The following is a 54,133-nucleotide window of genomic DNA, read 5'->3' as shown; positions in this document are numbered from 1 at the left end:
CGATCCGGTGGACCCGGAGGTGAGCATCAGTACGGCGAGATCGTCCGGGGCGGGTGCGGGCAGCTGCTCCTGCTCGGCGGAGGCATGGCTCAACTCCTCGACCGTCACGGTCCGCAGGCCGATGTCGGGCAGGTCGCCGAGGGTCTCCTTGGACGCGATCACCAAAGGGCCGCCCAGGAGCGTGCGCAGGTGTTCCAGCTGCGTGCGCCATCGGGTGGGGTCGGCCGGCGGCGCGACCGGGCAGGGCACGACACCGGCCAGGACGCACCCCCAGAAGGCGCGGAAGAAGGTCTCGGGATCGTGAGCGGAAATCAGCACCCGTTCGCCCGGGGACGTGCCGTGGTTGCGCAGCCCTTGGGCAATCCGGCAGGCGCACTCCCGCAACTCGGCGTACGAGAGGAACGGGCCTCCGGTGAAAGTGATGCCGCGGGATGCGTCCCGGGCCGCGTGCTCGAGCAGTTGCGGGAGCGTCGAAGCTTGAGGTTGGTCCGGCATGGGGGTGACGACCTCCGATCAGAGAAAAGCACCACGGCTGAGAATCGGCTCAGGCCGGACGCACATCGGCGCCCAAAGAGATGTGCCGAGCTCGGAATTTCTCGCCGATCCAGAATTGCTCGCAGAATCCGAACCGCAGGTGCGCGGCTTCCGTCAGCCGCCGACCTCGTTGAAGCGCACGATTTCGTCGATCGTCTTCTGCAGCTTCAGTTCATCCGGGTCGGACACGATCGCCTGCCCGAAGCGGCCGTAAGGGCCGATCGGCGCATCGGGCGACGAGGGATATGAGATCTCGTCGAAGGAGAAGTTGCGCTCGAAGTCCTGCTGGGTCAGTGTTCCGTCGCTCGAGCGCCGCAGGAGAAGATATCCGTAGAAGCGCTCGGGTGTGCCGTCGTCCGGAATCCCGGCAGGCTCTTCTCCCAGCGCCAGGCTGATTTCCACGTCGAAGAGGTCGACGCCGAACGTCAATTGATTGACCTGCGGGGACAGCGCCCCGGGGAGGCGGATGGCGCACTCGCCGAACGTCAGTCCGGCTTCCTGCGCGAACGCTTCCATGTGGAATACGCAGTCAGGTGCCTCAAGGCTCTCCAGGACCTGCCCGGCGAGCTCCTCGGCCTGCCGGAACAGCTCCGGGTGCAGCCGCCTGTCCAGGATGTGCGCGGACAGGATGCCACCCTGAACGGCGCTGAGCGGCGAGATGTGGTTGCTGCTCAGGGACGACCACTGCAGACGGCCGTCCCTCCAGATGCCGTCCATGTAGACCTCGGGGGCATCGACGAAGGACTCGGCGACGATCGCGACGTCCGACTCGCCAGGGAACAGCTCCAGTGCTCGCGCATACTCGTGCGACGTACGAACGATGTTCGTGCGCAGCGACCCGGCTCCGGTCGCCGGCTTGACGACGAAGACGTCCCCCAGGTCCCTGGAAAGCTCCAGGAACGAGGTGTCCTTCGATACGTACCGGCAGCGGGCCCGCCTGATGTGTGGCGGCAGCTTTCCCTTCTGGAGATACTTGTCCCGGAAATAGAGCGCGGCCTTTGAATCGGAATTGCCGGGGAGGTCGAGCTGCTGCCTCACATAGGCAGCAGCGAAGACGCCCATTTCATGGACGGTGAGCACTCCTGCCACATCATCGACACGGGCGGCGAGTACGGCTCGCAATACTTCCTGCACGTTCTCCATGTCGGCGACCCGCTTGAAGGTCCGCCCTGCGGGCACACTCGCGGGCGCCTGCACGATATAGCAGGGGTCCAATCCTCGGCGCTTGAGCGCCTGGTCGAGGTCATCCCTGTATCCGATAACAATCATCGTCGGCATGCTTGTCTCCCCGTATTAAAGCTAGCCAACCAACACGTTGCATCGTGTCACACGGGCCACAGGAATGTGCACATGCATAATCATGATCATTTGCTCGGCAAGATGTGATTTAACTCACAAGTAAAGCTTTAGTCGAATGGGCATGGAATGACTCGCATGAATAGCAGGGGCCTGCACACAGGCGATTAATTCAGCCGGTACGGGAAAACAAGGCCCATATGGCACCGCACATACAAGAAGAGACAAGAAGGGCGACGCGGTAGGCCACGTGGAGCGGGCGGCGGTCGCCGCCCGCTCCACGTGGCCGTCAGCTCGGCAAGTGGCTGTCGGCTCAGGTCAAGGGACCCGGGGCCGGGAGCGAGGACGACGCCCGCCGCTCGCCGGGGGTTGCCTCACACGTCACGTCGGCTGCCGGGAGTCTGCCGGTGACCAGATAGGAATCGGCCACGGAGTCGGCGCACGGGTTCGTGCCATAGACACCGTGCCCCTCGCCCTCGTCGACCGTCACCATGCGCGATCCCTTGAGCTGACGGTGCATGACCTGTGCGGCGACCAGGGGGGTCTGCGAGTCCCACTCGTTCTGCACGATCAGCGCGGGGACCTTGTTGTTCACCTCGGTGACAGGCTCAACGGGCCTGTCCCAGAAGGCACAGGGCACGACACCCGATGCGAAGTCCCCGTACAAGGGGTAGCGGTCCGCGTCGCGGACCGAGTCCCTGCGGTACGTCTCGGGGTCGCGCGGCCAGGAGGCGTCACCGCACAACACCGCCATGGCGGCGGAGATGTCGGACTCCGACGGAGGCTCCTCGGCAGGAGCAGGGCCCTTCGCCCGCCCCTCTGCGGCCTCCTTCAGCTTCACGACCCGCTCGGCGGCGGCGCGGACGGTGAAGAACTCCGGTCGTACCAGCTCGCGTACCCCGGCTCCGTCGAGCGGGACCCCGTCGACGACGATCGGTTCGCGGTCGGCCCTGGCGATCACATCCCAGAAGCTCTTGCTCACCGCGGCCGGTGTGTCACCCAGTCCGTACGTCGCGTCGCGCGCGGCGGTCCACTTCGTCCACCGCTGGAACGCCCGCTCGGCCTGCGGCGCCCAGGTCCGGAACATCCCGCGCCACATCTGCTTCGGGTCGACGGCGCTGTCGAGAACGAAACGGTCGGCACGCCGGGGGAACATCTGCGTGTAGACGGCGCCGAGCGCGGTGCCGTACGAGCCTCCGTAGTACGAGATCTTCCGCTCGCCCAGGACTGCCCGCAGGACGTCCATGTCGCGCGCCGTGTTGCGGGTGGTGATGTGCGGGAGGGTGTCCCCCGCCTTCGCACGGCACTTGTCCGCCACCGACTTGGCCCAGGCGACGTTCTTGTCGAACGTCCGCAGCGGACGCAGGAACACGTTCTCATCAGCGCTGAGCCCGCACCGGACGGGTGTGCTGCGGCCGATTCCGCGCGGGTCGAACCCGATGAGGTCGTACCGGTCCTTCACCTTCTGGGGCAGCTGTTCTGCCAAGTAGAGCGGCATGTCGAGGCCGGGGCCGCCAGGGCCGCCAGGATTCGAGAGGAGCACGCCGTGGCGTTCGCCGGGGGCGCTGGTCCTCAGCCGCGATATCGCGATGTCGATCTTCTTGCCGCCGGGGTCGCGGTAGTCCAGCGGAACCTTCAGGGTCGCGCACCGCAAGGCGGCGGGGATGTCGGCTCCGCAGCGCCCCCAGACCGGCTTCTGCTGGGTGTACGGACGCAGGGCGTCGGCGTCGGCTGCGGCTGGGGCCGCCACAGGGGCTGCGGCTAAGTCAGGAGCCGTACGGATCAAGGGAGTTGCGGAGGCCGGAGCGGCTGCGAGGCCGGGGGCCAGAGCCGCCATCACGCTCACCGCGAGCAGCGGGACGAGCTTGCGTCTTTGCATGTGGACGGTCCTTCCGATCGGCATTACTGGACAAGAATGATCATTTCTGGCTCAGCGGCTGTGCGACTCATCCCGTGAGCCGGAGTTTGTCCAACTCACGTGCCATGCCGGACAGTTGCGTGTACTCCGCTGGTAGGAGCCATCGCACGGTGCGGCCCCGACCTGAGTCCTGGCCGCACCCGCACGTCGGTCGGATCCTGCGCACGTCGGCTCAGAACTCGTCGGCTCCGGCGCGCAGTTCGGGCGTCCAGTAGCCGGTCCTCGCGACCGCGTCGTCGACCGCGATGCCGCCGGTGGGTGCGGTGACGGCCTTGGTTCCCTCGGCGGGCCCGTCGGCGGCGAAGAGGTTCACGTTGAACGAGGTGACGGCACGGTTCTTCTCGTCGGCACCACCGTTGTTGATCCGCACGGCCGCATAGGCCGGGGCGCCCGCGTTCAGCACGACGGGAGAGCCCGGCCTGCTCTTGGCGACGGCCGGAACGTCCTTCGCGGTCTGGATGTCGCCGAACGCGATCAGCGGGTGCTGCAGCAGTGTGCAGGCGTGACCCGAGACGTTCGTGGCGGTCAGCGTGATGTGCGTGGTGGGCACGCCGTCCTGCTTGGCCGCGGAGATCTTCACGTCGTCGGCGGCACAGGCCACGGCCTTGACGCCGGGCCTGTTCTTGGCGCCGGTCCGCGCGGCGGAGCCCGAGGCGTCCGAACCGGCGGTGTCCCCGGCCGCGCCGCCCTTCGCGGCCCCGCCGTCGGCCGCCGCGTCCTTCTCGCCGGAGTCGCCGTCCGCTCCGGTTCCGGCGGACGCCGAGGGCGAGGCGGCTCCCTCGTCCTTGACGCCGCCGTCGCCGCCACAGGCGGTGAGCGTCAGGCTGAGCGCGGCGAAGGCGGCCGCGGCGAGTACGGCAGGGCGGCGGATGGAGGTACGCATGTGGGGCTCCCCGTGTGATGCGGTGCTGTGGTCGACGCCATCGGCGGTCAACTGGTCTGCCCACAGCCTCGGTTCCCGCGCCGACGTCCCGCTCACGTCCGGCTGACGCCTCGCTGACGCTCCCCCGCTCAGCGCGCTCGCGGCCCCCGCGTCCACCTGCTCAGGACCCTGCGCGGGCAGTTGATATGCGCCAGATACACGGCCCGGCACTCGGCGATTACCGCGTTCGAGTGTCTTGGCGGACCCGGTGCAACCAGACGGAGGCCCGTCCGCTTCCTGTCCCACACAGGCATCGCCACCCGTCGTGAGGAAGCCGCCATGACTTCACCCGCCACCGTCCTGCCGACCGTCAACACCATCCTGCCGACCGTCAACTGGGACGCGGAGGCCGACTTCCTGCTGCCCCCGCCCGACCCGACGCAGCGTCTGGACATGGCGGCGCCGACCGTTCTGACGCCCCGTGACCGGCACCGCCTGAGCCTGCACGCCACGCTCACCACGGCCGGGATCCCTCCCCACCCCGACGACGCCAAGGCCATCGACGCGCTGAGCACCCTCGATGACACGGTCGCCCTCGCGATCCGCCGGTGGCTCAGCACCCACGCCCATCCCGCGACCCCTCTCACGTGACGCGACGCGCGCACTCACCGAGCGCCCGCCCACCGCGGCAGGCCCGGCCGCTCAGCCTCTGTGGAACAGGTCCTGCGGATCGACGCGCTCCCAGCCCGAGCGCGGGGCGGGCGGGCGCGGCACCTCCCGGTCCTTGGCACGCCATTCGGCCACCAGCGCGTCGTAGATGGGGGATCGCGAAGGAGCTTCCCCACCACCGGCCCTCGTCCCGGCACGGGGCGGCCGCGGCGAAGGAACTCCATTCCCCGCATCGCTCATGCCCGGTCCAACGATCCTTTCCGCTCCGGGCAACGCCGCCCTCGTACCGAACGATTCCGAGAGGCCGTGGGCGCACCGCTCCCGGCTCAGGAACCCACGTACGCCGAGAGGTGCTCGCCGGTGAGCGTGGAGCGGTCGGCGACGAGGTCGGCGGGGGTGCCCTCGAAGACGATCCTGCCGCCGTCGTGTCCCGCGCCGGGGCCGAGGTCGATGATCCAGTCCGCGTGTGCCATGACCGCCTGGTGGTGCTCGATGACGATGACCGACTTGCCGGACTCGACGAGCCGGTCAAGCAGGCCGAGCAGCTGCTCGACGTCGGCGAGGTGCAGGCCGGTGGTCGGCTCGTCGAGGATGTAGACGCCGCCCTTGTCCGCCATGTGCGTGGCCAGCTTGAGCCGCTGCCGTTCGCCGCCGGACAGCGTGGTGAGCGGCTGGCCGAGGCTGATGTAGCCGAGGCCGACGTCGGCGAGCCGGTCGAGGATCTTGTGCGCGGCCGGCGTGTGCGCCTCACCGGAGCCGAAGAACTGCTCGGCCTCGGTCACCGACATCGCGAGCACCTCGCTGATGTCGCGCCCGCCGAAGGTGTACTCCAGGACCGCGGGCTGGAACCGCTGGCCCTCGCAGTCCTCACAGGTCGACTCGACTCCGGCCATCATTCCCAGGTCGGTGTAGATGACGCCTGCGCCGTTGCAGTTGGGGCAGGCACCCTCGGAGTTGGCGCTGAACAGCGCCGGCTTCACGTCGTTGGCCTTGGCGAACGCCTTGCGGATCGGGTCCAGGAGGCCGGTGTACGTCGCCGGGTTGCTGCGCCGCGAACCCTTGATCGGCGCCTGGTCGACCGAGACCACACCCGCGGAGGCGGGGACGGAGCCATGGATCAGTGAGCTCTTGCCGGAGCCCGCGACGCCGGTGACGACACACAGCACGCCCAGCGGCACATCGACGTCGACGCCCTGCAGGTTGTGGCGGGTGGCGCCGCGGATCTCCAGGGTGCCGGTGGCCTCGCGCACCGTCTCCTTGAGCGTGGCCCGGTCGTCGAGGTGACGCCCTGTGACGGTGTCGCTGGCCCGCAGAGCGTCGACGGTGCCCTCGAAACAGACGGAGCCGCCGCCCGTGCCGGCGCCGGGACCGAGGTCGACGACGTGGTCGGCGATCGCGATGGCCTCGGGCTTGTGCTCGACGACAAGGACCGTGTTGCCCTTGTCCCGCAGCCTCAGGAGCAGGTTGTTCATCCGCTCGATGTCGTGGGGGTGCAGGCCGATGGTGGGCTCGTCGAAGACGTACGTGACGTCGGTGAGCGAGGAGCCCAGATGGCGGATCATCTTGACGCGTTGCGCCTCGCCGCCCGACAGCGTGCCCGCGGGACGGTCGAGCGAGAGGTAGCCGAGGCCGATCTCCACGAACGAGTCGAGGGTCTGCTGCAGCGCGGCGAGCAGCGGCGCCACCGACGCGTCCTTGAGTCCGCGCACCCACTCGGCGAGGTCGCGGATCTCCATCGCGCAGGCGTCGGCGATGCTGATCCGCTTGATCTTCGAGGACCGGGCCCCTTCGGTGAGCCGGGTGCCGTCGCAATCGGGACAGGTGGTGAAGGTGACGGCCCGCTCCACGAAGGCGCGGATGTGCGGCTGCATCGCCTCCTTGTCCTTGGAAAGGAACGACTTCTGGATCTTGGGGATCAGGCCTTCGTACGTGAGGTTGACGCCGTTGACCTTGACCTTCATCTGCTCGCCGTAGAGGAAGTCCCGCAGTTCCTTCTTGGTGTACTTGCGGATCGGCTTGTCCGGGTCGACGAGGCCGGACTGGGCGTAGACCTGCACGGTCCACTGGCTGTCCGACTTCCAGCCAGGGATGGTGAAGGCGCCCTCGGAGAGCGACTTGGAGTCGTCGTAGAGCTGGGTGAGATCGATGTCGGAGACCGAGCCACGGCCCTCGCAGCGCGTGCACATGCCGCCGGTGCGGTTGAAGGTCGCCTTCACGGTCTTGGTCTTGTCGGCACCGCGTTCGACGGTGATCCCGCCGCTCGCCCGGACCGATGCGGTGTTGAAGGAGTACGCGCTGGGCGGGCCGATGTGCGGCTTGCCGAGCCGGCTGAAGAGGATGCGCAGCATCGCGTTGGCGTCGGTGGCGGTGCCGACCGTGGAACGGGGGTCGGCGCCCATCCGCTGCTGGTCGACGATGATCGCGGTCGTGAGCCCGTCGAGTACGTCGACTTCGGGGCGCGCCAGCGTCGGCATGAAGCCCTGCAGGAAGGCGCTGTAGGTTTCGTTGATCATCCGCTGCGACTCCGCGGCGATCGTGCTGAAGACGAGCGAGCTCTTGCCCGAGCCGGAGACGCCGGTGAACACCGTCAGGCGGCGCTTGGGGATCTCGATGCTGACGTCCTTGAGATTGTTCACGCGTGCGCCGTGCACCCGGATCAGGTCGTGGCTGTCGGCGGCGTGGAGCGCAGGCGACCGCGTGTTCTTTCTCTTGGCGGGGCTCATGGTCTCTCCATCTGTTCGGGCGAAGCCGCCTGAGCGGTCTCCGCCGGTGTCGCCTGGCTCGATCTGGTCGGTGTCGAGCAGTACGTCAGGTTCTACTTCGTCGGCGTGATGGCGGCAACGCGTTCCTGGATTCGGAGCAGATTGCCCGCGGGATCACGCACGGCGCAGTCGCGCACTCCGTACGGTTGCTCGGTCGGATTCTGGACGATCTCGGCGCCCTCGGCCCGGAGCCGCGCGAAGGTGCCGTCGAGGTCCGCGGTGGCGAGGATGATGCCCGCGTAGGTGCCCTTGGCCATCATCTCGGCGATGGTGCGGCGCTCGGCTTCGGTGATGCCGGGGTCGGTGGCCGGCGGCTGCAGGACGAGGGATGTGCCGGGCTGATCGGCGGGCCCGACGGTGATCCAGCGCATTCCGTCGTGACCGACGTCGTCGCGGACCTCGAAGCCGAGCGTGTCGCGGTAGAAGGCCAGGGAGGCGTCCGGGTCGTCGTGCGGGAGGAAGCTCGCGTGCAGGGTGACGTCCATGGCCATCACGCTAGATCCGGCTCGGGGCCGACGCTTCTCGATTCCTGATCGGTCCCGGCCGGGCGGCCTGCGGCCGGGTCGTCGCCCGGTCGTCCGCTGCTGAACACCGGGAGCAGGCGTCCGCTGCTGAACACCGGGAGCAGGGATGCACCCGGGAACGCCTCGGGGGCGGCACCAGATGGTGCCGCCCCCGATTGCCGCGCCCGCCGTCAGGACTGGGGGCGGCTGCCGTGGTTCGCGCCGTTCTTGCGGCGGGCCTTCTTCTTGCGACGTCGCTTCGAGGACATGGATACCTCCGTGGTTCCGGTGTTGCTTCCCGGGCTCGAGCCCAGGCGATCATGCCGCCCCTACCCAGCCCGACGCCTCGCCATGATGTGGCCTACGTCACCACGGACGCCTCCCGTGGCAGCCGGCGCCCCATGACCGGCCTGACCGGCCGCGACACCAGGTACCGGCTCAGGCCGGGAGCGCGTCGACGGTGGGAACGACGGTGCCGAACAGGTCGGTGATGGTGGTCAGGGCGGCGCTCTGGAGCGCGGCGGCGGACAGGACGGTGCCGTCCGGTGCGGCGAGGGAGCGGGTGGCGGTGGCTTCCGCGATCACGGTGGGGCGGTAGCCGAGGTTGAAGGCGCCCTGGGCGGTGTAGTTGACGCACATGTGCGTCATGAAACCGGCGAGGACCAGGTCCTTGCCGCTGCCCGGGGCGACGCCCAGGTCACTCAGCGTCTTCTCGAGATCGGTGGCGTGGAAGGAGTTGGGGAACTGCTTCACCACGACCGCCTCACCCTCCACCGGAGCGACTTCGTCGCTGATGGCCCCGATGTGGGCGCGGATGTCGTAGGGGGTGTTCTCACCGCCGTCGTTGAGGATGTGGATGACCGGGGTGCCCGCGGCGCGGGCTCGCTCCAGGAGGCGGGCGCCCGCCGCGAGCGCCGTCTCGGCGCCGTCGAGGGCCATGACGCCGGTGCGGTAGGTGTTCTGGAAGTCGATCATGATCAGGGCGGATTCGCTCAGCCGGGGCGGCTGGTTGTCCAGGCCGATCACGTCGCGCAGGGTCGTGGAGGGCTGATGCGTGTGCGTGCTCATGGGGTGCCTTTCGTGTTTCGCGGGCATGACGGGTCGCGGCATGAGGCAGGGCGGAGCCGAAGAGCTCGGGCTCGCCTGCATGCCGACGGGGTGGTGACGGTTGAAGGGGGTGAGGGTGCAGAGAGTGCAGAGGGTCAGGTGGTCTGGACGCGGAAGCGGCGACGGTAGGCGGCCGGAGTGGTGGCGAGCTGCCGGTTGAACGCCCGGTGCAGCGTCTCCACCGAACCGAGCCCGGCCGCTGCCGCAACCTGGTCGAGAGAGCCGTCGGTGGTCTCCAGCAGGCGGCGCGCCACCTCTACGCGGGCGGCTTCGACGTAGTCGGCCGGGCTGGTGCCCGTCTCCTGTTTGAACACCCGGGCGAAGTGCCGCTCGCTCAGGCACATCCGGGCCGCCAGTGCCGCCGCCGACAGGTCCGCGTCCAGGTGCTCGGCGATCCACAACCGCAGTTCGTCGATGTCGCGGCGGGCGGACGCGGGGCGGCTGAGCGGCACGGAGAACTGGCTCTGCCCGCCCTGGCGTTTGAGGTACATCACCAGCTGCCGGGCCACCGACAGGGCCACGTCCTCGCCCTGGTCCTCGGCCACGAGCGCCAGGGCGAGATCCAGGCAGGCACTGATCCCTGCCCCGGTCCACAGCCGGCCCCGGTCGGTGCGTACGAAGATGGGGTCCGGGTCGACCGTGACGGCCGGGTGCTCGGCTGCGAGCTGGGCGGCGGTCGACCAGTGGGTGGTCGCCGTCTTCCCGTCGAGGAGTCCGGCCGCGGCCAGCACGTGCGCACCCACGCACACCGACGCCACTCGGCGGGCGTGCGGGGCGGTGGCCCTCACCCACTCCACGACGTCCGTGTCGATACGGGCGAGGGGACCGTCGTCGGTCATGTCGACCGCGCCGGGCACCAGCAGGGTGTCCACCTGCCCGCGCACCTCGTCGAAACCCAGATCGGCCACCAGCCGCACTCCGGCCGACGTGCGGACCTCACCGGCGACCGGCCCGGCAAGGCGTACCTGATAGCCGGCGCGGCCCGCGGTCTCCCGGTTGGCCAGCGCGAAGACCTCGGCGGGGCCGGTGACGTCGAGGAGGTCGACATCGGGGAAGACCGCGATGACGACACGGTGCGGAGTGGGCATGGACCCATCCTCATCGCCGCCACCGATGGCCGCAATGACGATTCCCTGTCACATCCGGACATGAGCCAGGACGGCTCGGCTGAGGGCGCGGGCGCCGGGGCCGAGCGGCTCCACCGGGGCGGGAACATTCGTCCAAGACATCCGCTGCCGGTGTCGGCACAGTCGAGGGCACGGGCCAGGGCGACACCACTCGCCTCGACCGCGGCCCGGCAAACCGAGGGGAAGCGACGATGACGAACGACGACACCACGACGACGAACGACACCGAGGACGGCCGTGAGCTGGTCGCACGACTGGTGTTCGGAAGCCTGGCCGCGCAGACCGTTCGCGCGGCCGTCCGGCTGAGGGTGATGGAGCTGATCGGCGACAAGGAGCGGTCGGCGGCCGAAGTAGCCGCCGATGCCGGGGCACGTACGCAGCCCATGACCAGGCTGCTGCGCGCCCTGGCGAGCCTGGGCCTGCTGCGCGAACACACCGCGGGTTCCTTCTCGTTGACGCCCGCGGGCGCCGCCCTGGACCCCGGGCGGCCCGGCTCGGTCACCTCACTGGTCCGGATGTTCACCGAGCCGACGATGCTGCGCGCCTGGGAACACCTGGACGACAGCGTGCGCACCGGTGACGTCGCGTTCGACGCGATCTTCGGGAAGGACTTCTTCAGCCACCTCAAGGAATTCCCCGAGCTGTCCGCGGAGTTCAACGCGGCCATGAGCCAGGCGTCCAGGGCGACGGCCGCGGCCTTGCCGCACGCCTTCGACTTCGGCCGCTTCACCACGGTGACCGATGTCGGCGGCGGTGACGGCACCTTGCTGAGCGCCGTGCTGCGCGCACATCCGACCCTGACGGGCGTCGTCTACGACACCGAGGAGGGCCTGGCCCAGGCTCCGACGACGCTGGAGCGGCAGGGGCTCACGGCACGATGCTCCCTGGCGGCCGGGGACTTCTTCCGGTCCGTGCCGGGCGGCGCCGACGTCTACCTGCTCAAGAGCATCGTCCACGACTGGTCGGACGAGCAGGCGGTCACGATCCTGACCCACTGCCGCGCGGTGCTGCCGCCCGCGGGCCGCGTACTGATCGTGGAGCCCGTTCTGCCCGAGGTCGTCGACGCCCAAGCAGCCGGACTCACCTACCTCACCGACCTCAACATGATGGTGAACGTGGGTGGCAGGGAACGGACGCGGACCGACTTCGACGAGGTGTGCCGCAAGGCAGGCCTTTCCCTCACCTCGGTGACCCCGCTCGAACAGGCGGATCCGTTCTGCCTCATCGAGGCGACACCGGCGTGAGGACGAGCACCGTCACGACTTGATCACATCCTGCATGATTCAACCGTATGTGACCTAGCGTGTTCCGCCTGGCTCAACCTTGGGGGGACATATGCGCGTTCGCGCTACCGCGGCTGCCGCCGCCATGCTTCTGGCCGCTCTGACCGCGTGCGGTGGCAGCGATGGCGGCGACAGCGGCAAAGCCGATGCGAAGTCGTCGGACGGTTCGAAGGCCTCGACGGCGAAGAAGGTCGACTGCGCGGACGAGGACATCAGTCAGGCCGACTGGATGGAGCACTGCTCCGACGAAGGTGCCGGCGCCGACGCCGACGGGGACGGAACCGCGGGGAAGGCGACGGGCCTGAAGTTCGGCGAGTCCTACACGTGGCCGGACGGCCTCAAGGTGTCCGTCGCCGACGCGAAGGTGTTCACGGACTACGACGCCGAGCTGATGGAGTCCGCCGAGCCCGGCAACACCGACTTCCGCGTGAGGCTGAAGCTGACGAACTCCGGGAAGTCAGCGGTCGCCCTCGACGACCTGTCCGTCATCGTCGAGGGCGCCACGAAGGGCGGCGAGGCCGCGGCGACCGCGTTCGAGAAGGGGTCCGAGCCACTCGAGGGCCGCCTGGCCCCGGGGGTTTCCGCGACGAAGACCGACGACAGCGCCCTGGAGACGAAGTACGGCAAGAAGGTCGTCGTCACGGTGCAGCGCAACAGCGAGGACTTCGACCTGGACTTCCCGGAGTTCACCGGATCCATCACCGGGTGAGGTGACCTGCGGGTCGAGTGCCGATCTTGACGGCGTAGGTTGACCACATGGTGGAGGGGGCGAAGCCTGCGGTGCGGTCGAGGCCGCAGGAGCAGCGGGAACGGGGACGGGGACGGCATGCCGTCCGGCAGGAGAAGAAGCAGGGCGGTCTTGTCCGTTCGTCGATGCTGATGGCCGTCGGCACGGTGGTGTCGCGTGCGACGGGTCTCATCCGGCAGGTGCTGCAGGCCGCCGCGCTGGGCACGGGCTTGCTGGCCAGCACGTACAACACGGCGAACACGGTGCCGACGAGCCTGTACACGCTGTTGATCGGTGGCGCGCTCAACGCCGTCCTGGTGCCGCAGCTGGTGCGCGCCAGGGCGACACAGCCCGATGGCGGCCGCGCCTACGAACAGCGTCTGGTCACGCTCGTGGTGTGTGTCCTGGGAGTGGGGACGGCGTTGGCGGTCTGGGCGGCTCCGCAGATCGTGGGCCTGTACATGCGCGACACCCCCGAACGTCACGAGGCGTTCGAGCTGACGGTGACGTTCGCCAGGTTCCTGCTTCCGCAGATCTTCTTCTACGGCCTGTTCAGCATCTACGGACAAGTCCTCAACGCCCGCGAGAAGTTCGGCGCGATGATGTGGACACCGGTGCTGAACAACGTCGTGCTGGTCGGCATGTTCGCCGCCTACCTGACGCTGATGACGGTCCCCGACCAGGTCGAGGACATCACCACGGCGCAGGTGCGGTTGCTCGGGCTCGGCACCACGGCGGGCATCGCCGTACAGGCCCTGGCGCTCGTCCCGTTCGCGCGGGCTGCGGGTTTCCGCTTCCGGCCGCGGTTCGACTGGCGCGGCACCGGCCTTGGCACGAGCGTCCACGCGGCGAAGTGGACACTGCTGTTCGTCCTGGCCAACCAGGTCGCCCTGACCGTGGTCACGAATTACGCCAACGCCGCCGACCAGGAGCTGCCGCGGGCCGGCGCGGGCTACTCGGCCTACACCTACGCGCAGACCATCTGGCTGCTGCCGCAGTCGATCGTGACCGTGTCCCTGGTGACGGCTCTGCTGCCGCGCATGAGCCGGGCCGTCGCGGAAGGGCGGCTGGAGGACCTGCGCGCGGATCTGTCCCGGGCGCTGCGGATCAGCGGCGTGGTCATCGTGCCTGCCGCCTTCCTCTTCCTCGCCCAGGGGCCGCAGATCGCGTCGCTCCTGTTCGCCCACGGAGCAGCGGACGCCGCGTCGGCCCGCCCTCTGGGGTACATGCTGCAGGCCTTCGGGCTCGGCCTCATCCCGTTCTCGGCCCAGTACCTCCTGCTGCGCGGCTTCTACGCGCAGCAGGACACGCGTACTCCCTTCTTCGTGGCGGCCTGGATCGCGGGCGTGAACATCGCCCTGGCCACGGCCTGCCATCTGCTGCTGCCCGCCCGCTGGGCGGTCGTCGGCATGGCCGAGGCCTACACGCTGTCCTATCTGGCCGGCCTCGCGCTCACCGCGTACCTGCTGCGCAGGAGACTCGGAGCCCGCATCGACGACGGCAGCCTGCGCCGCACCTATACGAAGCTGCTGTGCGCCGCGGGTCCGGCCGCGGGCCTGGGCTGGGCCGCGACGCGTGCATGCGCGGGCCTGGGAAGCGGAACGTGGCCTACCGCAGCCGGGCTCTCGGCCGGGGTGCTCACGACGGCCCTGGGATATCTCGTCCTCGCACGGCTGATGAAGGTCAGCGAGCTGCGACGCCTGCCCGGCATGCGCTGAGTCCGGCGAGGCGAGTCGCAACCAGCCGGGCGGTCGGCGGCCGGGCCCGCGCATACACCTCTCCTGGCAGGGCACCCGGCTGACACGCCTCGACCCAGGGAGCACCTCATGATCATTGTCGGAATCGTCGCTGTCTGCGTCGTAATGGCCGTCCTCGCCTTCTTCGTGCCCCGCCTCTCGCGGCACCCCGAACGCGGCACTCAGCGCACCCTGGGGGCCGGATCGCGCGCCGGTGGCAAGGCCCCCGGCATCCTCGGCCGGATCTTCAGCAAGCCTTTCCGCAGCAGCTCCAAGGCCGTGGGCCGCAGCGGCGCGGCCGGTCGGCGCACCCGGGGCCGCATGCCCTTCTGAGCACTCCAGTCCCCTGTCCCCTGCCCTCTGACGGCTGTTCCTGAGAGGAGGCCAGGCCCTCACAGGCTCGTGAGGAGGTCGTCCAGCGGGGCCGGTGTCAGATCGGGGTCAAGGGCCTCGACGAGGAGGCGGCCGTAGCGGATCTTGCGGCCCTTCTTCGTGCCCAGGAAGCGCCGCAACTGCTGCTGCCGGGGCCTGCCGTGCTGGGCCGGCTGGCGCATGAAGGTCTGCCAGGCCCGCAGGTCGCCCTCGGCCCGGATGGCGTCCTCGACCCTCGCCGTGCCCAGCGCGCGGATGAGCTCGTCCTCCAGGTCGGACACGCACACGAAGAAGTCCACGCGCGGCGCCCCTGCCCGCTCCAGACCCCGGTCGTAGAAGCGCTGTTCGGCCACGTCGCACAGTCCTGCCAGACGCAGGCCGAGGCCGGGCGGCCCGAGGATCTCGGCGTAGCGGCCGATGCTCATCGCCCCGCCCATCGACACGACGCACACCCCCTCGGCGGCCAGGTCCCGGCCACGCCGTGCGGCCAGCGCCTCGACCGCCTCGCGGTCACTGGGCCCTTCCAGCAGCACGGCGGTCCGCACGCCCACTCGCTCGGCCAGATCACGCGCTGGGCCGCCGGGCCCGCCGGCCGCCCAGCCACTGACCGCGTCCCGGAACGCCCGCATGTCTGCCATGGAGGGAGTCTGCACCTTCCCCCTCGGCATGGCACGGCATATTCAGCGGTCACGGTCGGCGCGCCCGGCGCGCTCAGCCTCGGTAGGCGGAGATCGCGATCCGGACGAACGACCTGAGCAGCGGGTTGGTGTCGCCCTCGTTCCATGCCACCACCACGCGGCTCGCGGGCATGTCGGCCAACGGCACCACGGTGAGCCCCTCCCCCGGCTCGTGGTCCAGGAGGGTCATGCCGACGGTGCCGTTCCAAAGAACGGCTTGCCTGCACTCCGCCACGGCGCTGACCACCGGGCCCTCGCGAGGTTCTCCGCCGTTCCAGTACGACTGCCAGAGGGGATCGGTGCCCTCCGGGAAGACGAACCAGCGGCGATCGACCAGGTCCGCGGTCTTCAGGCTCTCGTGGCGGGCCAGTGGATCGTCGGCGCGCAGCAGCGCACCCACCGGGTCGGTGCGCAGCTCGTGGACCGTCAGGCCGGTCTCGTCGAACGGCCCCCGGGTCAGGGCGACATCGACAAGGCCGGCATGCAGTCCGCACGTCGGATCGGTCAGGTCGGTCTCGCGGATGCGCACCTCGATCTGCGGGTGCCTCCGGCGGTAGGCACCGGCCAGCCGCGCCACGCCAGGATCGGTGCTGTCCCCCAGGATGCCGACGGTGATGCTCGCGGCACCGGCCGCGGCGGCCACCCGTACGCGTACCCGGTCGGCCTGGTCGAGCAGGGAGCGCGCCTCGTCGAGCAGCACGGCACCCACGGCGGTGAGCGTGACCCCGGCGGACGATCGGTCGAACAGCGCGGCGCCGACCTCGGTCTCCAACTGTTTGATGGCCCGGCTCAGCGGCGGCTGGCTCATGTGCAGCCGGGCGGCGGCCCGGCCGAAGTGGAGTTCCTCGGCGACGGCCACGAAATAGCGCAGCGTGCGTAGCTCCATGCTGCGACGATACCCGTTCGGTATCGGGGTGGCGGAACAGGTCTTGGACGGTCGCGGTGCTCTGGCAGTGGAATCGGGGGCATGACCGACGAACCGAGAAACACCGAGCCGCCCGCCGCCCCCGCCGTATCGGTGGTCGGTCCGGGCGAGGGCGAGACGATCGTCCTCGGCACCACGCGACTGCGCGTGCTGGAGGACGGCAGCAACACCGGGCACCGCATCGGGCTCGCCGAATCGGTCCTCGCGCCGCACACGCCCGGACCGCCGCAACACCGTCACGCCCAGCACGACGAGGGCTTCTACGTCGTCTCCGGCACGGTGCGGTTCACGGTCGGCGAGAAGGACTACGACGCGAGCGCGGGCACGCTCGTGATGGTCCCGCCCGGTGTGCCGCACACCTTCGCCAACACGACCGGTCAACCGGCCGTCATGGTCAGCACGTTCACACCGGACCTGTACGTGCAGTACTTCCGTGACCTGCGGGCCATGATCGCCGGCGGCCAGGCCATGACCCCTGAGGCGACCGCCCGAGTGATGAGCCGCTACGCCACCGAACCCGCCACCGACTTCGCCTGAAGGTCCCGACCTCGACCATGGACCGAATCATGAACATCGCCTATTGGATCGTCGCCGGCCTGCTCTGCCTGTTCTACCTCTACGGGGGCGGGGTGAAGCTGGCCCGGAGCCGTGAGCGACTCCGTCCCATGATGGCCTGGGTCGACAGCACACCGATGCCCGCCGTGAGGGCCATCGGTCTTGCCGAAGTGCTCGGCGCGATCGGCCTGATCCTCCCGCCGCTGACCGGCATCGCACCCTGGCTCGCGATGGCCGCGGCCATCGGGTTCGTGGTCCTGCAGATCGGCGCGACCAGGGTTCACCTGAGCCGTGGAGACCGCCGGATCGCCCTCAACATCACGCTCCTGGTCACCGCGTGCGTGACCGTCCGGCTTGCGACGACATGGCTCTGAGGGCATCTCTAGCCTGCGTTCATCAGGGTCTCGAAGCCGGATTCGTCGCAGTACGACACGGCATGCCCCTCAGCGGTCCTGTCGCCGCTGATCGCCCGCGCGGTGTCGTCGAGGATGTGACTCCCGCCCTGGTCGAGCCCCTCCCGGTCCAGCCGCTTCGCGGCGGCGATGACCGTATACCCGGCGATGCCGGGCTCGGACGGCTGGGCGCTCTGTCCGTCATCCCCGTCGACACCACTGTCATCCTCGTCGACACCGCTGTCATCCTCGTCGACACCACTGTCGTCGGCCGCCGACTCGTTCCTGGTGTCCTGCCAACTGCCCAGCGCGGAGCAGTAGGTGTGCCGCCACTCCTCGTCCTGCGCGGAGTCGCGCGACGAGCAACCGCCCATCAGACCGACGACGACGAGAGCCGTCGCCGCTCGCATGGCTCTTCGCATGCCTGCCGTACCCCTGACCCTGCCGACCCTGCCGCGCCGCATGAACAGCCCCTCCCCTGAGCAACCAGTGAAGAGTACGGGCCCGCACTACCTCCCGTTGGCCGAGAAGTGCTGGTAGTCGGGGTTCACCCAGTGTCCGCCCCACTTCCAGCCGATCCTCCGCATGGCGGTCGACACGACGTCACCGGGGCGGATCATGCCCTTGACCACGCGGTCTCGCCGCAGGTACTTCTCCGCCGACTCCGGATGGACCCGGCCATGGACATCGACGTACGGATTCTCGACCGTGTTGATGTCGATCGCGTCGCCGTACGAGTGCTGCGACGTCCGGCCCGGGTTCCCGGTCACCCGGCGGCAGTTGAAGGCGGAGGTGTTGTCGGCCGCCATCGCCGCCGAGTCGTCGCCGCCGAACCCGGCCATCACCCGCATCCGGCGAATCGGGAACTTCGCCGCGAAGGCCTTCCGGAAGACGTACAGGAGAGGCTTCACCGAACGCTGATGGACGATCAGTTCACCGGCATGGACCCGGCCGTCGAAGCCCCAGTGGTTCATGCGGATGAGCCGGAGCCGACGGGGCGGTACGGGGCACCCGCGGTGGTAGGTGGAGCCGATCTTGGCCTTCGGCACGGCGGTGACCCGCGCGTCGAGGCCGGGCGCGGGGGCGCTGCGGGAGACCGGGGCGTCAGGAGTGCGCGCGTGCGCACCCGCATGGACGTCCGAGCCGCCGACGAGCACCAGGGCCAGGACCACAGGAATGACGCGAGGCATGATCTGCACGTTTTGACCCTAAATGCGTTCGGCGTCATCCTGGCGGAAGCCACCGCACCCGGCTGTTGAGGGAGGCGGGGAAACCGCCTGTCGACGCATGACCGGTCGACCGGCGGCAGGAGGTCAGGAGTTCAGGGGGTCAGCGCTGTCCGGCGGTCCTGCGTCGGTGCAGGTACACCGCGCCCGCGCCGACGGCGAGCACCGCGGCCCCGGCAGCCAGCTCGACCGGGTTGCTGCTGCCCTGGGAACCGCCCGTACCAGCGTGCACGCCGCCCCTGACGGCCGGGTCCGTGGAGTCGCACAACCGCTGCGCCGTGGACGCGGCCATGTTCGCCTCCTCCTCGGCGGCCTTCTTCTCCTCCGGAGTGGCGGACGGGTCGGCCTTCACCGTGTCGGCGTTCTTCTGCGTGATCTCCGCGTCGTCCAGAGCCTTCTGACAACTCGGCGACACGGCCTGCGCGTTGGGGGCGGCGATCGCCAGCGCGGCGCCCGCGAGGGCCAGACCGGTCAGCACTCGGATGGAACGCATGGATGTACCTCCAGTACGGACACGGCCCCCCGAAGCTCTCGTGCCCCGGAACGTGTTGCCGGCGTCGACCGCGCCCCTACCAACAGCCCTCCCGCCCCACGGCGTGTCCCTACCGGCAACACGCCGCGCGTCCCTCGCTCGGCCCACACGGACCCACTCGTCTGGCCGGAGAAGCTCCCCGGACGATCAGCCCTGCCAGGACCAGTCCCGCACTTCCGGCAGGTCGACGCCGTGCGCCCGCACATAGGCGTGGTGGCGCAGCCTCATGTCCTCCATCTGCTGGCGCACCTGGACCGCGCGGACGCCCAGGCCCGGCACGCGGTCGATGACGTCCATCACCAGGCGGAAGCGGTCCAGGTCGTTGGCGACCACCATGTCGAAGGGCGTGGTGGTCGTACCGCGCTCCTTGTACCCGCGCACATGCAGGTGCGGATGGACCGCACGCCGGTACGCGAGGCGGTGCACCAGCCAGGGGTAGCCGTGGAATCCGAAGATCACCGGCTTGTCCCGGGTGAACAGCGCGTCGAACTCGGCGTCCGGCATGCCGTGCGGGTGCTCGCCCTCCGGCATCAGGCGCGCGATGTCCACGACATTGACCACGCGCACCGCGAGGTCCGGCAGATGGCCGCGCAGCAGGCTCGCCGCTGCCAGCACCTCCAGGGTGGGCACGTCCCCGGCGCAGGCGAGCACGACGTCCGGCTCGCGCTCGGTGGTCTCGCTGCCGGCCCAGGTCCACACCCCGGCGCCCCGCGCGCAGTGCGCCCGTGCCTCGTCCAGGCTCAGCCAGTCGAAGCCGGGCTGTTTGCCGGCGACGATCACATTCACGTAGTCGCGTGAGGCGAGGCAGTGCTCGGCGGTGGACAGCAGCGTGTTGGCGTCCGGCGGCAGGTAGACCCGTACTGCCTCGGGGCTCTTGTTGAGTACGTGTCCGATGAATCCGGGGTCCTGGTGCGAGAAGCCGTTGTGGTCCTGCCGCCACACATGGGAGGTCAGCAGGTAGTTCAGTGAGGCGATCGGCGCCCGCCAGGGCAACTCGCGGGTGGTGCGCAGCCACTTGATGTGCTGGTTGACCATCGAGTCGACGATGTGCACGAACGCCTCGTAGCAGGAGAAGAGACCGTGGCGTCCCGTCAGCAGGTAACCCTCCAGCCACCCCTGGCAGGTGTGCTCGGAGAGGATCTCCATCACGCGTCCGTGCCGGGAGAGGTTCTCGTCCACGTCGTGGATCTCCTCCTGCCAGGCCTTTCCGGATGCCCCGTAGACCGCTTCGAGCCGGTTGGACGCGGTCTCGTCCGGGCCGACGAGCCGGAAGTCGCGCCGCTCGGCGGTGTCGGCCATGACCTGCCGCAGGTAGCCGCCGAGGACCCGCGTCGGCTCGTTCAGGGTGGCGCCCGGCTTGTCCACGTCGACCGCGAACTCCTCGAGCGGCTTCAGCGGCAGCGAGCGCAGGAGCAGCCCTCCGTTGGCGTGCGGATTGGCGCCGAGGCGCAGGGTGCCCTGCGGGGCGATGTCGACGAGCCCGGGGGCAGGGCGACCCTCGGCGTCGAACAGTTCATCCGGCCGGTAGGAGCGCAGCCATTCCTCCAGCTGGTGGCGGTGCTCGGCGCTCTCCCGGACGTTGGCGAGCGGCACCTGGTGCGCGCGCCAGGTGCCTTCCACCGGCTTGCCGTCCACCGTCTTGGGGCCGGTCCAGCCCTTGGGGGTGCGGAGCACGATCATGGGCCAGCGGGGCGCGGGGGCGTCCTTCGGGCGCTCGGCATCGGAGTCGGCCCTGGCCGTGCGCTGCAGCGCGGCGATGCGGTCCAGGCAGCGGTCCAGGGCGATCGCGAAGTCCCGGTGGACCGTCATGGGGTCGTCGCCGGTGACGTGCACGGGCTCGTATCCGTATCCGCGCATCAGGTCGTCGAGCTGGGCCTCGGGCAGCCGGGCCGGGATCGTCGGGTTGGCGATCTTGTAGCCGTTCAGGTGCAGGATCGGCAGCACCGCGCCGTCGTGCACCGGGTCCAGGAAGGTGTTCGAGTGCCAGGAGGCGGCAAGAGGTCCGGTCTCGGACTCTCCGTCGCCGATGACGCACACCGACAGCAGGTCCGGGTTGTCGAACGCTGCGCCGTAGGCGTGCGAGAGGGAGTAGCCGAGCTCGCCGCCCTCGTGGATGGATCCCGGCGTCTCGGGGGCGACATGGCTGGGTACTCCGCCGGGGAACGAGAACTGGCGGAACAGCCTCGCCATGCCCTCCCCGTCGCGGGTGACGTCGGGATAGGTCTCGGTGTACGTGCCGTCCAGCCAGGAGTTGGCGAGTACCGCGGGCCCGCCGTGCCCGGGGCCCCAGATGCAGACGGTCTGCAGCCTCCGCGCCTTGATGGCCCGGTTGAGGTGCGCGTGCACCAGGTTGAGACCGGGCGAGGTCCCGAAGTGGCCGAGGAGGCGCGGCTTGATGTCATCGGCCGCCAGGGGGCGCCGCAGCAGGGCGTTGTCCATCAGATAGATCTGCCCCACCGAGAGGTAATTGGCCGCCCTCCAGTACCGCTCGATCGCCTGCAGTTCGGCATCGGAGGGGGGTTCGGCGGGTGAGGAGGTGGTCACCGCGGGATCGCCCATGGCTGCTCCTTGTAAGAGGGACGGCAGACCGGACACACCACAGCGGTGGACCGGCACGGCGGCGCGCGCCCTCCCGCCCTGGGAGAGGGGCGAGAGCCGCAGGGCGCCACCGGATGAGTGACCGGTCACGCTCAACGTAATCGCGCGCCGGACCACCCGCCTCCCGGAGTCGGCCGGACGCATGGCCCGCGCCACCGGGTCTTCCCGTCGCCGAGTTGTCTTGCTCGGGCGAAGGCGCTGGGCCGTCTGGCCGACAGCCATGGGCCGTTGGCCGTTCCCGCGAACAGCCGGGCGGCTGGAACGACGCCAAGCACCTGCTGGGCTTCCGCGTCTTCGGCGTGGCCATCGGCGCCCCGGACGCCGCCGGGAGCGGCTCGGTCCTCGAGGTCCTGTGCGACAACCTCAGGTCTGTCGAGGACCTCACGGACGTCCACGCCGCCGCCGACCTCTTCCGCGTGATCTGACTCCTGTCAGGTGCGGGCGGTGTCCCCGGCCGTCGGCGCCGGCTCCCGCTCCTTCGATGGCTCTGTCGGCCCCGACGGCTGGGACACCTCTGCCAGGTGGTCCCTCTCCGCGTCCGGATCCGTGAGCCGGTTCAGGCGGGCCGGTACGTCGAAGCCCACGAGGAGCACCACGATCACCGTGCCCCCGAACGTCAGCACGGCCAGGGCCTGCCCCAGATCCATGCCGGAGGCGAGATGCGCCCCGAGGACCGGCGCGACCGCACCGCCGAGGGCGCCCACGTTGTACGTGAAGCCGAGCGCCGCGCCCCGGCTCTCCGTGGGGAAGTGGCCGCCGATGTAGCGCGGGAGCAGACCGGAGATGCCGAAGCTGGTCGCCTGGAGCAGGAACAGCAGGACGCCGAGCAGGAGCAGGTTGTCGTGCACCGCGAACACGGGGTAGACGAAGGCGAGCGAGCCGAGCAGCGTCAGCGCGTACGCCTTCTTCGCGCCGATCCGGTCGCCGAGGAAACCCGCCGCCCAGCAGCCCACCATGGTGCCGAAGCCCGCGAAGTAGAGGACATCGGTGACCTGGTCCGTGCTGTAGCCCAGGTCGGTCTTCAGATACGTGGGCAGCAGCGCCTGGATGGGCCAGGAGTAGAGGAACGCGAAGAACAGCGTGACGATCATCGACAGGTACAGCGCCCAGCCGCGCTTCCCGCCGAGCTGGACGGCGAAGGCGGCCAGCGAGAGCCCCGCGACCACGGAGAGCACGGGCACCAGGCCGGCGCCGCCCGGCGTGAAGACCAGGAAGAGGGAGAGGGTGGCGACCACGGTCAGGGCCGTGTTGGCGGTCGCCCGGCCACGGGTGGCGAAGAGCGGACGGAACGGGTTGGGCTTGGCGCCCTTCTCGGCGACAGACTCGGTCCACTCCGCCGCTTCCGGCAGCGCGCGCCGCATCCACAGCGCGACGGCGATCGGGATCAGGCCGAGGTAGAACATCCACCGCCAGCCGAGCGAGGGCACCACCCAGTTGTAGACCTGGGCGGCGAGCACCGAGCCGACCGAGAAACCGGAGATGAGGAAGCCGCTCGCCCGGCTGCGCAGCTTCGCGGGCCAGCTCTCCATCACGTACGTGGCGCTCGCGCTGTACTCCCCGGCCATGCCCATGCCGATGGCGAGCCTCGCGGCGAAGAGGCTGTGGTAGTTCCAGGCGAATCCGCAGGCGAACGTGCCCAGGGAGTAGAGCAGGATGCTCAGCACCATGGAGGCCTTGCGGCCGTACCGGTCGCCGAGGGCGCCGAGGACCGCGCCGCCGAGCCAGCGGGTGATGAACGCGCCGGAGATCAGACTGGCCGCCTGCACGGTGCTGAGGCCGAACTCGTCGCTGATCTCGGTGAGGACCAGCGTGATCAGGACGAAGTCGAAGCCGTCGAGGACATATCCGATCCAGGCGGCGAAGAACGACTTCCACTGGGTACGGCTCACTTCGCGGTACCAGCGGGGCTTGGCGGGTGATGAGGTCTGCACGGTGACTCCATGATGCGGGGCGACGCTCGTCTTTGAGCAGCCGGTCGCCTGAGGGGACAGGTCAGTGCTGGAACGGACAGGTCGGTGATGTGACGGGTCAGTGCTGGGCGAGGCCCGCGACGAAGCGGGCGGTCAGGGCCGTGGGTGCGGTGATGGCGGTGCCGACGACGACGCAGTGGGCGCCTCGGACGAGGGCCGCGGCGGCGTCTTCGGGGGTGTTGATACGGCCTTCGGCGACGACCGGGACGTCGATCGCGGCGGCCAGCTCGGCGACCAGCGTGAGGTCGGGGCCGGTCTGCCGTGGTGTGCCGGGAACGTAGCCGGACAGCGTGGTGGAGACGAAGTCTGCGCCCTGCGCGGCTGCGGCGACCCCCTCGGCGAGCGTGGAGACGTCGGCCATCACCAGCGCCCCTGCCGCGTGGACCGCGGTGACGAGCTCGGCGAAGGCGGAGCCGTCGGGCCGCGGCCTGTCGGTGGCATCGGCGGCGACGACGGCCGCGCCGGCTTCCGCGATCGCCAGGGCGTGCCGCACGGTCGGGGTGATGTAGACGCCGGTGTCGCCGTCCTTCCACAGACCGATGACCGGCAGGTCCACGGCGGCCACGACGGCCGCGACGACGTCGGGTTCATTGGCGCGGACGGCCACGCCTCCCCCGGCCGCCGCCGACCGCGCGAGCCGTACGAGGGTGCCTGTCTCCCGCATCGGATCACCGGGCGGCGCCTGGCAGGAGACGATCAGGCCGCCTCGGAGCTCGGCGGCGAGATCGGACGCGGCCCAGGTCTGGTGCGTGCTCATCGAAGGGCTCCCGGGTGGTGGAGGGGCAGGCTGGTGGTGAGGGCGGCGGCGCCGAGCACCGCCGCGTCGTGACCGAACCGGGGAGCCTGCGGGACGAGACCACGCAACGGCGGCATCAGTTCAGCGGCGAAGGCGGCGGCCAGGGCGTCCGTGTACAGGGCGCCGATCCGGGGGACCCCGCCGCCGACGACGACCCGGTCGGGGCCAAGGGCGTTGGCGAGCCCGCCGAGCGCCTGTCCGGCGGCGGCCGCACCCGTGGTGATCGCGTGGACGGCGTCCGCGTCACCCTGGGCGGCCCGCCCGGCGACGGTCTCGAGGCGGTCCACCGCGGTGCCGGTGAGCCGCCGGTAGTGGGCGGTGATCGCGGGCCCGGATGCGATGACCTCCAGGTGTCCGGTGGCGCCGCAGGTGCAGGGCAGCCCGGCCGCCCGGGGGCTCGGCACATGACCGAGGTGGCCCGCGATGCCCGCGGCGCCGTGCAGCATCCGACCGTCGACGGCGACGGCGCCCCCGACGCCGGTCCCGATCGCGGCGAACAGCAGCGAACCGTGCTCCGCGTCCAGCGCCGCGAGCTCCGGACCGGCCGTGGCCCGTACGTCGTTGTCGCAGGCCACCGGCAGCCCGGTCCGGTCGGCGAGCCCGGCTGCGAGGGCCGTGCCCGCCCAGCCGCTGATGGAGTCGGTGGCGCTGGTGACCCGGCCGGTACGGGGATCGATGACCCCGGCGGCGGCGATGCCCAGCGCCGCCGCGCCGCGGTCCGGGTCGACCTCGGCGGCGGCGGCCGCCAGCGCGTCGAGCACGGCGTCGGGACCGCTGCCGGCCGGGGTGGGCCGGGTGTGCCGGGCGAGGACGGTGCCGTCCTCGCCGACGAGCGCGGCAGCGATCTTCGTACCGCCGAGGTCGAGGCCTATGAGCGCGGCGCCGATGCCGCCCTGCGGGAAGCCGGAGCTCATCGGACCGGCGACAGACCGGCCGCGCGCAGTCGCCGCGCCACCAGCGCGACCGACTCGGCGGACAGCTGGATCTGCGGGAAGGCGGTGTCCCCGCACTCGATGATGCCGAGCAGCTGGAGCGCCGCCTTGAACGAGCCGAGCGCGGAGGAGCTGCGGCCCATGTCCGCCTCCGGACCCACGTCGACCATGGCGAACAGGTCGACGAGCTGCTCCTGCTCCTTCGCGGCGAGCGCCCAGTCCCCGGCCCGCGCGGCCTCGTACAGCCGCACGTATCCGGCCGGGTCCACGTTGCCGATGCCCGGGACGACGCCGTCGACTCCGGCCAACAGGGCCGCGTCCACGGTCAGTTCGGACCCGGTGAGCACGCTGAACCGCGGGGCCGGTCCCTGGGTGCGGCCGTCGCGGCCGCCCAGTTCGACGATCAGGCGGCGCAGTCCGCCCTCGTCGCCGCTGCTGTCCTTGAGTCCGGCCAGCGTGCCGTCCTCGGCCAGGGCGCGCACCAGGCCCGGGGCGAGCTTGCTGTGGACGGCGACCGGGATGTCGTACGCGAACAGCGGGAGGTCCACGCTCGCGCGCAGGCGGCGGAAGTGCGCGGCGATCTCCTTCTCGTGGGTGCGGGTGTAGAAGGGCGCGGTCGCGACGAGGGCCTGCGCACCCAGTGCGGCGGCGGCCTTGGCGTGCTCGACGACGCGTGCCGTCGTCGTGTCGATCACTCCGGCGAGGACCGGGACCCGGCCGTCGGCGGCGTTGACCACGGTCTCCAGGACGGTGGCTCGCTGCTCGTCGGTGAGGTAGGCGACCTCGCTGGTGGACCCGAGGGCGAAGAGGCCGTGCACTCCCCCGTCGACGAGGTGGTCGACGAGCCGGGCGAGGGACGCGGTGTCGACCTCTCCCCGGGAGTCGAGCGGGGTACAGACCGGCGGGACGACGCCGCGCAGCGGTGCGGACAGAGACATGGTGAGGGCTCCAGCTCAGAGGGGGACTCAGGGGGGACTCAGGGGGATACATCGGCCCGCCGTGCGAGACGGCGACGCGGGCAAGACATGGGACGTAAGATGTCCTACGTCTTGCCGTACCTTAAACAGATGCTCCCGCCGCCGGTCAAGGGGCAATCGCACCTCAGGAGGATGTTGTGGCTCGCCCGACCACGGCCCAGGACACCGAGCGTCGACTGAAGGAGCTGATCCTGGAGCGCAGGCTGGCCCCCGGTGACGCGCTCCCCACGGAGGCCGAGCTGACGGAGCTCTTCGGGGTCGGCCGGGTGACGGTGCGTGAGGCGCTGAAGGCGCTCCAGGCCGTCAACGTCGTCGAGATCCGCCGGGGCTCCGGCACCGTCGTCGGCTCGCTCTCGCTGTCACCGTTCGCCGAAGGCCTCGCCTTCCGGGCCGCCATCCGGCACCGCCTGGGCGAGCCGGGGCTCTTCGAGCTGATGAAGGTGCGGGAGGCCCTGGAGGCGGGCCTGGTCGGCGCGGTCAGCGCGGGGATCCCCGCCGAGGACCTGGCCGTGCTGCGCGGCCTCGTCGGCGAGATGGAGACCGAGGCGGTCGACGGCCGGGTGGCGCGCTCCACCGACCGCGCCTTCCATCTCGCGCTCTACGCCTCGCTGGACAGCCATCTGCTCAGCGAGGTCCTCGACGCGTTCTGGGCAGCCATGGACCGCGTGCGCGGAGATCTCGACGACGGCCATCAGAACCCGGCCGTCACCTGCGCGCAGCACCGCGAGATCGTCGACGCGGTCGCGGCGGGGGACGGCGACCGCGCTGTGCGCGCCATGCGGACCCACTTCGACGGCATCCGCACCCGCCTGGAACCGTCCGCGGACCCGTCTACGGAGTGACCGGGGCCCCGGTGTCCGGGCACCCGCCGCCCAGCCGGCCCAGGTCGAAGGACGTGCAGGCGATGTGGGCGTAGTCGCCGCGCTCGTAGAGGAGCCCGACGCGCCCGCCCGGCAGCCGGGTCAGGGTCGCGTAGTCCGCGCTGCCGGGATCGACGACCTTCCTGATCGGCCGGGTCCCGCCCCTGCAGGGCCATCGGGAGGACGTACGACCAGGTCAGGCCTGCGCGGCGTCCCGGGCGCGGGCCTCGGAGATCCGGCGCCGCACCGGCGCGTAGTGCTCGCCGAGCGACTTCATGAAGGCGGGGACGTCACCGGCCCGCGCGGCGTCCACGATGCTCTGATGCGCGGCGATGGTCTCGGTCTCGTCGGCGTGCGTGAACCCGTCCAGGTGCGGCGCGACGATCGCGAACACATCCCAGAAGGCCATCGAGAGCTGCTCGACGAGTTCATTGCCGAGCGGTTCCACGAGCAGCGCGTGAAACGCCCGGTCCGCCTCCACGAAGCCGCGCCCCTCCCCCTCCCCCGCACCCTGCTCCCGCATGGCGGCCACGAGGCCTTCCAGCGAGTCGAGTTGACCGGGGCTGAGCTGCGTGACGATCCGGTCGGCCATCCCGCGCTCGACGAGTTCGCGTACGTCGACGAGGTCGGCGAGGACCTGGAAGTCGTCGCCCGGCGAGAGCAGCCCGCGGAAGGTCAGGCTCTCGACCAGGGCCGAGAGGCTCAGCCTGCCGACGTACGTGCCGTGGCCGTGGCGGACCTCGACGATGTCCAGAGCGTCGAGGATCTTGACGGCCTCGCGCACGCTGGAGCGGCTCGCGCCCAACGCCTCGCACAGCGCAGGCTCGGTGGGCAGCGGATCCCCGGGGCGCAGCCGCTCCTCGAGGATGTAGCGCTTGATGCCCTCGGCAACCTCCTGCCGGAGCAACTGCCGGCCGGGCTTCGCGCCGGACATGGATGAACTCCCCACCTCTTGACCCCTTTCGACTGCCGAGCTGCGTTCACACGCTACCAAGGCATCAGACATCTGACGTCTCATGCCAGAAGGGGCGAATCCCGGCGGAGCCGCTTGGGGGAACGGGTACGTCATCCAGGATGGTGGGCCGTGAGCACCCTCGAGGATCCGATCACCAAGGCCATCGCGCGCTCGCTCCCTTCCGCGACGGACGGCGGTGCGCCATGCCACCGCGCGGGATGTCGCCGTGGTCGCCTCGATGCTGCTGGTGCAGACCGTCCTGGCCGTGGTGCCCGCCGCCCAGAACGGCCGCGCGCCGGACATGTGGGGCTGGTTCCTGCTGACCGCCATGCCACTGGCGCTGGTCCTGCGCAGGCGTGCGGTATGGACCGCGGCCATCGCCGTCCTCGTACTCAACGCCCCTTACCACCTGCTCGATTACACGCACACCGCGGCGCTCCCGGTGGGCATCGTCGTGCTGTTCCACCTCGCCGCCGCCGGTCCACCGAGCCGGACCCTGCTCACTCTCGGCGGCGCGTTGGCTCTCATGACGGCCGCCGCGCTCGCGCTGGGGCAGGCGGACACCGTGCCCGACATGCTGCGCGACGCAGGCTGGCTGGTCGCCGTCGCCCTGATCGGCGAGGCCCTGCGGATCCACCGCCGGTACGTGGACGCCCTCATCGACCGCGCCGAGCACGCCGAACGCACCCGCGAGGAGGAGGCCGCCCGGCGTGTGGCCGAGGAGCGTCTGCGTGTCGCCCGCGACCTGCACGACCTGCTCGCGCAGAGCATCACGCTGATCGGTGTGCAGACCTCGGTGGCGGCACACCTCCTCGTCGAGAATCCCGACGGGCTCGACCGCGCGTCCGTCGCCGAGGCGTCGGAGGGCATCGCCAAGACCTGCCGGAGCGCGCGCGGTGAACTCCGGACGACCCTCGTGACGCTGCGGACGAGCGACACCGACGCCGATCCCGACACCGACGCCGATTCCGATTCCGGCTTCAGCTCCGGCTGCGGCTCTCCCGACCATGCGGGTGGCACCGCCCAGGCGGCCACCGCCACTGCGGACGCCCACGACCTGCGGCGACCGCCGCACATCGCGGGCCTTGCCGACCTGGTGCGGACGGCGCGGGCGACCGGCGCCCACGTCGTACTCGACGTACGGAACGCGTCGGCCCGGCAGGCGGACCCCGCGATCGCGAAACCGGTGCCCGCGGCCGTGGGAACCGCCACGTACCGCATCATTCAGGAGGCCCTGACCAACGCGGTCCGGCACTCCGGCGACGGCGTCCATGTGTGGGTGACGGTCGAACACACCGAGAACGGCGACGCGTTGAGAGTCGTCGTCCTCAACGGCAGCAGCAAGGGCGGCAAGAGCAGCAAGGTGAGTACGGGCCCAGTCGCGGCCGGCTCGACGGGCGGGTTCGGCCTCATAGGAATGCACGAACGCGCCCGCAGCGTGGGCGGGACACTCGCCGCCGCACCGAGCAGCGACGGCTCGGGGTTCGCGGTCCGCGCCCGCCTCCCCCTCGACGCACCCCCCGGACTGCCATCGCCTCCGCCCCCGGCGTGAGCGCCGTCAGGGAGGCCGCGACCGGAAGCTTCCCGAATCACGAACCGGTCGACGGAGCCCAGGCGGGTTCCACTATGCTTCCTCGCACCACCGCCCGCGCCGAGATGCGATCCGAGCCGGGTGCTCCACCAACGCGCCCGTCGCACCGTGCCCCGTCAATGGAGAGATTCGCCGGGGCCGACGCGGTTTCCTGGGGCTGCCGGCCGTCGTACGCACCGTCCTCGGACTCCGCGGCATGAGTGTCCCTGTCAGCCGAAATCGGACCACGGTGTGTGGGCCGTGCCCCGGTGGCAAGATGTACAAGTGAGACAACGCCGATCGGAGTGTCATCGATATGGGTCTGAGTCCCGAACCCGATCGCAGGTCCCGGGATGCGGCTCATGCGGGTTCCGAGTTCATCGAACTGCTCGAGGTCATGTGGGAGCAGGGGCGTGAGGCCGTTCCGACGGGACCTGTGTCTCCGTCCCAGTTGCGTGTGCTGTACGCCCTTGACCGCGAGGAGGGCATCAATCTGCGGATGCTCGCCGAGGCCCTGGGGTCCGCTCCCCCGTCCGTGAGCCGCCTGTGCGACCGCCTGCAGGCCACGGGACTGATCGAACGTACGGCGAGCCCGGTCAGCCGACGCGAACTGGAGCTGCGGCTGACCACCCACGGCAGGGCATACCTCGCCGACCTGCGAAAGCAGCGGGAGAGCATCCTGATGTCCACCATCGACGCCATGCCGCCCAAGGCCCGGCGTGCCCTGCTCGAGGGACTCAGGGGCTTTCGTGACGTCGCGACCGCTTCGGAGCAGGACGGCGACGGAGCGAGAACCTGGCGCTCGGTCGGTTAGACCTGGCCACTGAGGTGCCGGGCCGAGCAAGACGCCGGGCCGACCCCTTGGCCGGCCCGCTCGCCCACCGTCCTCGCCTACCGCCCGAACCAGTCGAGGCAGACCACGAGGGCATCGTCGTCCAGGGGCAACGAGCCTCGGTAGTCACCGAGATCACGCAGCACGGCCTGCGGCACCTGCGACGCAGGCAGCAGGCGATGCGCGGACAGGGACCGTGCGAGCGCCCGCTCCCCGTACAACTCCCCTGCTGCCGATACGCCGTTGTAGACGCCGTCGCTGCCCACCAAAATGCGGTCACCCGGTTCCAGCTGCAGCCGCTCCGCGACGTAGGCCGTCTCCTCGAACATGCCCAGAGGCAGCTGCGCGTCGAAGCCGACGGACTCGACCGCCCGCCCCCGGAGCCTCCACATACGGGGGGATCCGGCATCGACGGCCTCCACCTCGCCGGTGGCGAGATCGAAGCGCAGCAGCAGGACAGAGGCGTGCAGCGCTCCCCTGTACTGCGCGTAGACGGCCTGGTCGGCGAGGCTTGCCTGGCCGGGGAGATCGAGCCCCGCGCGGCGAGCGTTGCGCAGCGCGTTCACCACGAGGTTGGTGAGCAGCGCCGCCTCCATCCCCTCGCCCATACCGTTGGTCACGGTGAGCGTGAGGTGGTGCGCCGAGACCGACCAGTCGAAGTTGTCGCCGAAGATCGCATACGCGGGCTCCAGGTGGGCGCCCAACGAGAATTCGGGACGTGCCACCGAGCGCCCGGGCAGCAGCTGCCACTGCATCTCGGCGGCGAGCGTGAGGCGGGCGGCCCTGCGCGCGAGGAGGTACAGATCCGTGTCGCGTTCGGCGACCAGGATCTCGTGGCCGAGCGCCTCGCAGATGCTCTGCATCTCCGGCAAGTGGCCCGGGTCGAAGCGCTCGTCGGGAACGGTGACGGTGAGGACGCCCATCCGGTCTCCCCGGACGGTCACCGGCAGATGCACGGTCGCCGCGCCCTGAGCGGCCTTCGGCTCGATGCGAGGTTCCTGGGCACCGAAGGCCCTGCCCTGCGGACTGCCCTGGATGGACACCGGCTCAGTGGTGTACGGCACTTCCTCCACCACCTGCAGGGTGGTCAACCCGTAGTCGGCGAGCCGGAGTTCCACCCTCTCGACCCCGTACTGCTCCCGCAGGGCCGCGGTCACGGCATCGAGCAACAAATGGGGAGCCGCACTGCGCAGTGCCCGCTCGACGGCAGCGAATCTGTCCACTTGATCCTGCTTCTCGTTAACGAATGCCTGGCTGATGCCGGGCAACCTCTCACATCGTACGATGCACGGAGACAACTATTTCCTCACAGCAAGAAAAATTGGGTCAACGCACATGCCTCCCGCGCTGCGGGGCAGGGGCCGTACGAGGAAGTCGTACCACCAGGGGAGGTAGGGATATGTCACTGATCTCTGAACATGCTGTCGAGGGCGCGCTGCCTTGGATCGAGGACACGGACAAGGTGGCCCCGAAGGATGCCCGAGCGCTGTCGAAGCTGTTCTTCGACCGGTTGCAGACCTTGGAAGAGGGCACCCACGAATATCAGTACGCACGCAACACCCTTATCGAGATGAACCTGACCCTTGTACAGTTCGCGGCCCGCCGGTTCCGCAACCGGGGCAACGGCGACATGGAAGAGATCATCCAGGTCGGCACCATCGGCCTCATCAAGGCCATCGACCGCTTCGACCTCAGCCGCGAGGTCGAGTTCGCCACCTTCGCCGTCCCTTACATCCTCGGCGAGATCAAGCGGTTCTTCCGGGACACCACCTGGGCCGTGCACGTACCTCGCCGGCTCCAGGAGCTGCGCGTGGAACTCGCCAAGGCGAAGGAGGAGCTCTCCACCCGTCTCGACCATGATCCGACGGTCAAGGAACTCGCTGAGCACCTGTCCATCACCGAGGACGAGGTCCTGGACGGCATCGTCGCTTCGAACGGTTACACCGCGGGCTCCCTGGAGGCACCCACCGACGGCGGCGAGAGCGCGGCCGCGCCGACGCGCACCTTGGCCGACGTACTGGGCGGCCCTGACCCCGCCATGGAGACGGTGGAGGACCTGCACACCCTTGCGCCGCTGCTCGACGAACTCGACGAGCGGGAGCGCCGCATCATCGAAATGCGCTTCGGCCAGGAGATGACGCAGTCGCAGATCGGCGCCGAACTCGGCTTCTCGCAGATGCACATCTCCCGCCTCCTCACCGGCACCCTCAACAAGCTCCGCGCCGGAATGCTGGCGTGACGCCGAGATCCGCACCACCCACACCCCGACTGTGCCGAGAAGGAGAATCCCCGTGCTGAAGGCTCACCCCGCGATACTGCGTGACCTCGTCGAGCAGTACGGCGCGCTCAAGCTTCGGCAGGCAGAGCAGGACTCCCAGGACACCCGGCGCCAACTGGAAGACGTCACCTACACGCTGTGCGTCTCCACCGGCACGCACACCGCCGAAGCAGCGCTGGTCGCCGCAGGGAAACAGCTGACCACAGCACTCCGCGACACACCGACCGCGAGCGTTTAGCCGCCTGCCGCCCGTCACCTCGCCTTGCCCAGCGGGCACATCTGCTGATGGATCGCCGACAGCCGGCCTCGGGTCACCATGACCGCCCCGAGGCCGGCACCCCATAGAGTGTGATCACGCTCGATCTGTCCCTGAGCTCCCTGGGTTCCCTGTCCTCCGTGAGCCGGACGTCCGAGCCGGGGACACAGGCGCATTCCACCAGGAGAAGCTCATCGACCGTAACGCGGCCATATCCGTCGTCCTGCTCCCTTTGCTGCTCGCCACCGCCTGCTCGGCCGGCGACAGCTCTCGCACCGCCGACAGGCCGTCCGCAGCGACCGCCTCGGCCCCTGCCTCATCGGCGCCGAGCGCCGACGCGCGCGCCGTGGCCAAGAGCCTGAGTCTTCCGGCTCACTCGAAGTACCTCGTACCGGTGCGCAAGGGAGAAGGCTCCGCGGACCTTCCCGACTTCACGCCGAGCAAGGATGCGTACTCGGTGCACATCAAGTGCTCAGGGGCCGACACCCTGAAGGTCGTCCGGCGCGGGCACCCGAAGGACGACCCCAGCACCATCAGCTGCGCAAGCCCGGTGACCGTCGGCATGGTCCACATCAAGCCTGCGCGACAGAAGCTGGCCGTCCAAGCGGATGACCGCGCTCGTTGGACTCTCGCGATCGTGGACGGCGTCGGCCCCAACGAGCCTCGTCCCAGCGCTGGTTGATCAGGTGACTCACTCGCGGTCCCCCGCCGAGGGAGGCCGCCGGTCTGCCGCACCCCAATGCGGCCGACCGACGGAGCCGAGCGTCCGAGGCCGTTCCGACGCTTTGCACCCCGCGTCACGTGTGCCCCATCCGTCCCTCGGCATGCACCCTCCGTCGGGTGAACGTCGCCCGGCCGGCGGTGGCCTCAGCGGCCGAGCGCCTGCTTGAGTTCCTGCTTGTTCATGGCCGAGCGGCCCTCGATGTTCTTCTTCTTGGCCTCGGCGTACAGCTGATCCTTGGTCGGGCCCTGCGCGCCGCTGTGCGAGCGCTCCCCGCCCCGCTCGTAGGCCGATTTCCTGTCCCCTGTCGACGTCTTGCTCGCCGTCTTCGACTCCCCCGAACGCGCCCGCTCCTTGTTGACCGTCCGGGCGGCGATCTCCTTCGCCCGCTCGGCCGATGCCCCGCGGTCCTCGGCGCTGTCCTTGATGTGCTCGTACTGGCGTTCACGCTTCTTGTTCGATCCAGCAGGCATGTGCTGCCCCTTCCTCATCTTCCTCATCAGCGGGTTCGAGCGCGTCGATTCGTGTCTCCATGATTCTTCTTGGCCGTGCGATCCGCACGTCAGCGGCCTCGTACAGCGCCTGCTCCGACCCTGCCGTGCGCATGCACACACCTGGCGGTTGTTTCCTCTCCGAGTCGGGGGGCAGGCGGAGTTCGTGCTTCGGACCGGAGGCGCATTCGCGGGGAGCGGTATGCCCACTCCCGCCGGATGTCCGGCTCCGGGCCATCCCGTTCCTCGCGGTCACTCGCTGGCCCACCGTTGAGGAGCGATTCCAGTTGCTTACCGATCTCAATGCACCCCAATCCCGTCGTCGCACGTCGACCCGGCACCTGCACGACGACGCCCCCGACACCAAGGCGGCCGCCGCCCACCTGGCCACGCTCAAGGACGGACCCGAGTACGACCTGCTGTGCGAGGAGATCGTGACGGCATGGCTGCCGATGGCGCACCGGCTGGCCAGCCGGTTCCGCAACAAGGGCGAGACCCTCGAAGACCTGCGTCAGGTCGCCGCGATGGGCCTGATCAAGGCGGTCAACCGCTACGAGCCCGAGCGCGGGGCCTTTGAGAGCTACGCCGTGCCCACCATCACCGGCGAACTGCGCAGGCACTTCCGCGACCGCATGTGGGACGTACGCGTGCCCCGGCGCGTCCAGGAGCTGCGCAACAAGGTCCGGGTCGCACGCCGCGAGCTCATGGACCGGCCGGGAAGCGACGCCGAGCCCGGCATCGCGGCCATCGCCGAGCAGGCGCAGCTGACCGAGTCCGAGGTCCGCGACGGGATGGAGGCGATGACGAGCTACAGCGCCCTGTCCCTGGACGCCGAGATGTCGTCCGCCGACCCGGACGGATTCAGCCTGGCCGACACCCTCGGGGCGACCGACCCCGCCTACGACTGCATCACCGACCGCGAGGCGGCCAAGGCGGGTCTGCGGCGGCTGCCGGAGCGCGAGCGGACCATCTTGTACCTGCGCTTCTTCGAGGACATGACGCAGAGCAGGATCGCGGAAGAGCTCGGTATCTCCCAGATGCACGTCTCACGCCTCATCACCACCAGCTGCGCCCGTGTCCGTTCGGAGGCCACCCGCGGGGACGGCGGCGCCGGGCACGCCCAGGCGGCGTGACAGCGCATCGCGTACGAGTGCGCGCCGTGCTCGGCGGTTGAGCTGCCCCTGGGGCGCCAGGGCCGCCCCAGGGGCTCGGAGCATGTCGGCCCCGGCATGCTCCGGTACGGATCCCGATGTCCGTCCGGATACTGGAGCCATGGAGTTCGTCTTTTTCATGACCTTGCCCGGCCTGGTCATCGTGCTGACCGTCGTGGCCTTCGCCGATCAGCTGCTGCTTCGCGCGGGGCGAGCCGGCATGCTGCCGTGGCGGAACAGCGTCCGACAGGGCCAGATATCGGCGACGGGATTCGAGCAGCTCCACGCGAGCTTCTCGCCGGGGAAACAGAACGAGCTCAAGGAGCGGCAGTCGGCACTGGTGATGCCGGACGACGAGGACGACGGGGCTCCTCCGCACCGGACGACGGTGAACCTCGACGAGGGGGTCGCAGTCGTCCGCATGCCCCGGTCCGACCGGTGACCAGTGCGGGCCCACCACTCCCTACCGCCGAGTAGTATCGCGAGCCACCCTGCCTCGTACCGCCGAGCCGTGAGGAGACCTCGTGTCCGCGCATCCCCCTCGTCCACCCCTCTCTTCGTCCGCCCGCCTCCACCCCGGCCAAGGAGCACAGCGATGACCCGGATCCAAGTCGGCTCCCTCGTCGATGACTTCACGCTGCCCGACGAGACGGGCACGCCCACGTCCCTCTCGTCGCTCCTGTCCGAAGGGCCGGTGGTGGTGTTCTTCTACCCGGCCGCGATGACACCCGGCTGCACCGCCGAGGCGTGCCACTTCCGGGACCTGGCCGCGGAGTTCGCCGCGGTGGGTGCCAGGCCGGTGGGGATCAGTTCGGACGACGTCGAGCGCCAGCGCGAGTTCGCGGGACTGCACACGCTCGGGTTCCCGCTCCTGTCCGACCCGGAGGGCGTGGTGCGCGGGCAGTTCGGCGTGACGCGCGGCTTCGGCCCCCTGCCGACGAAGCGGGCCACCTACGTCATAGGACCCGACCGGCGCGTTCTCGAGGTGGTGCGCAGCGAGTTCCGGATGAGCGCCCACGCGGACCGCGCTCTGGCGGCTCTGCGGTCCGCAGCCGGCTAGGAGGGCGTCCAGGCCTCTTCGGCTGCCTGCGCGGTGGGGTGTGCCGGGAAGACCCGGTCGAGCCCCACGATGAAGAGGATGCGGCTGATGTGACCGGGGACCGCTGCCAGGACGAGACCTGCCTCGGCGGCCAGGGCGTGGTTGCGGGCCGCGATCAGGGCGGAGATACCGCTCGAATCGCAGAAAGTGACGCCGGCCAGGTCGACGACGAGCTGCCGGCCCGCCTGAAGGTGCAGCTCGGGCAGGAGTTCGCGCAGCCGCGGGGAGCTGTCGTGGTCGAGTTCTCCGGCCAGTTCGACGACGGGCCCGGCGGCGGTGGTGCGGACATGGATGGCGAGCTCGGTCACTGCTGCTCTTCACTGGTGGGTCGGGGCACGCTGACGGCGAGGACGGCGGTGTCGTCGTCGACTCCGGTGCCGAAGGTGTCGAGCAGGTCACGGATCGCCGCGACGGCGCCCGGGGCGGTGGTCGGCGCAAGCGCCTGGGCGAAGCCGAGGAGCGCTTCGTCCCCGTAGCGCTCGTCGTCGCTTTTCAATGCCGTGTGTGCTTCGGTGAGGCCGTCGGTGTGGAGCAGCAAGGTGTCGCCCGCCGTGAGGTGGATGGTGGTGGTGGCGATGTGGGCGTCGGGCAGGACGCCGATGAGCTGTCCGCCGGGGGTGGGCAGGTGGTCGGCGCTCCCGTCCGCCCGCAGGAGCAGGGCCGGGGGGTGGCCGCCGCTCGCCAGCGTGATGCGAAAGCCGCCCTCGTCGGTGTCGGGGGTGAGCAGTCCGAAGATGACGGTGCAGAACCGCGGGTCGTGGCTGTTGTATTCGTGGTTGAGGACCGTGTTGAGGTTGCTCAGGACGGCGGCCGGGTCCGGGTCGTAGACGGCTGCGGCACGCAGGGTGTAGCGGGCCAGGGAGGTGACGGCCGCGGCGGCGGCGCCCTTGCCGCAGACATCCCCCAGGAACAGTCCCCACGCCCCCGCCGCGAGGGGAAAGAGGTCGTAGAAGTCGCCGCCGACCATGTCGGCGGAGGCGATGTGGTAGTGCGCGGCCACTTCGAGGCCGGGCACGCCCACCAGCGCCGGGGGCAGCAGGGTCTGCTGGAGGGCGGCGTTGAGCCGCTTGAGTTCCTCGCGTTCGCGTTCCGCTTCTTGCCGGGCGCGCAGCAGCTCGGTTTCGTACGCACGGCGTTCGCGGGCGTCGAAGACGGTGGTGCGGATCAGCAGCGGCTGTCCGTCGCCGCCGGTCTTGACCGTGGACGTCACAAGGACGGGCAGCCGGCTGCCGTCGGCGGCCTTGAGCTCCAGGGCGATCCCGCTGATCTCGCCCTGCATGCGCAGCAGCGGGCTGAAGTGCGTCTCGTGGTAGAGACGCCCGCCCACGGTCAGCAGGTCGGAGAACGTCCTGTTGCCCACCAGGTCGTCGTGGGCGTAGCCGAGCCAGTCGAGCAACGTCGTATTGATCTTGGCGATGGTGCCGTCGAGCAGCGTGGAGAGGTAGCCGCACGGCGCGTGCTCGTACAGGTCCTCGGCACTGTCCTCCAGGAGCGCGGAGAACGCGGCGCGGTCGCCTCCGGCCGCCCCCTCCCCGGGGTCAGGACGCTCACCGCTCCCGCCGTCGCTGATCTTGGACATCATGGTCTGGCTCTGACGAAGTCGGTGATCGCGGCCGCCGTCTCCTCCGGCGCGGCGAGCTGGGGGCAGTGGCCGGTCGCGTTCAGGGTGACGAGACGGCTTCCGGGAATCCGGGCCTGTACGAAGGCTCCGACCTCCGGGGGCGCGATCGCGTCGCTGGAACACTGCGCGACCAGCGCCGGAACGGTGACCTTGGAGAGGTCTTCGCGGTTGTCGGACAGGAACGTGACACGGGCGAAGACGCGGGCGATGTCCGGATCGGTGCGGCAGAAGCTGTTGGTCAGCTCCTCGCCCAGTTCCGGCCGCTCGGGATTGCCCATGATCACCGGAGCCATGGCGCCCGACCAGCCCAGGTAGTTCGCGTCCAGCGAGCCGAGCAGTTCATCGATGTCCTCGGCGCTGAACCCGCCGCGATAGCCGGTGGCCGGATCGTCGATGAAACACGGCGACGGGGCGAGCAGTACCAGACCCTCGAACGCCTCCGGCTCCCGCGCCGCAGCGAGGACGCCCATCATCGCGCTCACCGAGTGCCCCACGAATGTCACCGGGCCGAGCGCGAGCTCACGGCATATCTCCAGCACGTCATCCGCGTAGCCGTCCAGCGAGGAATAGCGTTCCTCGCTCCAGGCCGACAGATCGGAGCGCCCGGCGCCCACATGGTCGAAGAGCACCACGGTGAAGTCACTCTCCAGGAGCGGCACGACAAGGCGCCACATGTGCTGGTCGCATCCGAACCCGTGCGCCAGCATCACCACCGGGCCCCCGGCCCGACCGGACACCGTCACATGATTCCTGCCCCGAACAGTCATGCGACACATCCTCGCAGAATCCCTGCCGACCGCTCTCTCGACGGTCGCAGCACCGATCCACCCGGACCCAGAGATGAGCAGGCCGTGCCGGGCCGGTGTCTGTCACCATGTTCTCGACTGCACTCGCTGGTACGACGCGACCCCGGAGCGTGCGCCGGAAGTCCTGCTCACGGGACGGGCGGCCAGACCAAACGGATTATCGATCCGGGTCGGAACAGTATGCGACGCGTCCAGCAGGGTAGGTGAGCGCAGACAACGGGGACGAAGGTGAGAGGAAATGGAGTCAGCCGGCAGCGACGGCGAGGGGTCGTCGGGATCTCACACCATGGGCGTCGCCGTCTCTTTGAACGGCGGGGACTCCTCCATCGCCGAGGCACGCCACCTCGCGGTCGACTTCCTCACCCGCGCCCAGGCGGACCAGAACGTGGCCGTCTCCGCCCGCGCGATGGACCTCACCCAACTGGTGGTCAGCGAACTGGTCACCAACGCCCGCAAGTACGCACCCGGGCCCCTGCTGATGGAGCTGTGCATCGAGGACGCCACGGTGGCGGTGACCGTGCACGACAGCGCCCGCGTCCAGCCCGTCGCCCGCGCCGAGGACCCGCACCGGATCGGCGGACACGGCCTGGAGATCGTCATGGCCGTCGCCCAGCATTTCCACGTCCACCTCGAACCGGCCGGCAAACGCGTCACCGCCCACATCTCCCTGGGCGGCGAACCGGCCGCCGACACACCCCGAAGCGGCTCGCCCCGCGGCACGCGGTGATGCACTTCCGGTGATCCACTCCCGGTGCCCCCCCCTCACGGTGACCCCCTCACGGCTGTTGTCCTCGGCAGGCCGCAGGAGTGACACACGCAAGGGCCGGGTACACGAGTCACCTCGTGGGCCGGTGCGCAGGCCACGTATCTGCACGCAGGCACTCAGGCGCCTGTACACGCAGGTACGCAGGCACCCACCGCACTGAGCCCGTATCCATATACACCCCCGATGAGAAGGAGCCCCTGACATGCCGGACAAGGCAACGGCGACCGACGTCGTAGAGCTGATCCTCGACGATCACCGGCGGATGGAGGAACTGTTCCGCCAGATGCGCAGCGTGGAAGCCGAACGGGCCGATGCGCTGCGGGAGTTCGCCGACCTGCTCATCGCGCACGCACACGCGGAGGAGGCCGAGGTCTACCCCGCGCTCAGGCGCTACCGGGACATCGACAACGAAGAGGTCGAGCACGGCGTCGAGGAACACGAGGACGGCAACAAGGCGCTGCTGGCCCTCCTGGAGGTGAACGACGTCGGCTCCGACAGCTGGGACGAGAAGCTGGAGGAGCTGGTCCAGGCCGTGTCCCACCACACCGACGAGGAGGAGCGGACGATCCTCAACGGCGCACGCGAGAACGTGACCATGGAACGCCGGGAGGAACTGGGCACCGCGTTCACCAAGGAACGCGACAAGCACATCAAGGCGGGCTGCGGAAGCATCGACAGTGTCCGGCGCCTCGTGAAGGCCTGAGACGCACTTCCAGCGCACCTCGTGCCGAGCGTTGCTCAGTGGGCGCAGGCCCCGAACTCCGTGTGCCGGGCCCGTACCGCATAGGTGTCGTCGTCCCGCTCGTCCTGGGGAGGGGGCGGAGCGAATCTCCTCTCGCGGATCTCCCCACGGGCCTCGACCATCAGCTCGTCGAACTCTTCGTCCGTCATCTCGCCATCACCTCCTTCTCCACAAGTAATTCGTAACTGCCGCGATCACCGGATTGGTCCGCTTTCCCTCGACTTCTGCGGTCCTCTTCGGGAGAGGTACCCATGCCTTCGGAGCGGTGGGCGGGTGCGGATTGGTCGAAAAGAATTTCTCCCTCGAACGAGTGGCTGACCAATCCGCACCCGTCCACCGCTCCGGATAACCCGATGTGAGCGAACAAGCGAAAACATCGAGGCGCACGGGCGTGTGGCGACTTGGCGCGCTCGGCGCCTTGAGCGGCCTGCTGGCGGGTTACTCCGCGCTGGCGACGGCCGAGCTCACGTCTGCCGCGGTACGCCCCGAGTCCAGCCCCGTGATCGCGGTGGGCGGGGCCGCGATCGACCGCACTCCGGCCGCCGTGAAGGACTGGGCGATCCGGAATTTCGGTACGGACGACAAGCTCGTCCTGCAGCTCGGCATCCTCGCCGTCCTCACCCTTCTCGCGCTCGCCCTCGGAGCACTGGCGGCCCGGTACCGGCGTATCGGCTCGGCAGGCGTTCTCTTGTTCGGCGTCGTCGGGGGCGTCGCCGCGACGGGTCGGCCCGACTCCACGAGCATCGCGGACGCGCTGCCTTCGGTGGTCGGCGCCGTGGCGGGAGCGGGACTTCTCTACTACCTCGTCGGGCGCCTGCGGCCACGCAGGATTCCGGCTGCTGAACCGGCTCACGACGAGGCGGGTGAGGAGACCGCTGAGGAGAGGGGCTGGGACCGGCGGGGATTCATCGTCGCCGCTACGGCCGCGGCAGCCGCGTCCACGGGGGTCGGTCTGCTCGGCCGCTCCCTGAACGGTGCTCAGGGGCAGAACGCCGTGGCCTCACGCAATCAGGTCAGGCTGCCCGCCCCCACCTCGGCCGCATCGCCCGTCCCCAAGGGTGCGGCGCTGCGCGTCAAGGGCGTCAGCCCGTTCATGACGCCCAATGAGGACTTCTACCGTGTCGACACCGCGCTGGTGGTGCCCAAGGTCGACGCGACCTCATGGAGGCTGCGGATCCACGGCAAGGGCGTCACCCGCGAGACGACCGTCTCCTTCGCGGACCTCCTGCGCATGCCGCTGATCGAGCGGAACATCACGCTGGCCTGCGTCTCGAACGAGGTGGGCGGCCCGTATGTGGGCAACGCCCGGTGGATCGGCGTGCGTCTCGCGGATCTCCTGGCGCAGTGCGGTGTGGAGCCGCCGTCGAAGGGCGGGCCCGCTGACCAGCTGGTCGCGCGCTCCGTGGACGGGATGACCATCGGCAGCCCGGTCGAGGACGTCATGGACGGCCGCGACGCGATGCTCGCCCTCGGGATGAACGGCGAGCCGCTGCCCTTCGCGCACGGGTTCCCGGTGCGCATGGTGGTCCCCGGCCTGTTCGGATTCGTATCCGCCTGCAAGTGGATCCAGGACATCGAGCTGACCACCTTCGACGACTACGACCCCTACTGGGTGAAGCGGGACTGGGCGCGCAAGGCCCCGGTCAAGACCCAGTCCCGGATCGACACCCCCAAGCCCTTCGCCCGGCCGAAGGCCGGCACCGTGATGGTCGCCGGGGTGGCCTGGGCCCAGCATCGCGGCATCGACAACGTCGAGGTGCGCGTGGACGACGGCCCCTGGCGGCAGGCCGACCTGGCCGCCGAGGACACCCGGGACACCTGGCGCCAGTGGTCCTTTCCCTGGAAGGCCACCTCCGGTGGTCACACCGTGACGGTCCGGGCCACTGACCGCACGGGCGAAATCCAGACCGAGAAGCGGACCCGCACCATCCCCGACGGGGCCAGCGGATGGCATTCGGTGGTGGTCAGCGTGGATTGACCGCAGATCCCTGAATCTCCGCGACGGCCGAAAAAGGGCCTAGTCCCGTTCTTCTTCACCCTTCTTCACCGCACGCCTGACGACCGCACGAATTTCCCTCACTGCGCGAAACAATCAAGGAGCAGAAATGAACGCCATCACCCGCCGCACTCGTCGTGGAGCCCTCGTTCTCGCCGCGGCGGCGATGCTGCCGCTCGCCCTGACCGCCTGTTCCAGCGACGACGGCAAGGACAAGGCGTCCTCGGACACGAAGTCGTCCGCCGCTTCGGACAAGGCGACCGACGAGGGCACGGACAGCGCTTCCGGCGGCACGAGCAACACGGACGAGCCGTTCGGCCCGGCCTGCGCCTCCGTGCCCAAGGACGGCAAGGGCAGCTTCGACGGCATGGCCAAGGACCCGGTCGCCACCGCGGCGTCCAACAACCCCGAGCTGTCCACGCTCGTGACCGCGGTCAAGAAGGCGGGCCTGGTCGACACCCTGAACAACGCCAAGAACATCACGGTGTTCGCGCCGACCAACGACGCCTTCGCGAAGATCCCCAAGGCCGACCTCGACAAGGTCCTGAACGACAAGGCCATGCTCACCAAGGTCCTCACGTACCACGTGGTGGGTCAGAAGCTGGCGCCCAAGGACCTGGAGAACGGCTCGTTCCCGACGCTGGAGAAGTCCAAGCTGACGACGGCGGGCTCGGGCGAATCCTTCAAGGTCAACGACTCCGCCAACGTGGGCTGTGGCAACGTCAAGACCGCCAACGCCAACGTCTACATCATCGACACGGTCCTGATGCCGAAGATGTGACACCGGTAGGCACCCGTAGACACCGGTAGATGCGAGAGGCCGCACCCCAGAGGGTGCGGCCCCTGCCGACCTGACCGTTACGCCGGGTCGATGCGGAAGACGCTGCCGCCGATGTCGAGCACGTACAGCTCACCCTTGCCGCCCTGCACGAACGAGATGACCTCGCCGCCGTTGACTCCGAGGTCGCTCGCCCCGGTCACCTTGCCGTTCTCCATCTGCAGAGCGCGGATGGTGCCGTCGCAGTAGTCGCTGAACACGTACTGCCCCTTGAGGCCGGGGATCGCCTTGCCCCGATAGACGTATCCGCCGGTCACCGAGCAGCCAAGACCCGTGCGGTCGTACTCGTGGACCGGCGGCACGTGGTTCGCCGGCTCCGTGCCTTCCCTGAAGGGATGGTTGCCCTCCATCTGGGACCAGCCGTAGTTCTCGCCGCCCTCGCTGTCGGCCGGGGCCCAGTCGATCTCCTCCCAGGCGCTCTGACCGACGTCACCGATCAGCAGGTCGCCCGTCCCCGCGTCGAAGGAGAACCTCCACGGGTTGCGCAGCCCGTACGCCCAGATCTCGTCCTTCGCCTTCGGGTCGCCCACGAAGGGGTTGTCCTTCGGGATCGCGTACGGCTTGCCGCCTGCCGGGTCGATCCGCAGCAGCTTGCCGAGCAGTGTGTCGAGGTTCTGCCCGTTGCCGTGCGGGTCACCGCCCGAACCGCCGTCACCCAGCGCGATGTAGAGATAGCCGTCGGGACCGAACTTGATGTCGCCGCCGTTGTGGTTCGGATAGGGCTGCGTCTGGGTGAGGACGGTGCGCCGGGTCTCAGGCCGGATCTTGCCGTGCCGCACGGCGAACTCGTCGATGGTGCTGGTGCCTTCGAGGTTCGTGTACGAGATGTAGAAGTGCGCGAACTTCTTGTCGAACGCGATGCCGAGCAGCCCGCGTTCACCGTCGGTGGTGGTCTCCTTGGTGATGTCGAGGACGGGCTTGCCGAGCCCATTTCGGTCCAACACCCTTACGGTTCCTGCGCGTTCGGCTATCCAGACCGTGCCGCCGGGACCGGCGGCGCCGGCGGTCGGGTTCGCGGCCGTGGTCACCTTCGTGAGCGCGACCTTCGGGACGGCCTGGCGCGGTGCGGTGGGCTCGTCGGCGGACGCCGCGGTCAAGGCGAGGGAAGCGACGAGGCAGATGGTGGCGATGATCGCCGAGCTTCTGGTGCGGACTTTCACCGTGATCCTCCTGGAGGCGGCGAATGGGGGGACCACCCGGCTGCTTGGGACAGAGTTGGGCGGGGGCCACCCGCGCCAGCACGCAACCTGAGTGGGGGGATGGTGTGCTACTGGCCACGGACGAGGATAGTGGGACGGGAGCGGTTGGTATAGACCAGGACCGTCCTCAACCGGCCCAATCTGACGGCGCCTTGGGGAGCCCTGTCGTTGCCCCGAACAGCTCGGCCCCACACCGGGGGCCCGCGGGCACGGATCGGGAGGCGAGGCGGTCGTAGGCTTCCCGCGAGGCGTACAGCCGCAGGTCCTCGACAGGCGGCGGCCGGACGACCGGGCCGGAGTGGGACCGGCCCGAACCCGAATTCGATGGAACGGAGAGCACTGATGCACCACATTCACCTGCGCGATCTGGAGGTCTCCCGGATCGGTCTCGGGGCGATGGGCATGTCCCAGGCGTACACCGGTGCCGGAACGGACGAGGCGGAGTCGATCCGTACCGTGCACCGCGCCCTTGAGCTGGGCGTCAACTTCATCGACACCGCCGAGATCTACGGTCCGTACACGAACGAGGAGTTGCTCGGCCGCGCCCTGAAGGGGCGCCGCGACCAGGCGGTGCTGGCGACGAAGTTCGGCCTGGTGTCGCACGAGGGCGAAGGGCCGGGGAACCTGGACTCCAGCCCGGCCAACATCCGCACCGCAGTGGAGGGATCACTCGCCCGCATCGGCACGGACCACATCGACCTGTACTACCAGCACCGGGTCGACCCGATCGTCCCCATCGAGGAGACGGCGGGCGCCGTGGGCGAGCTGATCGCCGAGGGCAAGGTCCGCGCGTTCGGCCTGTCCGAGGCCGGACCCGACACCATCCGCCGGGCCGACGCCGTCACACCGGTCACCGCCGTCCAGTCCGAGTACTCACTCTTCACCCGCGAGCCCGAGGCCCGCGTCCTGCCGACGCTGCGCGAACTCGGCATCGGCTTCGTCCCCTTCTCGCCCCTTGGCCGCGGCTTCCTCACCGGGACGATCCGGTCCACCGACGGCTTCGACAAGGACGACTTCAGGCGGGACAACCCGCGCTTCACCGGCGAGAACTTCCAGCACAACCTGCGCCTGGCCGACGAGGTCCAGGCCGTCGCCGCCGAGGCCGACGCCACCGCGGCCCAGATCGCCATCGCCTGGCTGCTCGCCCAGGGCGACGACATCGCCCCCATCCCGGGCACCAAGCGCGTGAGCCGCTTGGAGGAGAACGCGGCCGCCGACGCCGTCCGGCTCACGCCCGCCCAGCTCGACCGGCTGACGAACCTCCCGCCCGCGGCCGGCGCCACGCACAACGAAGCCCAGCTGAACATGCTCGAACGCTGACCTCCCGCACTGTCCCGCACCCTCCCTCGGGAACGACCTGTTCGGCTGGATCGAGGGATCCGTCAGTCATGCGGAACGATTGCCACCGGGCTCTTGGCATGATGGATCACCGAGTGCGCGGTCGGTCCGAGGTGCTCCCCGGCAGACCGACGACGGCCTACGACGAGCAGACCGGCCTCCGCAGCCGCTTTGACCAGGTGGTGTCCGGCCCGACCGTGCACGAGCCTCTCGGTGACCTCCGTGGCCGGGTACTTGTGCCTCCAGGGCGTCAGCGCGGCCGTAAGAAGGCGGGACTTCTCCAACGCGGGGTCGGTGGCGTCAGCGCTGGGGACCAGGGGAATGGCCCAGGTGTGCACGACATGAAGTGGCGCGTGACGGCTGGCCGCGGCAAAGAGGGCGAACTCCATCAGCTCGTCGCAAGGACGGTCGAGGTCGAGGCCGAGCACCACCGGGCGTGATGGGCCTGCCGCCGGCTCCTCGGACTCGTCCTTGGAGTGCTGTGCGGCCCGGACCAGGACGACGGGGCAGATGGCCCGAGCCGCGACATTCAGTGCCACCGAGCCGACCAGGACTCCCGCGAGCGCGCCGAAGCCGCGTGAACCGAGCACCAGCAGAACCGAGGAGTCGGCCGCTGCCGCCAGGGCCTGCGCCGGTGGCCCGCCGACCTGCTCGTCGAGGATCCCCAAGGTGGGGTGTGCGTGGGAGAGCTGAAGGACGGCGCGGTCGAGCGCACCGCTCTCACGGTGGAAAGGGACCTCGATCTCGGGCAGTCGGCTTCGCTCCGAGGGCTGGTCGTAGGCATGGATCAGGTGAAGCGGCATATCGCGACGCAGGGCTTCGCGGGCCGCCCAGTCGGCGGCGGCCAGGCTCTCGGGTGAGCCGTCGATGCCTGCGATGATGGTCGGTTGCGGGGTCATGGTGCGTACCTCCACGGTGCGGTCGGAGGATCAACCGGTCGAAGTCTGGTCGGCTGATTCAAAGTGGCCGGGCCCGGTGAAGTGCCGCACCCGCGGCTGCCGATCGGTGGTCCTTTACGGCGCCTCCTGCCGCATCTCCCTACGCGATACGCAGGGGCGACGGGGTGTGCGCTGGGTGGTCAGGAGTGGTAGTCAGGGCCGACCATCATGGCGACGATCAGGGCCTGTCCACGGTGACACCGCCCTCCGGTCGACCCCTCGCCGGGGCTTCACCTCGGACAGTTCCACCCTTGAGGACGGCCCGGGAGGGGCGAACCGGCCCCACTACGGGACATTCGGCCCTCCCTGCCGGTCATCACACTCCGCACGCAGGACGACACAACGCCCGACGTGTACCAACTTTGGCCATAAGCCCACGGTCCGTACACATGAGTCCCGGTCCGGCTGCTCAGCTACTACGGTGAGGCGGAGGAGCACGATGCGCTGCGCCTTGTCTGCATCAGCTGGAGGAAGCCATGAGCGGGGAAGGACGCAGCGGCTCCGAGCAGCATCTGCCCAAGCTACGGCTCGACGAGTTGCTGGATGAGCTGCAGTCGCGGATCGATACGGCGCGCGGGACGCAGGACCGGGTGCACAGCCTGCTGGAGGCGGTGCTGTCGGTCGGTCGGGAGCTGGATCTGCCGCAGGTGCTGCGGCGCATCGTCGAGGCTGCCGTGGTGCTGGTGGACGCCGAGTACGGGGCACTGGGTGTCATCGGGGACGACAGCCGGCTCTCGGAGTTTCTGACGGTGGGGATCGATGAGGAGCGGAGGGCCGAGATCGGTGACCTGCCCAGCGGCCATGGCATCCTCGGCGAGCTGATCCGGCACCCCGAGCCGCTGCGGCTGCCGGAACTGTCGCAGCACCCCTCCTCGTACGGCTTTCCGGACCACCATCCGCCGATGCACTCCTTCCTGGGAGTGCCCATCCGGGTGCGTGACCGGGTGTTCGGGAACATCTACCTCACCGAAAAGCGTGGTGCCGAGGAGTTCGACGCCGAGGACGAGGCGGTGCTGTCCACTCTCGCCGTCGCGGCCGGGGTAGCCATCGAGAACGCGCGGCTGTACGAGGAGACCCGGCTGCGTGAGCGGTGGATGCGGGCCGGTGCGGAGGTCACCAGCACGTTGCTGTCGGGTGCCCCCAGTGCTGAGGTTCTGGAACTGATCGTCGGGCAGGCCAGGGAGATCGTCTCCGCAGATGTCGGGATGCTCGCGGAGTATGTATCCGGCGCTGAGGAACTTCGGCCGATGCTCGCGGTCGGCGCGGACGCAGAGAGACGTAGCGGGCTGGTGCTCTCTGCGCGGGAGGGCCTCGTCGGGGCCGTACTGACGACGACGGAGCCGGTGGTCAGTGCCGACATCGCGCAGGATGCCCGCACTGAGGAGCGGGACGCGCAGTGGGCTGGGCTCGGGCCGGTGGTCGCGGTGTCGCTGGGCGCGGGCGGCAAGGCGCGCGGAGTGTTGCTGTTGGGGCGTCTGGCGGGCGGTACTCCGTTCGTCGATGCCGACACCGGGCCTCTGCTCGGTTTCGCGGGCCAAGCGGCGCTGGCACTGGAGCTCGCCGAGCGGCGCCGGGACGCGGAGCAGATCACCTTGCTCAAGGACCGCGACCGGATCGCACGCGATCTGCACGACCTGGCGATTCAGCGGCTCTTCGCGGCGGGCATGACTCTGCAGAGCACCCAGCGCTTCGTGGACCATCCCGAGGCCACCGAACGGCTGGCGCGGACCGTCGACGACCTCGACGACACCATCAAGATCATTCGGTCCACCATCTTTGGGCTGCGTACGCACGGGGGCACGGCCAGAGAGGACAACGGACTGCGAGGGAGGGCATCCACGGTGGTGCATGCCTCTGCCTCCTCGTTCGGCTTCACTCCCGCGCTGCGGATCGAAGGGCTGGTCGACACCGACGTTCCCGGCGAGGTCGCGGACCACGCGCTGGCCGTGCTCGGCGAGGCCCTGAGCAATGCCGCACGGCACTCGGGGGCGCGGTCTGTGGACGTCCATCTGCGGTGCGCTGAAGGACAATTGGCGCTGAGTGTGACGGATGACGGAAGCGGCGTGCCCGATGGGGTTGAACACAGCGGGTTGAAGAATCTGGAGGATCGGGCCCGTGCACTGGGTGGCGTGCTGACGCTCGGTGAACGGCCAGGTGGCGGCGGAACTCGTTTGATGTGGCGCGTCCCGACGAGCTCAGGGAGCTGAAGTCGCGCCGCCCGCAGGTCAGGCCATTCCAACGCCTGGTGAAGGAGCGACGCCGCAGCGGCCGGGACGAGCGTCTCCAGGGTCGGGGCATCGAGAGTCGGAGACTTCATCGGAAACTGCTCCCGCCCGGGACCGAAGAGGCTGCGGGGCTGTTCGGCAACTGTTCCCGGCGTGCGGTTGCCGAGAGCGACGGAAAGAGGGGCCGGACGGCCCCAACCGGCACCGGATGGCCCGGATGTGCGTCACCTCGCGGGCCGTTCACCGGATTCGGGATGGTCGAGTTGGGATGCGAGGACCGCCGCCTGGACCCGCCGGTGGACGCCCAGTTTGGCCAGCAGGCGAGAGATGTGGTTCTTCACGGTCTTCTCTGAAAGGTAGAGCTTCTTGCCGATCTCCCGGTTGGTGAGCCCATCTCCGACGAGCTCGAGGATGTCCCGCTCGCGCGGCGAGAGACTTGCCAGTTCGGGGGCCATGGCCGGGGTCTCGGCGGGGCCCGCGCGCAGAGAACTCATCAGCCGTGCGGTCGTCGCGGGGTCGAGCATGGACTGGCCCGAGGCGACGGTACGTACGGCCGAGACCAGGTCGGATCCCTTGATCTGCTTGAGCACATAACCCGCTGCTCCCGCCATGATCGCGTCGAGCAGGGCGTCCTCGTCGTCGAAGGAGGTCAGCATCAGCACGGCCAGCTCCGGCATCTGGCTGCGCAGTTCGCGGCAGACGGTGATCCCGTCCCCGTCGGGCAGGCGCACGTCGAGGACGGCGACGTCCGGTCGGAGGGCAGGGCCGCGTACGAGCGCGTGCTCGACGTTCTCGGCGTCGCCGACCACCGAGATGTCCGGTTCGGCGTCCAGGAGGTCGGCCAGACCACGCCGTACGACCTCGTGGTCGTCCAGGAGGAAGACGCGGATCGGTTTCTGCTCCGTGAAGTCGCGCGCCTCGGTCATGACGACCCCTTGTTCCCCGGTGGCTGACAGACTGCGGGCTGTCCCTGAGGCGATCATCACCCTCCGGGCCTGGATGCACTAGGGCCGACTGGCCCCATTCACGCCCATAATGCGCTGTGCTCGTGCTCGTCGTGCGCGTGAGGGGGTGTGACCGTTGCGGGGCCGCGCGAAGGGCCCCAGCGGCGTATCTCGACCGATGTCAACGGCGCCTCGGCCACGTCACCGAGCACCTCTGTAGCCAGATCCGACTGCTACGTCCGATTCCGGGTGTGTTCACAGGGTGCTGCCGCTGCCGTACGGGGCGTACAGATCGAGCAGCCGCGTGCGGGATGCGCGCAGCCTGCGGGCGAGGATCTCGCCCACCCACTGGGTGACCGCGTGCCCCAGGGCGGGGTCCTCATCACACATGGCCCGGACGGCCACGGCATCGAACTCGTACGCTCGTACAGGCGTCGTGGTCTCGGCCCCCAGGTGCCAGGAGTGCGGCGCGAACAGCCAGGACCAGCCGACGAGTTCGTTGTGACTGAGGGTTTCGACGACGGCCGGCTGACGGCCGGGCACGTGGATGTCGAGGCGGATGGTGCCGGTGCGGATGATCCAGAACCGGTCGGCACGCCAGCCCTCCTCGAAGAGACGGGTTCCCTGGGGGAATGACACCTCGCGGGCGATGCACATCAACCGCTGGGAGTGCTCGGCGGGCAGTGCCCGCAGAATGCTGTGCGTGGTCGAAGAGCTCATGACGTCCCTCCAGGACGGGCGTACTGACCTGCCACGTTCAAGCATGCGCCTGTCCCATGGGCGCCCGCCATGGGCCACCCGGGCCCGCCGGTCGGGCCACCCGGCACCCCGCGGAAGTCCTTGAACCGGCGCAGGCCGCGATGCGCCTCCGCGAACGCTCGGAACTCAGCCGAGGATCAGTCGGCGGACCTGCTGCCGGACGTCAGCCGAACCGGCCCGAGCACCCGGCAGCAGACGTTGGGCCGAAGGGGCCCGTGAAGGGGCTGGGCGGCCCCTGCCCATGAGCGCCTTCCCGTACGAGGCTCGAAACGAGATCGAGCAGGACCGGATACAGGAGAGCCCATCATGCTTCCGCACATCACCGCAGGAATCGACGGATCCGCCCAGAGTCTCGCCGCCGCACACTGGGCGGCCCGTGAGGCCATGCGTCGCGGCGTCTCGCTGAATCTCCTGCATGCCTGGACGTGGCACCCCCGCCCTGCCCCCTCCGTCCCAGCGGGCAGGGCCGAGCACGAGTGGGCCGAACAGATCCTGGAACGGGCGGCAGGCAGCATCCGTGCCGCGCACCCCGGGCTGCAGGTCGTCGAGCGACTGGTGAGCGACTCCGCGGCAGCCGCCCTGGTGGCCGCCGCGGACGACACGGATCTGCTGGTGCTCGGCTCTCGTGGCCTCGGCGGAGTCTCTGGATTCCTGCTCGGTTCGGTGTCCCAGCGGGTCATCGCCAGGTCCTCCCGCCCCTTGGTGCTCATACGGGCGGACGAGAGCACCGCCGACGAACATCTTCCCGCCGTGGACGGCATCTCCCCCGATGAGATACCCGAGACCCCGTACCGCGACGTCGTCCTCGGCCTGGGCGTCCAGCACCCCTGCGACGAACTGATCGAGTTCGCCTTCGAGTCCGCTCGGCGTTGCCGATCCACACTGCGGGTGATCCACGCCTACCGCGTGACACACGACCAACCGGCCGATGAACCGCAGGTACCGGTCTCCGGACCGGAACTGCTCGCGGCACAGGAACGCGCCGTACAAGCGACGCTGCGGCCATGGTGCGAGAAATTCCCGGAAGTCCCCGTGACGGAAACCGTCCGCGAAGGGCGGGCCGCCACCGCACTGGTGAGCGCGTCAGCGGGAGCCTCCCTCGTCGTCGTGGGACGCCGGACACGAGACAGTCGCCTCGGCGCGCACATCGGTGCCGTCACTCACGCGGCGCTGCACCACGTCCGCTGCCCGGTGGCTGTCGTCCCGCACAACTGAAGCCGCCGGGACGGCGCTCCAGTCGTCACGGGCGGACCGGCTCAGGGCCGAACGGCCCCAGCCATGCCCCTGTGGCCCCTGCACGACCGGTCCGGTCGGCACGACGCTGGAACCGGAAAAGGATTTCAGGAGGTGGAGACCATGCCCCGCCCCATCATCGTGGGCCTCGACGGCTCACCCGAAAGCCAGTCTGCGGCTGAATGGGCGGCCCGTGAGGCCGAACTGCGGCGAGTGCCGCTGAAGTTGGTGCATGTCTGGGGGCCCGTACCGGATCCGATGGCGCAGGCACCGCTCCTGGGCGCAAAGACGCAGCAGCACTGGAGCGAGCGGGTTCCGCGCGAGTCGGCCGAGGGACTGCGCCTGCGGCACCCCGGCGTCGAGATCACCGCGCAGCACCTCTCCGGGCGGCCCGCCGAGATGTTGTCCTCAGTGGCGAAAGGTGCCGCGCTGCTCGCCCTGGGCTCCCGTGGCATGAGCGGGGTCGGAGGGTTCCTGGTGGGGTCGGTGGGCCAGGCCGTCGTGGCGCGCGCAGAACGGCCGGTGGTGCTGGTCCGCGCCTTGGAACAGGCCGCGGACGAGCATCTGATGGACCCGGCAGGCATTCCGTCTGCCGCGACTCCTTACCGGCCCGTGGTCCTGGGTCTGGCCACTGACCGCGACCCGGACCCCGCGCTCGTCGAGTTCGCCTTCGAGGCGGCTCAACTCCACGCAACCGCTCTGCGGGTGGTCCACGGCTGGAATCCGCCGCCCTACTACGGCTATGGCCTCGCCACCGACCTCGACTTCCACAACGAGCTGTCCCGGCAGGAGGCCCTCGCGCTGCAGGACATCATGCGGCCGTGGCGGCAGAAGTTCCCCGCCGTCGAGGTCGTTGAGGAGTCCCGGTACGGAACGCCGGCCGACCAGCTGGTCAGCGCCTCGCGTGAGGCCTGTCTGGTCGTGGTGGGCCGTCGCGTCAGGCGGATTTCCCTCGGCGCCCACATCGGTCCCATCACGCACGCTGTCCTGCACCACGCCGCGGTCCCCGTCGCCGTCGTCGCGCACGGCCTCGGCACAGGAAGGTGACAACCATGGAACTGCCTCTGGTAGTGGGCGTCGACGGGTCGGAGACCAGTCTGCGCGCCGTCGACTGGGCTGTCGGCGAAGCCGCCCTGCGCGAGGTGCCTCTCCGGCTCGTGTACGCCTCGCTGTGGGAGCGCTACGAGGGGGCCGCTCTCGCCGAAGCGCTTGGCATGACCTCGGAACAGGTACAGGCCGACACCATCGTCGACGCCGCCGCGGAACGCGCACATCGCCGCGAGGCGAACGTGAAGATCTCCACCGAGGTACTGCGCGGAGAGCCGGTGCCGGAGCTGCTGCACGAGGGGCGTAACGCTTGCGCGCTGGTCCTGGGGTCCCGCGGACGCAGCGGCATCGCCGAGCTGCTTCTGGGCTCGGTGTGCCTCGCGGTCGCCGCCCGTGCCGACTGTCCCGTGATCGTGCTGCGCGGCAGTCACGACAACCAGGCGAAGCCCGCGGTGCGCGGGCGCGTGGTGGTGGGGGTCGGCGAACAGCCTCGGAGCGCGGCGGCCGTGCGCTTCGCCGCCCGGGAGGCGGCGCGGCGCGCGGTGCCCCTGGAGGCGGTACGTGCCTGGCGATGCCCCGCGCACGAGACCACTGACCATCCGCTCCTTGTGGGCGAACCGGCCCGGCTGCACGAGGAGCAGGCCGCAACGACCCTGGAAGCGGCACTGCTGGACGTCCCGGCGGAAGTGGAACTGCACCGGCGTACCGCCGAAGGCCCCGCCCAGAAGGTGCTCTTGGCCGCATCGACCGAAGCCGATCTGCTCGTCGTCGGCGCCCGACGCCGACACGGGCACTTCGGACTCCAGCTCGGCCGGGTCGCGCACGCGGTCCTGCACCTCTCCGCCTGCCCGGTCGCCGTCGTACCGCAAAGGGTATGAGCGCCGTGAGCGGCTCAGAGGCCCGCCACGTGGTCAGGGACGTATGTCTGCAGGTCACGCGGCGGACGTACGTAGCCGGTCGACGGTGGCCGGGAGGGCAGCTCCAGCACCGGC

General features: G+C 69.8%; 58 protein-coding genes (2 of these 58 running past the window's edge). 26 read left to right on the top strand and 32 right to left on the bottom strand.

Annotation, left to right across the window (positions count from 1 at the left end):
• The 4 genes from AC07AG_RS02130 to AC07AG_RS02115 all read right to left on the bottom strand — a co-directional run.
• Window positions 1–495: the start of an alpha/beta fold hydrolase gene (locus AC07AG_RS02130; RefSeq protein ID WP_478750907.1), read on the bottom strand. The gene continues 2,250 nt to the left of window position 1, outside the view; only the first 495 of its 2,745 coding nucleotides appear in the window; the start codon lies at window positions 493–495; the stop codon falls past the left edge of the window.
• Between the two features lie 153 nt (window positions 496–648).
• A complete protein-coding gene (locus AC07AG_RS02125; protein WP_478750905.1) occupies window positions 649–1,812 on the bottom strand; it encodes an ATP-grasp domain-containing protein in 1,164 nt (387 codons plus the stop codon).
• 331 nt (window positions 1,813–2,143) lie between these two features.
• Window positions 2,144–3,709, bottom strand: coding sequence for an alpha/beta hydrolase (locus AC07AG_RS02120; RefSeq protein WP_478750904.1), 1,566 nt, complete (start codon window positions 3,707–3,709; stop codon window positions 2,144–2,146).
• A 211-nt stretch (window positions 3,710–3,920) separates the two neighbouring features.
• Window positions 3,921–4,631, bottom strand: coding sequence for a DUF4232 domain-containing protein (locus AC07AG_RS02115; RefSeq protein WP_478750902.1), 711 nt, complete (start codon window positions 4,629–4,631; stop codon window positions 3,921–3,923).
• 318 nt (window positions 4,632–4,949) lie between these two features.
• Here AC07AG_RS02115 and AC07AG_RS02110 point away from each other — a divergent pair, with 318 nt between their 5' ends.
• Window positions 4,950–5,261 carry a hypothetical protein gene (locus AC07AG_RS02110; protein WP_478750900.1) on the top strand — a complete coding sequence of 104 codons (312 nt, stop codon included), beginning with the start codon at window positions 4,950–4,952 and terminating at the stop codon, window positions 5,259–5,261.
• Between the two features lie 344 nt (window positions 5,262–5,605).
• Here AC07AG_RS02110 and AC07AG_RS02105 read toward each other — a convergent pair whose 3' ends face one another.
• The 5 genes from AC07AG_RS02105 to AC07AG_RS02085 all read right to left on the bottom strand — a co-directional run bounded on the left by AC07AG_RS02105 (window position 5,606) and on the right by AC07AG_RS02085 (window position 10,739).
• Window positions 5,606–8,002 carry an ATP-binding cassette domain-containing protein gene (locus tag AC07AG_RS02105; protein WP_478750898.1) on the bottom strand — a complete coding sequence of 799 codons (2,397 nt, stop codon included), beginning with the start codon at window positions 8,000–8,002 and terminating at the stop codon, window positions 5,606–5,608.
• A gap of 92 nt (window positions 8,003–8,094) precedes the next feature.
• Window positions 8,095–8,526: a VOC family protein gene (locus AC07AG_RS02100; RefSeq protein WP_478750896.1), complete on the bottom strand. Its 432-nt coding sequence runs from the start codon at window positions 8,524–8,526 to the stop codon at window positions 8,095–8,097.
• 209 nt (window positions 8,527–8,735) lie between these two features.
• Window positions 8,736–8,813, bottom strand: coding sequence for a 50S ribosomal protein bL37 (locus AC07AG_RS02095; RefSeq protein WP_370443954.1), 78 nt, complete (start codon window positions 8,811–8,813; stop codon window positions 8,736–8,738).
• Between the two features lie 169 nt (window positions 8,814–8,982).
• Entirely contained in the window at window positions 8,983–9,612 is a 630-nt protein-coding gene (locus AC07AG_RS02090) for a cysteine hydrolase family protein (protein WP_478750894.1), read from the bottom strand.
• A gap of 134 nt (window positions 9,613–9,746) precedes the next feature.
• Window positions 9,747–10,739: a GlxA family transcriptional regulator gene (locus AC07AG_RS02085; protein ID WP_478750892.1), complete on the bottom strand. Its 993-nt coding sequence runs from the start codon at window positions 10,737–10,739 to the stop codon at window positions 9,747–9,749.
• Between the two features lie 230 nt (window positions 10,740–10,969).
• On the opposite strand from AC07AG_RS02085, the gene AC07AG_RS02080 reads away from it, so the two are divergent.
• From AC07AG_RS02080 to AC07AG_RS02065, 4 genes are all read left to right on the top strand, one after another.
• Window positions 10,970–12,022 carry a methyltransferase gene (locus tag AC07AG_RS02080; RefSeq protein WP_478750891.1) on the top strand — a complete coding sequence of 351 codons (1,053 nt, stop codon included), beginning with the start codon at window positions 10,970–10,972 and terminating at the stop codon, window positions 12,020–12,022.
• A 91-nt stretch (window positions 12,023–12,113) separates the two neighbouring features.
• The gene (locus AC07AG_RS02075) at window positions 12,114–12,770 is read left to right on the top strand and encodes a hypothetical protein (RefSeq protein ID WP_478750889.1); all 657 of its coding nucleotides are present in this window, start codon (window positions 12,114–12,116) and stop codon (window positions 12,768–12,770) included.
• A 47-nt stretch (window positions 12,771–12,817) separates the two neighbouring features.
• Complete coding sequence (gene murJ, locus AC07AG_RS02070) at window positions 12,818–14,506, top strand: murein biosynthesis integral membrane protein MurJ (protein ID WP_478750888.1); 1,689 nt, start codon at window positions 12,818–12,820, stop codon at window positions 14,504–14,506.
• A 108-nt stretch (window positions 14,507–14,614) separates the two neighbouring features.
• Window positions 14,615–14,857: a DUF6411 family protein gene (locus AC07AG_RS02065; protein WP_478750886.1), complete on the top strand. Its 243-nt coding sequence runs from the start codon at window positions 14,615–14,617 to the stop codon at window positions 14,855–14,857.
• A 59-nt stretch (window positions 14,858–14,916) separates the two neighbouring features.
• Here the strand turns inward: AC07AG_RS02065 and AC07AG_RS02060 are convergent, their stop codons facing one another.
• Together AC07AG_RS02060 and AC07AG_RS02055 are read right to left on the bottom strand one after the other, a co-directional pair.
• Window positions 14,917–15,534 carry a TOPRIM nucleotidyl transferase/hydrolase domain-containing protein gene (locus AC07AG_RS02060; protein WP_478750884.1) on the bottom strand — a complete coding sequence of 206 codons (618 nt, stop codon included), beginning with the start codon at window positions 15,532–15,534 and terminating at the stop codon, window positions 14,917–14,919.
• 73 nt (window positions 15,535–15,607) lie between these two features.
• Entirely contained in the window at window positions 15,608–16,459 is an 852-nt protein-coding gene (locus tag AC07AG_RS02055; protein WP_478750882.1) for a LysR family transcriptional regulator, read from the bottom strand.
• 81 nt (window positions 16,460–16,540) lie between these two features.
• On the opposite strand from AC07AG_RS02055, the gene AC07AG_RS02050 reads away from it, so the two are divergent.
• Both AC07AG_RS02050 and AC07AG_RS02045 read left to right on the top strand, forming a co-directional pair.
• Window positions 16,541–17,035, top strand: coding sequence for a cupin domain-containing protein (locus AC07AG_RS02050; protein WP_478750880.1), 495 nt, complete (start codon window positions 16,541–16,543; stop codon window positions 17,033–17,035).
• A 29-nt stretch (window positions 17,036–17,064) separates the two neighbouring features.
• Window positions 17,065–17,427 (top strand): DoxX family protein, encoded by a 363-nt coding sequence (locus AC07AG_RS02045; protein WP_478750879.1) that lies wholly within the window; start codon window positions 17,065–17,067, stop codon window positions 17,425–17,427.
• Between the two features lie 8 nt (window positions 17,428–17,435).
• Here the strand turns inward: AC07AG_RS02045 and AC07AG_RS02040 are convergent, their stop codons facing one another.
• The 4 genes from AC07AG_RS02040 to AC07AG_RS02025 form a co-directional block, all read right to left on the bottom strand.
• Entirely contained in the window at window positions 17,436–17,867 is a 432-nt protein-coding gene (locus AC07AG_RS02040) for a hypothetical protein (RefSeq protein WP_478750877.1), read from the bottom strand.
• A gap of 87 nt (window positions 17,868–17,954) precedes the next feature.
• Window positions 17,955–18,635, bottom strand: a complete 681-nt coding sequence (locus AC07AG_RS02035) for a M15 family metallopeptidase (protein ID WP_478752183.1) — start codon at window positions 18,633–18,635, stop codon at window positions 17,955–17,957.
• Window positions 18,636–18,774: 139 nt separating this feature from the next.
• On the bottom strand, window positions 18,775–19,164 hold the full coding sequence (locus AC07AG_RS02030) for a hypothetical protein (protein ID WP_478750875.1): 390 nt from the start codon (window positions 19,162–19,164) through the stop codon (window positions 18,775–18,777).
• Between the two features lie 186 nt (window positions 19,165–19,350).
• A complete protein-coding gene (locus AC07AG_RS02025) occupies window positions 19,351–21,762 on the bottom strand; it encodes a phosphoketolase family protein (protein ID WP_478750873.1) in 2,412 nt (803 codons plus the stop codon).
• A gap of 338 nt (window positions 21,763–22,100) precedes the next feature.
• Between AC07AG_RS02025 and AC07AG_RS02020 the strand changes: the two genes are divergently transcribed.
• The gene (locus tag AC07AG_RS02020) at window positions 22,101–22,226 is read left to right on the top strand and encodes a hypothetical protein (RefSeq protein WP_478752256.1); all 126 of its coding nucleotides are present in this window, start codon (window positions 22,101–22,103) and stop codon (window positions 22,224–22,226) included.
• A 6-nt stretch (window positions 22,227–22,232) separates the two neighbouring features.
• On the opposite strand, the gene AC07AG_RS02015 is transcribed toward AC07AG_RS02020, so the two are convergent.
• From AC07AG_RS02015 to AC07AG_RS02000, 4 genes are all read right to left on the bottom strand, one after another.
• Window positions 22,233–23,732 carry a sialate:H+ symport family MFS transporter gene (locus AC07AG_RS02015; RefSeq protein ID WP_478750871.1) on the bottom strand — a complete coding sequence of 500 codons (1,500 nt, stop codon included), beginning with the start codon at window positions 23,730–23,732 and terminating at the stop codon, window positions 22,233–22,235.
• A 97-nt stretch (window positions 23,733–23,829) separates the two neighbouring features.
• The gene (locus tag AC07AG_RS02010; protein WP_478750869.1) at window positions 23,830–24,528 is read right to left on the bottom strand and encodes an N-acetylmannosamine-6-phosphate 2-epimerase; all 699 of its coding nucleotides are present in this window, start codon (window positions 24,526–24,528) and stop codon (window positions 23,830–23,832) included.
• Complete coding sequence (locus AC07AG_RS02005; RefSeq protein ID WP_478750867.1) at window positions 24,525–25,481, bottom strand: ROK family protein; 957 nt, start codon at window positions 25,479–25,481, stop codon at window positions 24,525–24,527. The genes AC07AG_RS02010 and AC07AG_RS02005 overlap by 4 nt, the downstream gene beginning before the upstream one ends.
• Complete coding sequence (locus tag AC07AG_RS02000) at window positions 25,478–26,437, bottom strand: dihydrodipicolinate synthase family protein (RefSeq protein ID WP_478750865.1); 960 nt, start codon at window positions 26,435–26,437, stop codon at window positions 25,478–25,480. Before AC07AG_RS02000 ends, AC07AG_RS02005 begins: the two co-directional genes overlap by 4 nt.
• Window positions 26,438–26,613: 176 nt before the next feature.
• Here AC07AG_RS02000 and AC07AG_RS01995 point away from each other — a divergent pair, with 176 nt between their 5' ends.
• Window positions 26,614–27,318, top strand: a complete 705-nt coding sequence (locus AC07AG_RS01995) for a FadR/GntR family transcriptional regulator (RefSeq protein ID WP_478750864.1) — start codon at window positions 26,614–26,616, stop codon at window positions 27,316–27,318.
• 214 nt (window positions 27,319–27,532) lie between these two features.
• On the opposite strand, the gene AC07AG_RS01990 is transcribed toward AC07AG_RS01995, so the two are convergent.
• Entirely contained in the window at window positions 27,533–28,270 is a 738-nt protein-coding gene (locus AC07AG_RS01990; RefSeq protein WP_478750862.1) for a FadR/GntR family transcriptional regulator, read from the bottom strand.
• 217 nt (window positions 28,271–28,487) lie between these two features.
• On the opposite strand from AC07AG_RS01990, the gene AC07AG_RS01985 reads away from it, so the two are divergent.
• Together AC07AG_RS01985 and AC07AG_RS01980 are read left to right on the top strand one after the other, a co-directional pair.
• Window positions 28,488–29,843, top strand: a complete 1,356-nt coding sequence (locus AC07AG_RS01985; protein WP_478750860.1) for a sensor histidine kinase — start codon at window positions 28,488–28,490, stop codon at window positions 29,841–29,843.
• Window positions 29,844–30,177: 334 nt separating this feature from the next.
• On the top strand, window positions 30,178–30,675 hold the full coding sequence (locus tag AC07AG_RS01980; protein ID WP_478750858.1) for a MarR family winged helix-turn-helix transcriptional regulator: 498 nt from the start codon (window positions 30,178–30,180) through the stop codon (window positions 30,673–30,675).
• 77 nt (window positions 30,676–30,752) lie between these two features.
• Here AC07AG_RS01980 and AC07AG_RS01975 read toward each other — a convergent pair whose 3' ends face one another.
• Window positions 30,753–31,916, bottom strand: a complete 1,164-nt coding sequence (locus AC07AG_RS01975; RefSeq protein ID WP_478750857.1) for a PP2C family protein-serine/threonine phosphatase — start codon at window positions 31,914–31,916, stop codon at window positions 30,753–30,755.
• A 176-nt stretch (window positions 31,917–32,092) separates the two neighbouring features.
• On the opposite strand from AC07AG_RS01975, the gene AC07AG_RS01970 reads away from it, so the two are divergent.
• The 3 genes from AC07AG_RS01970 (at window position 32,093) to AC07AG_RS01960 (ending at window position 33,909) form a co-directional block, all read left to right on the top strand.
• On the top strand, window positions 32,093–32,932 hold the full coding sequence (locus AC07AG_RS01970; RefSeq protein ID WP_478750855.1) for an RNA polymerase sigma factor SigF: 840 nt from the start codon (window positions 32,093–32,095) through the stop codon (window positions 32,930–32,932).
• 52 nt (window positions 32,933–32,984) lie between these two features.
• The gene (locus tag AC07AG_RS01965) at window positions 32,985–33,209 is read left to right on the top strand and encodes a DUF5133 domain-containing protein (RefSeq protein ID WP_478750854.1); all 225 of its coding nucleotides are present in this window, start codon (window positions 32,985–32,987) and stop codon (window positions 33,207–33,209) included.
• A 412-nt stretch (window positions 33,210–33,621) separates the two neighbouring features.
• Window positions 33,622–33,909, top strand: coding sequence for a hypothetical protein (locus AC07AG_RS01960; RefSeq protein ID WP_478750852.1), 288 nt, complete (start codon window positions 33,622–33,624; stop codon window positions 33,907–33,909).
• Window positions 33,910–34,094: 185 nt separating this feature from the next.
• On the opposite strand, the gene AC07AG_RS01955 is transcribed toward AC07AG_RS01960, so the two are convergent.
• Together AC07AG_RS01955 and AC07AG_RS01950 are read right to left on the bottom strand one after the other, a co-directional pair.
• Window positions 34,095–34,421, bottom strand: a complete 327-nt coding sequence (locus tag AC07AG_RS01955) for a plasmid stabilization protein (protein ID WP_478750850.1) — start codon at window positions 34,419–34,421, stop codon at window positions 34,095–34,097.
• Window positions 34,393–34,554 (bottom strand): hypothetical protein, encoded by a 162-nt coding sequence (locus AC07AG_RS01950; RefSeq protein ID WP_478750849.1) that lies wholly within the window; start codon window positions 34,552–34,554, stop codon window positions 34,393–34,395. The genes AC07AG_RS01955 and AC07AG_RS01950 overlap by 29 nt, the downstream gene beginning before the upstream one ends.
• A 172-nt stretch (window positions 34,555–34,726) precedes the next feature.
• On the opposite strand from AC07AG_RS01950, the gene AC07AG_RS01945 reads away from it, so the two are divergent.
• From AC07AG_RS01945 to AC07AG_RS01935, 3 genes are all read left to right on the top strand, one after another.
• Complete coding sequence (locus tag AC07AG_RS01945; RefSeq protein WP_478750847.1) at window positions 34,727–35,572, top strand: SigB/SigF/SigG family RNA polymerase sigma factor; 846 nt, start codon at window positions 34,727–34,729, stop codon at window positions 35,570–35,572.
• A 139-nt stretch (window positions 35,573–35,711) separates the two neighbouring features.
• Window positions 35,712–36,032 carry a DUF6191 domain-containing protein gene (locus AC07AG_RS01940; RefSeq protein WP_478750846.1) on the top strand — a complete coding sequence of 107 codons (321 nt, stop codon included), beginning with the start codon at window positions 35,712–35,714 and terminating at the stop codon, window positions 36,030–36,032.
• Between the two features lie 153 nt (window positions 36,033–36,185).
• A complete protein-coding gene (locus tag AC07AG_RS01935; protein WP_478750844.1) occupies window positions 36,186–36,650 on the top strand; it encodes a peroxiredoxin in 465 nt (154 codons plus the stop codon).
• On the opposite strand, the gene AC07AG_RS01930 is transcribed toward AC07AG_RS01935, so the two are convergent.
• Genes AC07AG_RS01930 through AC07AG_RS01920 form a run of 3 tightly spaced genes read right to left on the bottom strand, consistent with a single transcriptional unit; the run spans window position 36,647 to window position 39,077 of the window.
• Window positions 36,647–36,997 (bottom strand): STAS domain-containing protein, encoded by a 351-nt coding sequence (locus AC07AG_RS01930; protein ID WP_478750843.1) that lies wholly within the window; start codon window positions 36,995–36,997, stop codon window positions 36,647–36,649. The two genes, AC07AG_RS01935 and AC07AG_RS01930, sit on opposite strands and share 4 nt — an antisense overlap.
• Window positions 36,994–38,268 (bottom strand): SpoIIE family protein phosphatase, encoded by a 1,275-nt coding sequence (locus tag AC07AG_RS01925; RefSeq protein ID WP_478752182.1) that lies wholly within the window; start codon window positions 38,266–38,268, stop codon window positions 36,994–36,996. Before AC07AG_RS01925 ends, AC07AG_RS01930 begins: the two co-directional genes overlap by 4 nt.
• Window positions 38,268–39,077: an alpha/beta fold hydrolase gene (locus tag AC07AG_RS01920; RefSeq protein WP_478750842.1), complete on the bottom strand. Its 810-nt coding sequence runs from the start codon at window positions 39,075–39,077 to the stop codon at window positions 38,268–38,270. The genes AC07AG_RS01925 and AC07AG_RS01920 overlap by 1 nt, the downstream gene beginning before the upstream one ends.
• 277 nt (window positions 39,078–39,354) lie before the next feature.
• Here AC07AG_RS01920 and AC07AG_RS01915 point away from each other — a divergent pair, with 277 nt between their 5' ends.
• Both AC07AG_RS01915 and AC07AG_RS01910 read left to right on the top strand, forming a co-directional pair.
• Window positions 39,355–39,843 carry an ATP-binding protein gene (locus AC07AG_RS01915; protein ID WP_478750840.1) on the top strand — a complete coding sequence of 163 codons (489 nt, stop codon included), beginning with the start codon at window positions 39,355–39,357 and terminating at the stop codon, window positions 39,841–39,843.
• 241 nt (window positions 39,844–40,084) lie between these two features.
• A complete protein-coding gene (locus AC07AG_RS01910; RefSeq protein ID WP_478750838.1) occupies window positions 40,085–40,585 on the top strand; it encodes a hemerythrin domain-containing protein in 501 nt (166 codons plus the stop codon).
• A gap of 35 nt (window positions 40,586–40,620) precedes the next feature.
• Here AC07AG_RS01910 and AC07AG_RS01905 read toward each other — a convergent pair whose 3' ends face one another.
• Complete coding sequence (locus tag AC07AG_RS01905; protein WP_478750836.1) at window positions 40,621–40,773, bottom strand: hypothetical protein; 153 nt, start codon at window positions 40,771–40,773, stop codon at window positions 40,621–40,623.
• A gap of 206 nt (window positions 40,774–40,979) precedes the next feature.
• Between AC07AG_RS01905 and AC07AG_RS01900 the strand changes: the two genes are divergently transcribed.
• On the top strand, window positions 40,980–42,602 hold the full coding sequence (locus tag AC07AG_RS01900; protein ID WP_478750834.1) for a molybdopterin-dependent oxidoreductase: 1,623 nt from the start codon (window positions 40,980–40,982) through the stop codon (window positions 42,600–42,602).
• Between the two features lie 136 nt (window positions 42,603–42,738).
• The gene (locus AC07AG_RS01895; RefSeq protein WP_478752180.1) at window positions 42,739–43,401 is read left to right on the top strand and encodes a fasciclin domain-containing protein; all 663 of its coding nucleotides are present in this window, start codon (window positions 42,739–42,741) and stop codon (window positions 43,399–43,401) included.
• 77 nt (window positions 43,402–43,478) lie between these two features.
• Here the strand turns inward: AC07AG_RS01895 and AC07AG_RS01890 are convergent, their stop codons facing one another.
• A complete protein-coding gene (locus AC07AG_RS01890; protein ID WP_478750832.1) occupies window positions 43,479–44,618 on the bottom strand; it encodes a PQQ-dependent sugar dehydrogenase in 1,140 nt (379 codons plus the stop codon).
• A gap of 381 nt (window positions 44,619–44,999) precedes the next feature.
• Here AC07AG_RS01890 and AC07AG_RS01885 point away from each other — a divergent pair, with 381 nt between their 5' ends.
• Window positions 45,000–45,977: an aldo/keto reductase gene (locus AC07AG_RS01885; protein WP_478750830.1), complete on the top strand. Its 978-nt coding sequence runs from the start codon at window positions 45,000–45,002 to the stop codon at window positions 45,975–45,977.
• Between the two features lie 62 nt (window positions 45,978–46,039).
• On the opposite strand, the gene AC07AG_RS01880 is transcribed toward AC07AG_RS01885, so the two are convergent.
• Window positions 46,040–46,894 (bottom strand): universal stress protein, encoded by an 855-nt coding sequence (locus tag AC07AG_RS01880; RefSeq protein WP_478750828.1) that lies wholly within the window; start codon window positions 46,892–46,894, stop codon window positions 46,040–46,042.
• Between the two features lie 515 nt (window positions 46,895–47,409).
• Here AC07AG_RS01880 and AC07AG_RS01875 point away from each other — a divergent pair.
• Complete coding sequence (locus tag AC07AG_RS01875) at window positions 47,410–49,140, top strand: sensor histidine kinase (protein WP_478750826.1); 1,731 nt, start codon at window positions 47,410–47,412, stop codon at window positions 49,138–49,140.
• A 242-nt stretch (window positions 49,141–49,382) separates the two neighbouring features.
• Here AC07AG_RS01875 and AC07AG_RS01870 read toward each other — a convergent pair whose 3' ends face one another.
• Both AC07AG_RS01870 and AC07AG_RS01865 read right to left on the bottom strand, forming a co-directional pair.
• Entirely contained in the window at window positions 49,383–50,084 is a 702-nt protein-coding gene (locus AC07AG_RS01870; RefSeq protein WP_478750824.1) for a response regulator, read from the bottom strand.
• Between the two features lie 273 nt (window positions 50,085–50,357).
• Window positions 50,358–50,822, bottom strand: a complete 465-nt coding sequence (locus tag AC07AG_RS01865; protein ID WP_478750823.1) for a Crp/Fnr family transcriptional regulator — start codon at window positions 50,820–50,822, stop codon at window positions 50,358–50,360.
• A gap of 345 nt (window positions 50,823–51,167) precedes the next feature.
• Between AC07AG_RS01865 and AC07AG_RS01860 the strand changes: the two genes are divergently transcribed.
• The 3 genes from AC07AG_RS01860 to AC07AG_RS01850 all read left to right on the top strand — a co-directional run bounded on the left by AC07AG_RS01860 (window position 51,168) and on the right by AC07AG_RS01850 (window position 54,019).
• Window positions 51,168–52,076, top strand: a complete 909-nt coding sequence (locus AC07AG_RS01860; RefSeq protein WP_478750821.1) for a universal stress protein — start codon at window positions 51,168–51,170, stop codon at window positions 52,074–52,076.
• A 141-nt stretch (window positions 52,077–52,217) separates the two neighbouring features.
• Window positions 52,218–53,141 carry a universal stress protein gene (locus AC07AG_RS01855; RefSeq protein ID WP_478750819.1) on the top strand — a complete coding sequence of 308 codons (924 nt, stop codon included), beginning with the start codon at window positions 52,218–52,220 and terminating at the stop codon, window positions 53,139–53,141.
• A gap of 5 nt (window positions 53,142–53,146) precedes the next feature.
• Window positions 53,147–54,019 carry a universal stress protein gene (locus AC07AG_RS01850; protein ID WP_478750817.1) on the top strand — a complete coding sequence of 291 codons (873 nt, stop codon included), beginning with the start codon at window positions 53,147–53,149 and terminating at the stop codon, window positions 54,017–54,019.
• A gap of 14 nt (window positions 54,020–54,033) precedes the next feature.
• Here the strand turns inward: AC07AG_RS01850 and ppk2 are convergent, their stop codons facing one another.
• Window positions 54,034–54,133 carry the final stretch of a polyphosphate kinase 2 gene (gene ppk2, locus AC07AG_RS01845; RefSeq protein WP_478750815.1) on the bottom strand. The gene runs 704 nt beyond the window's last position, so 100 of the gene's 804 nt are visible here — the last part of the coding sequence; its start codon lies off the right edge, out of view; it ends in the stop codon at window positions 54,034–54,036.

The sequence above is a fragment of the Streptomyces sp. NPDC044044 genome, assembly GCF_056434405.1.
This window is presented reverse-complemented; position numbering and strand designations above follow the sequence as displayed.

Excerpts from the sequence above, each read along its gene's own strand:
- AC07AG_RS02030 (WP_478750875.1), bottom strand. The coding sequence starts at position 19,164 with ATGCGTTCCATCCGAGTGCTGACCGGTCTGGCCCTCGCGGGCGCCGCG.
- AC07AG_RS01875 (WP_478750826.1), top strand. The coding sequence starts at position 47,410 with ATGAGCGGGGAAGGACGCAGCGGCTCCGAGCAGCATCTGCCCAAGCTA.
- AC07AG_RS02110 (WP_478750900.1), top strand. The coding sequence starts at position 4,950 with ATGACTTCACCCGCCACCGTCCTGCCGACCGTCAACACCATCCTGCCG.
- AC07AG_RS01850 (WP_478750817.1), top strand. The coding sequence starts at position 53,147 with ATGGAACTGCCTCTGGTAGTGGGCGTCGACGGGTCGGAGACCAGTCTG.
- murJ (WP_478750888.1), top strand. The coding sequence starts at position 12,818 with ATGGTGGAGGGGGCGAAGCCTGCGGTGCGGTCGAGGCCGCAGGAGCAG.
- AC07AG_RS02065 (WP_478750886.1), top strand. The coding sequence starts at position 14,615 with ATGATCATTGTCGGAATCGTCGCTGTCTGCGTCGTAATGGCCGTCCTC.
- AC07AG_RS02010 (WP_478750869.1), bottom strand. The coding sequence starts at position 24,528 with ATGAGCACGCACCAGACCTGGGCCGCGTCCGATCTCGCCGCCGAGCTC.
- AC07AG_RS01865 (WP_478750823.1), bottom strand. The coding sequence starts at position 50,822 with ATGAGCTCTTCGACCACGCACAGCATTCTGCGGGCACTGCCCGCCGAG.
- AC07AG_RS02085 (WP_478750892.1), bottom strand. The coding sequence starts at position 10,739 with ATGCCCACTCCGCACCGTGTCGTCATCGCGGTCTTCCCCGATGTCGAC.
- AC07AG_RS02100 (WP_478750896.1), bottom strand. The coding sequence starts at position 8,526 with ATGGACGTCACCCTGCACGCGAGCTTCCTCCCGCACGACGACCCGGAC.
- AC07AG_RS02025 (WP_478750873.1), bottom strand. The coding sequence starts at position 21,762 with ATGGGCGATCCCGCGGTGACCACCTCCTCACCCGCCGAACCCCCCTCC.
- AC07AG_RS02075 (WP_478750889.1), top strand. The coding sequence starts at position 12,114 with ATGCGCGTTCGCGCTACCGCGGCTGCCGCCGCCATGCTTCTGGCCGCT.
- AC07AG_RS02050 (WP_478750880.1), top strand. The coding sequence starts at position 16,541 with ATGACCGACGAACCGAGAAACACCGAGCCGCCCGCCGCCCCCGCCGTA.
- AC07AG_RS02045 (WP_478750879.1), top strand. The coding sequence starts at position 17,065 with ATGAACATCGCCTATTGGATCGTCGCCGGCCTGCTCTGCCTGTTCTAC.
- AC07AG_RS01970 (WP_478750855.1), top strand. The coding sequence starts at position 32,093 with ATGTCACTGATCTCTGAACATGCTGTCGAGGGCGCGCTGCCTTGGATC.
- AC07AG_RS02055 (WP_478750882.1), bottom strand. The coding sequence starts at position 16,459 with ATGGAGCTACGCACGCTGCGCTATTTCGTGGCCGTCGCCGAGGAACTC.
- AC07AG_RS01925 (WP_478752182.1), bottom strand. The coding sequence starts at position 38,268 with ATGTCCAAGATCAGCGACGGCGGGAGCGGTGAGCGTCCTGACCCCGGG.
- AC07AG_RS02095 (WP_370443954.1), bottom strand. The coding sequence starts at position 8,813 with ATGTCCTCGAAGCGACGTCGCAAGAAGAAGGCCCGCCGCAAGAACGGC.
- AC07AG_RS02005 (WP_478750867.1), bottom strand. The coding sequence starts at position 25,481 with ATGAGCTCCGGCTTCCCGCAGGGCGGCATCGGCGCCGCGCTCATAGGC.
- AC07AG_RS01885 (WP_478750830.1), top strand. The coding sequence starts at position 45,000 with ATGCACCACATTCACCTGCGCGATCTGGAGGTCTCCCGGATCGGTCTC.
- AC07AG_RS01860 (WP_478750821.1), top strand. The coding sequence starts at position 51,168 with ATGCTTCCGCACATCACCGCAGGAATCGACGGATCCGCCCAGAGTCTC.
- AC07AG_RS02115 (WP_478750902.1), bottom strand. The coding sequence starts at position 4,631 with ATGCGTACCTCCATCCGCCGCCCTGCCGTACTCGCCGCGGCCGCCTTC.
- AC07AG_RS01950 (WP_478750849.1), bottom strand. The coding sequence starts at position 34,554 with ATGCGCACGGCAGGGTCGGAGCAGGCGCTGTACGAGGCCGCTGACGTG.
- AC07AG_RS01990 (WP_478750862.1), bottom strand. The coding sequence starts at position 28,270 with ATGTCCGGCGCGAAGCCCGGCCGGCAGTTGCTCCGGCAGGAGGTTGCC.
- AC07AG_RS02040 (WP_478750877.1), bottom strand. The coding sequence starts at position 17,867 with ATGCGAAGAGCCATGCGAGCGGCGACGGCTCTCGTCGTCGTCGGTCTG.
- AC07AG_RS01955 (WP_478750850.1), bottom strand. The coding sequence starts at position 34,421 with ATGCCTGCTGGATCGAACAAGAAGCGTGAACGCCAGTACGAGCACATC.
- AC07AG_RS01880 (WP_478750828.1), bottom strand. The coding sequence starts at position 46,894 with ATGACCCCGCAACCGACCATCATCGCAGGCATCGACGGCTCACCCGAG.
- AC07AG_RS02000 (WP_478750865.1), bottom strand. The coding sequence starts at position 26,437 with ATGTCTCTGTCCGCACCGCTGCGCGGCGTCGTCCCGCCGGTCTGTACC.
- AC07AG_RS02105 (WP_478750898.1), bottom strand. The coding sequence starts at position 8,002 with ATGAGCCCCGCCAAGAGAAAGAACACGCGGTCGCCTGCGCTCCACGCC.
- AC07AG_RS01915 (WP_478750840.1), top strand. The coding sequence starts at position 39,355 with ATGGAGTCAGCCGGCAGCGACGGCGAGGGGTCGTCGGGATCTCACACC.
- AC07AG_RS02120 (WP_478750904.1), bottom strand. The coding sequence starts at position 3,709 with ATGCAAAGACGCAAGCTCGTCCCGCTGCTCGCGGTGAGCGTGATGGCG.
- AC07AG_RS02090 (WP_478750894.1), bottom strand. The coding sequence starts at position 9,612 with ATGAGCACGCACACGCATCAGCCCTCCACGACCCTGCGCGACGTGATC.
- AC07AG_RS01920 (WP_478750842.1), bottom strand. The coding sequence starts at position 39,077 with ATGACTGTTCGGGGCAGGAATCATGTGACGGTGTCCGGTCGGGCCGGG.
- AC07AG_RS01935 (WP_478750844.1), top strand. The coding sequence starts at position 36,186 with ATGACCCGGATCCAAGTCGGCTCCCTCGTCGATGACTTCACGCTGCCC.
- AC07AG_RS01910 (WP_478750838.1), top strand. The coding sequence starts at position 40,085 with ATGCCGGACAAGGCAACGGCGACCGACGTCGTAGAGCTGATCCTCGAC.
- AC07AG_RS01870 (WP_478750824.1), bottom strand. The coding sequence starts at position 50,084 with ATGACCGAGGCGCGCGACTTCACGGAGCAGAAACCGATCCGCGTCTTC.
- AC07AG_RS01940 (WP_478750846.1), top strand. The coding sequence starts at position 35,712 with ATGGAGTTCGTCTTTTTCATGACCTTGCCCGGCCTGGTCATCGTGCTG.
- AC07AG_RS01905 (WP_478750836.1), bottom strand. The coding sequence starts at position 40,773 with ATGACGGACGAAGAGTTCGACGAGCTGATGGTCGAGGCCCGTGGGGAG.
- AC07AG_RS02060 (WP_478750884.1), bottom strand. The coding sequence starts at position 15,534 with ATGGCAGACATGCGGGCGTTCCGGGACGCGGTCAGTGGCTGGGCGGCC.
- AC07AG_RS01980 (WP_478750858.1), top strand. The coding sequence starts at position 30,178 with ATGGGTCTGAGTCCCGAACCCGATCGCAGGTCCCGGGATGCGGCTCAT.
- AC07AG_RS01855 (WP_478750819.1), top strand. The coding sequence starts at position 52,218 with ATGCCCCGCCCCATCATCGTGGGCCTCGACGGCTCACCCGAAAGCCAG.
- AC07AG_RS02035 (WP_478752183.1), bottom strand. The coding sequence starts at position 18,635 with ATGCCTCGCGTCATTCCTGTGGTCCTGGCCCTGGTGCTCGTCGGCGGC.
- AC07AG_RS02080 (WP_478750891.1), top strand. The coding sequence starts at position 10,970 with ATGACGAACGACGACACCACGACGACGAACGACACCGAGGACGGCCGT.
- AC07AG_RS02125 (WP_478750905.1), bottom strand. The coding sequence starts at position 1,812 with ATGCCGACGATGATTGTTATCGGATACAGGGATGACCTCGACCAGGCG.